Origin of the sequence: Pseudohalioglobus lutimaris (assembly GCF_002866825.1) — a bacterium.
In the GTDB taxonomy this organism is placed as follows: domain Bacteria; phylum Pseudomonadota; class Gammaproteobacteria; order Pseudomonadales; family Halieaceae; genus Halioglobus; species Halioglobus lutimaris.
Genome location: NZ_PKUS01000028.1, coordinates 1 through 55,550, shown reverse-complemented (window position 1 = coordinate 55,550; position 55,550 = coordinate 1). Strand labels below are relative to the sequence as shown.

The following is a 55,550-nucleotide window of genomic DNA, read 5'->3' as shown; positions in this document are numbered from 1 at the left end:
GTAAACTGATGCTCCTCGCGCCAGTCGTTCGCGATCGCAAGGGTGAACACCTGCACGTATTTGAGGAGCTTCGCGCGGCAGGCTTTGTGCGCGCACGCATCAACGGCATTGTCACCGACCTCGACGACCTTCCCAAACTTGAAAAAAACAAGAAACACCGCATTGAAGTGGTGGTGGACAGGTTCAAGGTCAGAGATGACCTGGGCCTGCGACTTGCAGAGTCATTTGAGACCGCGCTGGGACTCACCGACGGTCTCGCCTCAGTCAGCTACATGGAGGGCGACGGCGACGACCTCGCCTTCTCGGCACGCTTTGCCTGCCCTGAGTGCGGCCACAGCATTGATGAGCTCGAGCCACGTTTGTTCTCCTTCAATAATCCTGCAGGCGCCTGTAGCGGTTGCGATGGCCTGGGGGTAAAACAGTATTTCGACTCTGAACGGATTGTACTGGACCCGGAGGCGAGTCTGGCAGAGGGCGCAATCCGAGGCTGGGACAGGCGCAACGTATACTACTTCCATATGCTCAGCTCCCTGGCGGAGCACTACGATTTCGACATCGACACACCTTTTGACCAGCTTGGCAGTAAGTTTCAGAAGATAATTCTGCATGGCAGCGGCAAGCAGGAGATCGCTTTTTCCTACATCAATGACCGTGGCGACGTATTCAAGCGTACCCACGCATTTGAGGGCATCATTCCCAACATGGAGCGACGCTACCGGGATACCGATTCACAGTCGGTGCGTGAGGATCTGGCCAAGTTTCTCGCCACACAGCCCTGCCCCGACTGCGGTGGCACTCGCCTGCGCCGCGATGCGCGCCATGTGTTCGTTGACGAACGCACCCTTCCGCAGATCACGGACATGTCTGTGGGTGATGCCGAAGACTATTTCAACAACTTGATGCTGGCCGGCCGCAAGGGTGAGATTGCCGACAAAATACTGAAGGAGCTGCGCGCCCGGTATCGTTTCCTGGTCGACGTGGGGTTGAACTATCTCACGCTCAACCGCAGCGCCGAAACGCTGTCCGGCGGTGAGGCCCAGCGTATCCGCCTGGCCTCGCAGATAGGCGCGGGACTGGTAGGCGTGATGTACATACTGGACGAACCCTCCATCGGCTTGCACCAGCGCGACAACGAGCGCCTGCTGAAGACACTCACGCATCTGCGAGATCTGGGCAACACTGTACTGGTTGTTGAACACGATGAGGATGCCATCCGCAGCGCCGACCATATTATCGACATCGGCCCCGGCGCCGGGGTACACGGCGGTGAGGTCGTGGCCCAGGGCAACATAAAGTCCATTATCAGCAACAAGCAGTCACTGACCGGTGATTACCTGTCCGGCAGACGCAGAATCGAAATACCGACCCGTCGTACACCCATGAACGCGAAAAAGCAGTTGGTACTGGCTGGCGCCTGCGGCAACAATCTGCAGGATGTTACCGTGGAAATACCAGTGGGGCTGCTTACCTGCATCACCGGGGTATCCGGCTCGGGGAAATCTACGCTGATCAACAGCACGCTATACCCCATTGCCGCTACCGAACTGAACGGGGCAACCACGCTGACCCCCGCCGCCCACCGGAGCATCACCGGCATGGAGCATATCGACAAATGCATTGATATCGACCAGAGCCCTATAGGCCGTACACCGCGCTCCAACCCGGCCACTTACACAGGCATTTTTACGCCGGTTCGAGATCTGTTTGCAGGCACCCAGGAAGCGCGCTCGCGCGGATACAAACCCGGCCGTTTCAGTTTCAACGTCAAGGGTGGTCGCTGCGAGGCCTGCCAGGGAGATGGCGTGACCAAAGTAGAGATGCACTTCCTGCCGGATATCTACGTGCCCTGCGACGTGTGCAAAGGTAAGCGCTACAACCGTGAAACGCTGGAGATCCGCTACAAGGGCAAGAGCATCCACGAGGTACTGGAGATGACAGTTGAAGATGCCCTGGAGTTCTTTGAACCCGTCCCCACTATAGCCAGAAAATTACAGACGCTGATGGATGTAGGTCTTTCATATGTGCGTCTGGGCCAGGCCGCAACCACCCTGTCCGGCGGCGAAGCCCAGCGGGTAAAATTATCCAGGGAGCTTTCCAAGCGCGATACGGGTAAAACGCTTTATATTCTCGATGAACCAACTACCGGCCTGCACTTTGAAGACATCAAGCAATTACTGGAAGTGCTGCACAGGCTGCGTGACCATGGCAATACCGTGGTGATTATTGAGCATAACCTGGACGTGATAAAGACAGCTGACTGGGTAGTGGATCTCGGCCCCGAAGGCGGGTCGGGCGGTGGTCAGATTATCGCACAGGGGACACCAGAACATGTGGCAAAAACCAAAGCGTCCTTCACCGGCAAATTCCTTGGCCCCATGTTGGCAAAGAAACGTAAGCGCGCAGCCTGAGAGGCGCCCGCTAACGCCGGCGCGCTCGGGGCAGATTAGGTCAGTCCAGCGGTAGCAGGTCCCAGTCGGCCTCGCCCTGCTGAATGACTCCCAGCATGCCTGAGTTCATGGCCATAACATAGGCCTCCATGCGCTCGCGCGCGGAAAACCTGTCGCCAAAGGGCCCTTCCAACGTTCCCTCGCGGGTATGAAAGTACCATTTACCTTCATGCTGGAAGAAGCGATCAGCGCGAAACCAGGTACGCTCTTGATGATCACTTTGACGCTTTGCGCTCATATATCTGCTACCACCTCAACTGTATTTCCTCTATGGCGACGTGCCACAGGCTTCGAAGGTAATACTAGTCGCATTCTTTTTGAAGCTTAAATCCCTGTTACCCAAAGTGCGCACTGGTTCACACAATGCCGCACCACTGCCGCGTGCCGATGCTGCCTGAATGCCCAATGACAGTCACAAACCAGCCTAATGGCAAACGCGTGGGAGCTGACAAATGCCGATTTTCAATGTGAAGTTGTTCTCACTTCCCGCGCGGCAGATACCGTTTATCCCCCAGTGCATCCATTCATCGGAAGGCCTATTGCTTGCAGCGTACCGATACCTAGACTGGGAGTGGTGAGTAAATCAGCACGAGAGTCATTTTTTTGAAAAACCAGATCACAGCAACCACAAAGGACCAGCAACGGGGCTTTACCCTGGTGGAACTCATGGTAGTCATTGTCGTGCTAAGCGCCATTCTGGTTCTCGCGGCACCTGGCTATCAGGCACTGATTCTAAACAACCGATCACTATCCGAAGTTTATGCTTTGCGAGCGACACTGAGTAACGCACGCTCCGAGGCAATGGCCAGGCGCGCCCGGGTAGTAGTCTGCCCGACATCTGACGGGGTGACCTGCAATGCAGCACTGCCAAACTGGCTACCCGGGTATATGAGTTTCGTCGATACTGACAGAGACACTGTGCCCGACCCCAATGACCCGGACGAAGAGATCATCCAATACGAAGCACGCGGCGTAGAGGCGATCCTGAGCTTTGACAACGCCAACAATCTCGTTCGCTTCACACCCAGGGGCGACGCCCTGAACTCCCAGGGCACCTTTACTTTCTGCGACGAACGCGGTGCCGGGAATGCGCGCGCATTGATTTTAAATCCAGTGGGATCTGTGCGTAGTGCCATGGACACTGACGGCGATGACATCGTGAACGATGCCGGAGGCGCAAATGTCGGCTGCTGACATGAAAAGGTACCCATCGCGTCGACAGCAACATGGCGTGACCCTGATCGAGGCATTGATCGCCGGCGTTATCCTGGCTATTGGCATACTGGGCGTGGTCAGCCTGCTGGCCATATCCAAAGTATCGCAGCACGAAACGGTTCAGCGCACCCGGGCCATTTCCCTGGCGGACGATATTCTTGAGCGTATTCGACGAAACCCCGCCGGTGTAGTCACCTACCGAACCGGCGCGACCGGCTTCGAAAACCCGCTGGGCAACGGCTCCATCACTAGTCAGCCCGACCCGAACTGCACGTCTGCCACTTGCACCCCCGTACAGTTGGCGACACACGACCGCTGGGCCTGGGAGCAATTGCTGGACGGTACGTCTGTTACCGTGACCAACGGCGGAACCACCACCAGCACAAACATCATCAGCGGCCTGCGCGGTTGCATCAGCTTCACCGCCGATGCGGGTAAAACCAATACCGGCATTGTCAGTGTAACCCTGCAGTGGCAAGGGCTGCGCGACACGATTGATGCGGTAGGCGCAGGTGGTACCGTTTGTGGCGGCGCGGCGGCGAATACCGACCGGACGCGCAGACAAGTGGTGATGAACAGCTATCTTATCGATGAGACAGAAATATGACTCGCAGCCTTATAACGCCAACAGACACTCACTCCAGCCGGGGCTTTTCCCTGGTGGAGTTTATGGTGGCCATGGTGCTAGGCCTGATCATCATCGGCGGTGCCATTTCTGTATACCTTGCATCAAAGAACTCCCTGACTGAGGTTGAGCAGGTGGCGGCCGTGTCCGAGAATGGTCGTTTCGCCCTGCAGGTCCTTAACTACGCCACCAAGCATGTCGGCTTTTTCGGCGGTGCTGCGCCCGCGGACATCCGTGAGGACGGGGCCCTGGGGGCGGTCACAGGGGACTGCGCAGCCCCTGCAGAAGCCTACAACACAGACGATGCGTTTTTTGCAATGCGCGCAACCAGTGCCAACATTCTGGGCTGCATTGACGACGCTATGCCCAATACCGACGTACTGGTCATCAAAGGCGTGGTACCGAGTCCCCTCTACGATGCCAATCCCGAAGACCCCAATGCGCCCAGGGATGGTGTGATTTCATTTCCCGCGGGCGAGTGGGACAACGAGACAGCTTACGTCATTTCCAACAGCGAGACCGGCATTGTTCTCGATGGTGCTGATACACCGCCAGACGTGCGCGCAGGCAATGAGTTTGCCCTTGGCGTAGCCTGGCCCTATCGCCTGCAGATTTTCTACGTGAGGAACAACCCCACCGGCCCGACACTGAGCCGCAAAGTGCTGGCCTGGAACGGCGCCGCCATGGGCATTGATAACGAGGATCTGGTTCAGGGCGTGGAAAATATGCGCTTTCTGTTCGGCTTCGACAGCGACAACGATGGCGACGTTGACACCATCGACGACCTGGCGGCAGTTCAGACTGCCAATGCATGGGATAGTGTGAGTTCGCTGCAGGCCTTCGTACTGTTACGCAGCCAAAACGTCGACCCCAGTTACACCAATGAAAAAACCTACCGGCTGGGTGATATCTCTGTCACCCCTGCAGACGGCATTCGCAGAGTCCTGCTGCACACTGAAATTACCCTGCGCAATCCCAGACTGGTATTGCGAGGAGGCGCCTGATGAATATGAGGAACCGTTCAACACAGCACCAGCAGGGTGTCGTACTCGTCACCTCACTGCTGTTTCTGCTGGTGGTTACGATTATCAGCATCACGGCTGCCAATAACAGTTCACTGGGTCTGAAGATGTCAGCCAATATGCAGGATGCCTATCAGTCCTTTCAGGTCGCCGAGGCCGGCATTTACGCCACGCTGGGGCTGGCTGGCTCCGCGCAGGACCCCTTCCAGCGCCAGGCCCTGGTTGATGAGCCTTTCGCCGGCATGGGAACCCATCCACTGCGCAACATGGCGGCAGATCCGAACGATGTGCCAATAGACGTGGATGTGTTCCTGATAGCTGTCGCACGCGCGTGTCCACGGCCACTCGCCTCCCGAGGCGGCACCAGTATCGGCTTGCTGGACTGTGATTATTACCGCATCGAGTCCGAGCACGACCTTCCGGGAAAAGCCCGCACAAGGGTTGAGCTGGGCGTGGTCAAAACGGTGATTGGCGGCAATGGCTAAACATACAGAAACAACTCAACGCAAGGCCCAGCATGGGCCGCAAGTTGTGGAGGATAGTTCCATGGTTAACCGGGTTTTCAGTGCATTCACAGGTGCCACAATTGCAGCCTCGCTGCTACTCGCAACGGCTGCTGGCCCTGTATCGGCGGACGATACCGAGATCTACCAGGCGGAATACAATGCCGCTACGGGCTCCAGACCCAAGGTATTGATCGTGTTCGATGACTCGGGCAGTATGCGTGGCGAGATCGACCAGCAGCGTCCTCCCTACGACCCCAATGCAACCTATAACAGCAGTGTGTCTGCCAACCGTATTTACTGGTCAACCGATGGCAGCGTCCCGGGAACCGGCAGCAACAATTATTTTGCTGCAACGCAGAACCGGTGTGCTTCCTCCTACGACAGCCTTGATGACGCTGGCCGCTTCACTCCCGAACGCGCCCGCCGTTGGGTGAACTCGTCTATTCAGCAGGGTCAATGCACCACTGCCTGCCCCACCGGCACCACCTACCGCAACCCCGCAGGGCCCAACAATGCTGGTTGCTACCTGGAGGTTACCACCACGGCACCCGCAGCAAAGCTGGTGCGCGTGCAGAACGATGGTAGCAATAACAGCTGCCCCAACAGCCTCATCTATGTAGACCCTCCCGGGGGCAACAACGACGGCTGCTATGAATGGCAGACCAGCGCCGCCCCGCTTACCGGCTGGATTTACCGCCAGAATGACAGCGGCAATAACTGCCCCAGCGGGCTGAGCCGTCTTATCGTCGACCCCCCTGGCAGCAACAATCGCTACGACGCCTGCTTTGAGGAGGTGACCGACCCGGAACTCGCAGAGACTACCGAATGGCAGTACTCCGGCCCGCAAGTGGAAACCTGCGAAGCAGACACCACGATACCCGGAAGCTGGAGTGGACTTTCCAGCAATGCGCGCACACCTCCACACGTTGAATGCCTTGACGATGTGAACAATACCAATCCGGACAACGGCAGCGGCCAGGCAGATGGCTTCCCGCAAGCTAACGCGACTGACGGCAATGAATACGACACGTCCGTGGACAACAACGTGGACTGGGGAAACACCGCCTATACCTTCTACACTTCGCATTACATGGACTGGTGGCATGACGATTCACTGGTGCAAGCGCGATCCAAAATCGATATCGCGGCGGATGTAATCACCACCATCATTGATACCAACACCAGTATCGATTTCGGCCTGCTGGAGTTCAACCGCAGCCAGGGCGGACGCGTTACCCAGCGTATCATCCAGGACATGACGGCGAACGACCGCACCAACCTGATGAACCTGGTGGATGGCCTTGAACCGGCGGGGGTTACCCCGCTGTGTGAATCCACCTACGAGGCCTATCTCTACCTTGCTGGAGAAAACCCCAAGTACTCAGGCCAGGCCTCATGGAACACCACCAGCAATGGTTGGAGACACGATGAGGCGCCGGTTGACACCGCAGCGATCAGCGGTGGCAGCTATGTCTCCCCGAACAGTGACTGCGCCTACACCTACGTCATCATCATGACTGACGGTCTTCCCAATGATGACACCGATGCAAACGATGAGATCGAAACCCTTACAGGTACCACCTGCGGCAACTACGACAGTGAAGACGGCTTCATCAAGAACTGCATGCCCGACCTCGCCGAGTACATGGCCACCAATGATCTCGACGGCGACACCACCAATGGTGACCAGTTCGGTATTACCTACACGATCGGCTTTGACACCGACCAGCAGCTGCTTCAGGACACAGCTGACAAGGGTAAGGGTGAGTACTACACAGCGGAGAATGCCGCAGAACTGACCGAAGCCTTCCAGGGCGCCCTGGTGAGCATCCTCTCCAGGGACACCACTTTTACCTCTCCGGCAGTAGCGGTTGACACCTTCACCCGTACACAAAGTCGGGATGAAGTGTTCTATGCGATGTTCAAGCCCGGTGAAAGCGTTGACTGGGTAGGCAACATCAAGAAACTGAAGCTGGATATCGACAACGGCACGGCCACACTGGTTGATGCCAACGGCAACGCTGCGGTTGACACCGATACCGGTGACATCAAGTCGACCGCCGTTACCTTCTGGGGGACCGGTCAGGATGGCGGCACCGTTGAAGAAGGCGGGGTAGGCGCTTTACTGGCCGCACGCAATCCCAGTGGGCGATCGCTGTATATCGACACCGGCGTAAATGGCGCTCTGGAAGCCCTCAATACGACCAATATCGATGCCGCGGCCATGGGTGCCGTTAGCAACGCTGCGCTCTACAATATCTTCGGGGCCTCCACATCTGCTGCCTTTACCCAGCAAATCAGATGGGCCCAAGGCTATGATGCCTACAACCGGGAAGGCGACGCCAATACCGACAACACCAACAATCCGCGCAGCTGGATACTGGGCGATATCCTGCACAGCCAGCCGTTGGTGCTTAACTATGGTGCAACAGGCGGCGTCTACACGGTGGCTAATCCGGACCTGCGCATAATCGTCGGCAGCAATTCGGGCTTTGTACACATGTTCAAGAGCCTCGATGGACAGGAGAGCTGGGCGTTCTTCCCCAAGGAGCTGGCCTCTATACTGCCGCTGCGACGCAGGGACGCGGTATCCAGCGACCATGTATACGGAATGGACCTCACGCCCGTAGCCTATACCTATGACGCTAACGCCGATGGCACCATCGTGGCAGCGGATGGTGACAAGGCCTGGGCCTACTTCGGCATGCGCCGGGGCGGCAGCTCCTACTACGCCCTGGACGTCACCAATCCGAATACACCTTCATTCATGTGGCGCATCGGACCAGATGTCAGCGGCTTTGGTGAGCTGGGTCAGTCCTGGTCGGAGCCCAAGGTGACGCGTATCCCGGGCTACGTCGACGGGAATGGTGTATCCAAACCGGTACTGATCTTTGGCGCCGGCTACGACACCAACAAGGATAGCTCGGGAGTAGGCAGTGCAGACAGCCAGGGCCGCGGTGTTTTCATTGTTGATGCGCAAACCGGCGCCCTGATATGGAGCGTTACGCCGGGTGCCAACAGTGCCAACAACATGTCTGAAACCGGGCTGCTGAACTCTGTACCCGGTGATGTCACGGTACTGGACAGTAATGGCGACGAGTTAACCGATCGCATTTACTTCGGCGACACCGGTGGCAACCTGTGGCGTATCGACCTGCCGGGCAACACACTCCCCACCTCGACCCAGGACACCTGGTTTATCAGCAAGCTCGGAGACTTCAATGGCGGAACCGCTCCGACAGACCGTCGTTTCTTCAATGCGCCTGACGTCGTGCGAGTGCGCTTTGACGGTGAGGCGGTAGACGCAGTCGTCATCGGCAGCGGCGATCGCACCAACCCCAATGCGACGGATGTGGACAATAGCCTGTACATGGTTCGGGACAGGGGAACGGTGCCCTACTCCACGGATGTACCGACCACCACGGAATGTTCAGATCCAGATTTCTTCGACTTCCGTTGTGGCCAGCCGTACTCCGATTCGGACCTGTACAACATTACCGACAACGTGCTGACCAATGGCACGGATACGGAGAAAGCTGCAGCCAAAGAGGCTCTGAGATTGGCCAATGGGTGGCGCCTTGATCTGGCAAACGCCGGTGAAAAGAGCCTGGCAAAAACGCTTACTATCAATGGTCGGATTTTTGCCACCACCTTCACCCCGTCCACCCTGCTCAATGACATCAACGTCTGCGAGCCACAGGCGGGAACCGGCCTGCTCTACGTAATCGACCTCTATGAGGGTGACCGCAGTACCATCAACCTCGGCGGTATCATCCCGGATACACCTTCCGTGCACTTCGGTGACGATGGCCAGATCCGTGTACTGCTGCCTCCCGGCACGCCGGCAACCAGCGTCAATCAGCCCGGAGAAGTGGACTGCAGCGGCGGTGTCTGTGACGTCAACGAGTTCCTGCGGGCGCCCTACGGCAACTACTGGTTCCAGGAGGATTACTAGTGAACACGTCCAGACTGAACCGCCCTCCCCTGGCCGGACGCCCGGCAGGGGGCCTGGCCGCAGGCTTCACCCTGATGGAGGTGATGATCGTTGTGGTCATTGTGGGCATTCTGCTGGCAGTCGCCCTGCCCTCCTACAACAGCAGTCTGGAGAAGGGTCGCCGTGCCGATGCCAAGGCAGCACTACTGGATGCGTCCAACCGGCAGGAGCAGTTTATGCTCGACCGCAGTACTTATACGTTAAACATGACTGAGCTTGGCTTTGGTGCGGATCCGATGGTATCGGAGGAAGGTCACTACACAGTAGATGCAGCAGCCTGCGCCGCCGGTACCATTCAGCGTTGTTACGTGCTGACAGCAACACCGGTCGCCGGTGGCGCCCAGGCCAACGACACCCGCTGCACTACTTTAATACTCGATTCGACCGGCGCTAAAACAGCCACCGGTTCTGACCTGAATAATTGCTGGTAAGCAAAAACCGAGAGGGTTCGATCATGCTAAAGCCAATCAACACCGCCATAGGCCTATTCTGCCTCCTCGCCGCGACAGGCGCCTCTGCAGAGCGTATTTGGCCTGACAATAAGTTCGAGTGCCAGGTAGTAAGCAGCTCTGGCGCAAGAGGATTAGTCTCTTTACAGACCTACACCCGGCAAGACGCGAGACGAGGCGTTATAGGCCTCAACGCCGTGACCGACAAGGACAATGTCGAGGAAGCTGCTTCGGTCGTACAGTGTATTGATCTGAAAAAAGGTGAGAGGTTCAGGGACCTGGCTTTTCAAAGCTGGCGCGATAGCCTGGAGGAGTAAGCCTGACCACAAAGCCAGCAGGGGACTAGCAACAGGACGCATGTTACTAGAGACATAAAAAAGCCGGGCGATGCCCGGCTTTTTTATGTCTGGCAACTGAGTGCCGGATCAATCCTCGTCGTCGTGCGCCTCGATCTGCGGCCTGTCTACCAATTCGACGTACGCCATAGGCGCTTTGTCGCCGGCCCGGAAGCCACACTTCAGAATACGGATATATCCGCCAGGGCGCTCCTGGTAACGAGGACCCAGCTCATTGAAGAGCTTGCCTACAACCTGCTTGTCACGAACCCGATCAAAAGCCAGACGACGATTGGCGACGCTGTCCTTTTTGGCCAGGGTGATCAGCGGCTCAGCATAGCTGCGCAGCTCTTTCGCCTTGGGCAGGGTGGTCTTGATCAACTCGTGCTCTACCAGCGAGGCGGTCATGTTGCGGAACATGGCCTTGCGATGAGAACTGTTGCGGTTCAGCTGACGTCCACTTTGACGATGACGCATTTTTCCTATCCTATATTAAAGGGTGCTATCTCAGCACTACTATCTGGTTGAACGAGGAGCTCAGGCGCTCAATACCCGGTCATCGTTTTTCAGGCTCGCCGGGGGCCAGTTGTCCAGGCGCATGCCCAGAGACAGACCGCGAGAGGCCAGTACATCCTTGATCTCGGTAAGCGACTTCTTGCCCAGGTTCGGCGTCTTCAGCAGCTCTACCTCGGTGCGCTGCACCAGGTCTCCGATGTAATATATATTTTCGGCCTTGAGGCAGTTCGCGGAGCGAACCGTCAGTTCCAGGTCGTCCACGGGACGCAGCAAAATAGGATCAACTTCATCCTCTTCCTCTACCGACTCGGACTCGGATTCGCTCTCCAGGTCTACAAAGACCGCCAACTGCTGCTGCAGAATGGTTGCCGCGCGACGGATCGCCTCTTCAGGGTCAATCGTACCGTTGGTTTCCAGGTCAAGAACCAGCTTGTCCAGGTCAGTGCGCTGCTCAACACGAGCTGCGTCAACGACGTAGGAGACACGGTGAACCGGTGAGAAGGTGGCATCCAGGTGCAGCCGACCGATAGAACGCGTTTCCTCTTCAGGATTCTCCCGGGAATCAGCCGGAGAGTAGCCGCGACCTCGTGCTACGGTGAGCTTCATGTTGATCTCACTGTCACCGTTGAGGTGACAGATCACGTGATCCGGGTTACGAATCTCTATATCGTGATCAACCTGGATATCCGCTGCGGTCACCACGCCCGGGCCTTTCTTGACCAGGGTCAGTTCAGCCTCGTCCTTGCCGCTCATGACCAGCGCAACACCCTTGAGGTTGAGCAGGATCTCGATCACATCTTCCTGAACGCCCTCAATTGCGCTGTACTCGTGCAAAACACCGTCAATCTCCACCTCGGTAATCGCACAACCGGGCATGGACGACAGCAGGATTCGACGCAAGGCGTTGCCCAGAGTGTGGCCAAAGCCACGCTCAAGGGGTTCCAGGGTTACCTGGGCGCGCGTGGCATTCTTTTCATCAACGTTGATGACGCGCGGGGTCAGAAATTCATTCACTGCACTCTGCATACGGGGCACCTTTATGTAGGTTAATCCTTCAGTGGTTTACTTGGAGTAAAGCTCGACTATCAGGTTTTCATTGATCTCGGAAGAGAGATCCTGACGGTCGGGCACAGACTTGAACGTGCCTTCCATCTTCTCAGCGTTTACTTCAATCCACTCGGGTTCGCCGCGCTGTGCAGCCAGAGCCAATGCAGACTGCACACGCAGTTGCTTCTTGGCTTTCTCACGCAGTGCTACGACGTCTCCGGCTTTTACCTGGTATGAGGCGATGTTTACCACCTGCCCATTCACCAGAATCGCCTTGTGGGCGACCAGCTGACGTGATTCGGAACGGGTCGAACCAAAGCCCATGCGGTATACAACGTTATCCAGACGGGACTCCAGCAGTTGCAGGAGGTTCTCACCTGTTGCGCCCTTGAGGCGGGCCGCTTCTTTGTAGTAATTGCGGAACTGCTTTTCGAGCACACCGTAGATACGACGCACCTTCTGCTTTTCACGCAGCTGGACACCGTAATCAGACAGGCGACCACGACGGGCACCATGCTGGCCGGGGGCAGCTTCGGGCTTACACTTGCTTTCCAGGGCACGCACACCGCTCTTCAGGAACAGGTCTGTTCCCTCACGACGGGAGAGCTTGCACTTGGGTCCAATATATCGAGCCATGACTAGTTCTTCCTCTAAGCGTTATACGCGACGTTTCTTGGGGGGACGACAACCGTTGTGGGGAATCGGCGTAACGTCGGTAATGTTGCTGATCTTGTAACCGCAGGCGTTCAGAGCGCGAACTGCTGACTCACGACCCGGGCCGGGCCCCTTCACCTGTACGTCAAGATTCTTCAATCCGTATTCCTTTGCAGCTTCGCCTGCACGCTCTGCAGCAACCTGGGCTGCGAACGGTGTGCTTTTGCGAGAACCACGGAATCCTGAACCACCTGCTGTGGCCCAGCTGAGGGTATTACCCTGACGGTCTGTGATAGTAATGATGGTGTTGTTGAAGGACGCGTGAACATGCGCGATACCATCGACAACAGTCTTGGTAATTTTCTTACGAGTGCTTTTGGCACCTGGCTTAGCCATATCGTATTTCCTGCTTTAATATCAACACTGCACTCGGGTGCAGCTACACTAAAAAAGGATTCGCTGGATTGAGACGCTGTGGTCGAATCCTTACTTGCGAATCGGCTTACGCGGGCCCTTGCGGGTACGCGCGTTGGTTTTGGTACGCTGACCACGCAGCGGGAGGCCGCGACGGTGACGCAGGCCACGGTTGCAACCGAGGTCCATCAGTCGCTTGATGTTCATGGAGACTTCCCTGCGAAGGTCGCCTTCCACGGACATTTCGGCGACTTTTCCGCGCAGAGCATCCATCTGTTCTTCTGACAACTCACCGACCTTGGCGTTTTCAGCCACTCCGGTTGCTGCACACAATTCTTTTGCTGTAGTACGACCGACTCCGAAGATGTAGGTCAGTGAGATAACAGCATGCTTGTTGTCAGGTATGTTGACCCCGGCAATACGAGCCATTCAACTTTCTCCAATTAATATCTTCGCTCTACGACACATTCCGCAAACCCCTGATTTACTTTGGATTTCAACTTGAATCCGATAAGGGCTGCGCGAAAGGCGCGGCATTTTAGCGATATCGTTACTAAAAATCAACCGTGCCCGGGGATTAACCCTGGCGCTGTTTGTGGCGCGGATCTGTATTGCAGATCACCCGCACGACACCTTTACGGCGCACAACCTTGCAGTTGCGGCAGATCTTCTTTACTGATGCACGTACTTTCATCTTCCCTTTTCTCCGTTGTTGCAGCGCAGATCGCCTAGCGAACGCGACCGCTACCACCATAATTCTTCAGGTTGGCCTTCTTCATCACCGAGTCATACTGGTGCGACATCAGGTGACTCTGAACCTGGGCCATAAAATCCATTACCACGACCACCACGATCAACAGCGATGTACCGCCAAGGTAGAACGGGACGTTAGCCGTCACTACCAGGAACTGCGGAATCAAGCACACAATCGCGATATACGCGGAGCCAAATACGGTAAGCCGAGTCAGCACGCCATCAATGTAATTAGCAGTCTGCTGACCTGGGCGAATACCAGGCACAAACGCTCCCGATCGCTTCAGGTTGTCCGCAACTTCCTGCGGGTTGAACATCAACGCCGTGTAGAAGAAGCAGAAAAACACAATAAATACGGTGAACAACAAAATGTTCAACGGCTGTCCTGGACCAATCGCCACGGCCAGATCCTGTAACCAATCGGCCCCGCCACTACTGCTGAACCACTGCGCGATTGACGCCGGGAAGAGCAGAATGCTGCTGGCAAAAATAGCCGGTATTACACCCGCCATATTGACCTTCAGGGGCAGGTGCGAGCTCTGCGCCTGATACATCTTTCTACCTTGCTGTCGCTTGGCGTAATTGACCGTAATGCGACGCTGACCCCGCTCGATAAAGACAATTGCAAAAATCATCAGCACCGCAAACGCGAGAATAGCCAGCAGGAACAAAATATTAAGCTCACCCTGACGTGCCTGCTCCAGGGACTGACCGATCGCTGAGGGCAGACCCGCCACAATACCAGCGAAGATCAACAGCGATATCCCGTTACCAACACCCTTCTCTGTGATCTGCTCACCAAGCCACATCATAAACACGGCGCCGGTTACCAGTGAGGTAATGGCAATCACATAGAACAGCAGGGACGTGTCATAGCTCATTCCCTGGTTTGCCATGCCAACGGTCATGCCGGTCGCCTGGATAACTGCCAACAACACCGTCAGGTAGCGTGTGTACTGGCTGATCTTACGGCGCCCAGACTCACCCTCTTTTTTGAGCTGTTCCAACTGAGGCGTCACGGCAGACATCAACTGCATGATAATCGAGGCAGAGATGTAAGGCATGATACCCAGAGCGAGGATACTCATTCGCTCCAGCGCGCCACCGGAAAACATGTTTGCCAGCCCCAGGATAGTCCCCTGGTTCTGGTTGAACAGTGCTTGCAGCTGATTCGGGTCTATACCGGGCACCGGAATGTGAGTACCGATGCGGTAAACGATAATTGCCAGTAAAACAAAACGAAGGCGAGCAAAAAGCTCGCCTAGTCCTGCTTTGTTTACTGAAGGCAGCTGTCCCTGGGCCATCTAGTCCTCGACTTTCCCGCCGGCTTTCTCGATAGCCTCGCGCGCACCTTTAGTTACGGCGAGCCCTTTTACCGTCAGCGCTTTGGTCAGTTCACCGGAAAGGAAAACGCGCGCACGTGCTACGTTGTCTTTCACCAGGTCAGCATTCTTCAACGCATCCAGATCAACAACTTCGCCTTCTACTGCAGCGAGCTCAGACAAACGGATCTGCGCGGTAGTTCGCGCTATGCGCGAAGTAAAACCGTACTTGGGCAGACGCTTCTGCAGGGGCATCTGGCCACCCTCGAAACCGGGGCGAACCGACCCGCCAGAGCGTGCCTTTTGTCCTTTGTGACCACGGCCAGCGGTCTTACCGTTGCCAGACCCGATACCGCGCCCGACACGCTTACTTTCTTTCCTGGCACCTGGCGCTGGGCTCAGGGTATTCAGTCGCATTACATCTGACATTTCTTAGCCCTCAACCCTTACGAGGAAGTTAACTTTGTTGATCATGCCGCGAACGGAGGGAGTGTCCTCTACTTCCACGGTGTGACCAATACGACGCAGACCGAGGCCGGCAACGCACGCCTTTTGATTCTTAAGGCGACCGTTGGTGCTCTTGGTCTGGGTAACTTTGATCATTGCTTTAGCCATGATGTATCAACCCAATATTCAGTTCAAAATTTCTTCGACAGTCTTGCCGCGTTTGGCAGCAACGTCGTCGGGAGCGGCCATATCACGCAGGCCATTAAAAGTTGCACGTACCACATTCACCGGGTTGGTGGAGCCGTAACACTTGGCGAGTACGTTGTGTACTCCGGCAATTTCCAACACGGCACGCATAGCGCCACCGGCAATAACGCCTGTACCTTCAGACGCAGGCTGCATGTATACCTTGGAGGCACCGTGAGCAGCTTTGACCGGGTACTGGATAGTGCCGTTGTTCAGCTCTACCTGGATCATGTTACGACGTGCGGCCTCCATAGCCTTCTGGATAGCAACTGGCACTTCGCGAGCCTTGCCGCGACCAAAGCCAACCTTGCCATTGCCGTCACCGACGACTGTCAGGGCGGTAAAACCGAAGATGCGGCCGCCTTTCACAACCTTGGCCACGCGGTTCACCTGAACCAGCTTCTCCTGGAGGTCGCCTTCATTCTGCTGCTGTTTTTTCTGATCGTATGCCATAACCTGTACCTTTAGAATTCCAGTCCGCTTTCACGCGCGGCGTCTGCCAGTGCTTTGACACGTCCGTGATACTTGTAACCGCCACGATCGAAAGCCACCTTCTCAATACCTGCTGCCTTCGCACGCTCCGCGACCAGCTTGCCGACTGCAGCGGCTGCACCGACGTTACCGGTTGCTTCCTTGCGCAAATCAGCGTCCAGAGTAGAGGCACACGCCAGTACCTTGTCACCTTCGGGCGCAATAACCTGCGCGTAGATGTGCCTGGGAGTACGATGCACGCTCAGGCGGTTTACACCGAGGGTGCGCATACGGGCGCGGGCGCGACGGGCGCGGCGCAACCTTGAATCATTCTTAGCACTCATCTCTACTTACCTACTTCTTCTTGGCTTCTTTACGGCGGACATATTCGTCAGCGTAGCGAATACCTTTACCCTTGTAAGGCTCAGGCGGACGGAAGCTGCGAATATTGGCAGCGACCTGGCCTACAACCTGCTTATCTACACCTCTCACCACGATTTCAGTCTGCGAAGGGGTTTCCGCAGAAACACCCTCGGGCAGCTTGTACTCCACAGGGTGAGAAAGCCCGACAGTGAGGTTGACAGTGTTGCCGGAAACGTTAGCACGGTAACCAACACCGTTGAGAACCAGCTTCTTTTCCCAGCCTTCGCTGACGCCCTTGACCATATTTGCTACCAGCGCACGAGTCGTTCCGGCCATAGCCTTCATTTTGTCGTCGTAAGCAAGGGTCAAAGCGTTGTCATCCTGGCTTACCTGTACACCTTCCGCGAGGACCAGTGCCAGCGTACCTTTACTACCCTTGACGGAAAGATCACGGCCATCGACCTTGATCTCTACACCGCCCGGGAGCTGTACCGGATTATTTGCGACTCTAGACATTTTAAATGCTCTTCAAATCAATCAATTAGAAAACAGTGCAAAGCACTTCGCCACCAACACCAGCTGCTCGAGCGGCGCGCTCAGTCATCACACCCTTTGAAGTGGAGACAATGGCAACACCAAGGCCACCACGAACAGACGGCAAGCCATCCTTGCCGGTATAATTGCGCAGGCCGGGGCGACTTATGCGGTCGATCTCAGCAATAACCGGCTTGCCGTTGTAGTACTTCAACTCAATGGCCAAACGCGGCTTACCTTCCGGGTTGGAGGCACTGAAGTCGGCGATATAACCTTCGTCCTTCAGAACTTTAGCAACAGCAGCCTTCAGCTTGGAACCGGGCATTTCCACACCGGTCTTTCCAGCCATCTGCGCGTTGCGAATACGGGTCAGCATATCTGACAGCGGATCTTGCATGCTCATTTCAGTTTCTCTCCGTTACCAGCTGGCTTTAACCAGGCCAGGCACATCGCCGCGCATTGCTGCTTCACGCAGCTTGTTGCGGCACAGGCCAAACTTACGATATACCGCGTGCGGACGGCCGGTCACCTGGCAGCGACGCTGCTGACGAACCGGGCTGGCGTCACGTGGCAGTTTCTGCAGGGCGACCTGGGCGTCCCACTTCTCTTCATCAGAAGCGTTGACGTCGGCCAGAATGGCCTTCAGCGCAGATCGCTTCCCAGCGTACTTAGCTACCATACGTGCACGCTTGTTCTCGCGGGCAATCATAGATTTCTTAGCCATGTATAAAGCCTCTTAACCTTTCAGGGGGAAGTTGAAAGCGCGCAGCAAAGCGCGACCTTCATCATCCGTGCGAGCAGATGTAGTGATGGTGATGTCCATACCGCGAAGGGCATCTACCTTGTCGTAGTCAATCTCCGGGAAGATGATCTGCTCCGTTACACCCATAGCAAAGTTTCCACGACCATCAAAAGACTTGGGGCTGATCCCGCGGAAATCGCGAATCCGCGGAATCGCTACGCTGATCAGACGCTCCAGAAACTCGTACATACGCTCTGAGCGCAGAGTAACCTTGCAACCAATCGGCCAGTCCTCGCGGACCTTGAAGCCCGCGATGGATTTGCGTGCTTTGGTGACTACCGGCTTCTGACCTGCGATTTTCTCCATGTCAGAGACCGCGGATTCAAGTACCTTCTTGTCGCCCAGCGCTTCGCCAACACCCATGTTGAGAGTGATTTTGGTAATGCGCGGTACTTCCATCACATTGTCCAGCCCCAGCTCTTCTTGGAGCTGCAGAGCCAGTTCGCTCTTGTACTTTTCTTGCAAAGTTGCCATTTCTTTTACCTGTTAACCCTGCCCGGCTCAGCCGATGGCCTCGCCATTGGATTTAAAGATACGCACCTTGGTGTCGCCATCTACTTTGAAGCCAACCCGGTCGGCCTTGCCAGTGCCGGAATTGAAGATCGCCACGTTAGAAGCCTGAATTGGCGCCTCTTTCTCGACGATTCCCCCTGCCACACCCTCTTGGGGGTTGGGGCGAGTGTGCTTCTTCATCATATTGATACCGGACACGATCACCTTGCCGTTATCCAGGACCTTCCGAACTTTTCCGCGCTTACCCTTGTCCTTGCCGGCCAGGATAATCACTTCGTCATCGCGCTTGATTTTCAACATTTTCTTTCCTCTCCTCGGCCGCTTAGATAACTTCAGGAGCCAGAGAAATAATCTTCATAAACTTCTCACCGCGCAGTTCGCGCGTCACCGGCCCAAAGATGCGGGTACCGATAGGTGCCTCCTGAGCGTTGAGCAGCACAGCAGCATTATCGTCAAACTTGATCAGGGAACCGTCAGCGCGACGCACACCTTTTCTGGTGCGAACCACTACAGCGGTCATAACCTGGCCTTTTTTGACCTTGCCACGGGGAATAGCTTCTTTCACGGTAACTTTAATCAGGTCACCGACGCGTGCGTAACGACGCTTGGAACCACCCAGCACCTTGATGCACATCACCCGGCGGGCACCGCTGTTGTCAGCGACTTCCAAATAGGACTGTGTCTGAATCATCTCTTACTCCAAACTGCGGCCGCAGCCACAAAACTCTCGCTTCTTAAACCTGGGCGGCGCTTTCTACCACTTCAACCAGCTTCCATGATTTGCTCTTGGAAATAGGGCGGGTCTCCGCGACCATTACCGTATCACCAATGCCACACTGGTTACTCTCGTCGTGGGCATAAATCTTGGATGAACGCGTAATATACTTGCCGTAGACCGGGTGCTTCACCCGACGCTCGACCAGCACCGTTACGGTCTTATCCATCTTGTTGCTGACAACGCGACCAGTTGCCATACGTGTACGTTTCTCTGTACCGGACATGCTTAGTTACCCGCCTTTTCAGTAAGTACAGTCTTGACGCGTGCGATATCACGCTGGTTCTGCTTCAGCAGGTGAGTCTGCCCAAGCTGACCAGTGGACTTTTGCATGCGCAGCTTGAACTGCTCCTCACGCAGGGTGAGCAACTGCTTGTTCAGGTCCTCCGGGGACTTATCACGCAATTCGCTAGCTTTCATCACATCACCGACCGTTTAACAAATGTTGTAGCAACGGGAATCTTGGCAGAAGCAAGCGCAAACGCTTCGCGTGCCAGCTCTTCAGAGACGCCCTGTACTTCGTAAAGCACCTTACCAGGCTGAACCTGGGCCACCCAGTATTCAACGTTACCTTTACCTTTACCCTGACGAACTTCCAGCGGCTTGCCTGTAATAGGCTTGTCCGGGAAGACGCGGATCCAGATTTTTCCGCCACGCTTGATGTGACGAGTCATGGCACGACGAGCCGCTTCAATCTGGCGCGCCGTAACACGCCCACGACCTGTCGCTTTCAAACCGTATTCGCCGAAGCTCACTTTGCTGCCACGATGGGCCAGACCGCGATTACGGCCTTTTTGTGTCTTGCGAAATTTTGTACGCTTTGGTTGAAGCATCTGCGTAACCCTTAATTAGTTGCTGTCTTCTTGGCGCCATCGGACGACTCATCGCCTCCGATCACCTCGCCTTTGAAAATCCAAACCTTCACACCGATAATGCCGTAGGTAGTGACCGCCTCGTAAGTGGCGTAGTCAATGTCAGCACGCAGGGTATGCAGAGGCACACGGCCTTCGCGATACCATTCTGTGCGTGCGATCTCAGCACCACCCAAACGCCCACCAACCTGAATCTTGATGCCTTCGGCACCCTGGCGCATCGCATTTTGTACGACGCGCTTCATGGCACGGCGGAACATCACGCGACGTTCAAGTTGCTGCGCAACGTTCTGCGCGACAAGTTTGGCGTCCAGATCAGGCTTGCGAATCTCTTCGATATTGATGTGCACAGGCACACCCATCTTCTCGGTGAGAACCTTGCGAAGCGCATCCACATCTTCACCTTTCTTACCGATCACAATTCCAGGGCGAGCCGTGTGAATAGTGATGCGAGCGGTCTGCGCCGGCCGCTCAATGACAACGCGGCTGACGGACGCATTTTCCAGCGCTTTCTCGATATAGGCGCGCACTTCCAGGTCAGTAATGAGCTGCTTGGAATAATTCTTGCTGTCCGCATACCAGATAGAGTTATGTTCTTTAACAATACCCAGGCGGATGCCGATAGGATGTACTTTCTGACCCATGTGGTCGTCTCCTTAGCCTTCGCCGTCTGCCACTTTTACAGTGATGTGGCAAGAACGCTTCAAAATACGGTCTGCACGACCCTTGGCACGGGGGCGCAGGCGCTTCATCGTCATACCTTCATCAACAAAGACGGTAGACACTTTCAATTCGTCTACATCAGCGCCTTCGTTGTTCTCAGCATTGGCGATCGCAGAGTCGAGTACCTTCTTGACAATGTGAGCAGCCTTCTTGTTGCTGAATTCCAACAGGCTCAACGCGTCTTCTACAGGCTTGCCACGAACCTGGTCAGCGACCAGCCGGGCTTTCTGCGCTGAAATTCGCGCGCCTTTAAGTCTTGCTGAAACTTCCATTTCCTGAACCTCTTTAGGAAGCGCTTAGCGCTTAACCTTCTTGTCTACGATATGGCCCCTGAAAGTACGAGTTGCAGCGAACTCGCCCAGCTTGTGACCCACCATGTCTTCGTTGACCAGAACGGGCACATGTTGGCGACCGTTGTGAACCGCGATAGTCAGACCGACCATATCGGGGGCAACCATTGAGCGGCGCGACCACGTCTTGATCGGGCGACGATCGTTGCTTTCAACAGCGACTTCAACTTTCTTCATCAGGTGAAGGTCTATAAAGGGACCTTTCTTCAGTGAACGCGGCACAATATCTTCCTCTAATCTCTAGTCAAACGACCGTTATTTCTTACCACGACGACGTACGATCAAGTTATCGGTACGCTTGTTTTTACGTGTCTTGTAACCCTTGGTAGGTGTTCCCCAGGGGCTGACCGGATGACGACCACCGGAAGTCTTACCTTCACCACCACCATGCGGGTGATCGACCGGGTTCATTGCCACACCACGGACCGTGGGACGAACACCGCGCCAGCGTGCTGCACCGGCTTTACCCAGTTTGCGCAGGCTGTGCTCAGAGTTGGAGACTTCACCCAGCGTAGCGCGGCAGTCAGCCAAGACTTTTCGCATCTCACCTGAACGCAGACGAAGCGTCGCGTACTGACCTTCGCGCGCCACCAGCTGAACAGAAGCACCGGCTGAACGCGCTATCTGAGCGCCTTTACCGGGCTTGAGCTCGATCCCGTGCACAACTGAACCCACCGGAATATTGCGCAGCGGCAGGCAGTTACCTGTCTTGATCGGCGCCGACGCGCCAGACTGCAGCACATCGCCTGCCTTAACACCCTTGGGCGCGATAATGTAACGACGCTCACCATCGGAGAACAGCATCAGTGCAATGTGCGCGGTACGGTTCGGATCGTACTCAATACGCTCAACGGTGGCGGGAATGCCATCCTTGGTGCGCTTGAAATCTATAATGCGGTAGTGCTGTTTGTGACCACCACCAATGTGACGGGTAGTGATACGCCCGTTGTTGTTCCGACCACCATTGCGACTCTGCTTTTCCAGCAGAGGCTTGTACGGTGCGCCTTTATGCAGATCCTCACTGACAACGCGGACGACGTGACGACGACCGGGTGAAGTGGGCTTGCTCTTCATAATTGCCATTGCGATCTGACTCCTTACTCAACAGACGCAAAGTCGATGTCTTGACCTTGCTCCAGTCGTACATATGCTTTCTTCCAGGTCGGCTTGGTGCTATAGCCAAAGCGGTTACGCTTGACCTTGCCTTTGACCTTCAAGGTACGAACGTTGTCGACCTTGACCTTGAACAACTGCTCAACGGACTTTTTTATTTCCGCTTTGGTCGCATCAACTGCAACCTTGAACACAAACTGGTTGTTCTGGTCTGCAAGAATTGCCGCTTTTTCGGAAACGTGCGGACCTACCAGTACTTGAAAAACGCGCTCCTGGTTCATCCCAGCATCTCCTCAAACTTCTTTACCGCGTCGACCGTGACCACTACCTTGTCGTGAGCGATCAGGCTGACCGGATCTATGCCGTCTACATCACGAACGTCCACCTTGTGCAGGTTGCGAGCCGCAAGGTAGAGATTCTCACCGACCTCAGTAGACACGATCAGCGCGCTATCCAATCCAAACTCACCCAGTTGCTTGACCAGCAGCTTTGTCTTGGGCTCTTCCAAATCCATGCTCTCGACCACGACCAGACGATCCTGACGGGCAAGCTCGGACATAATGGTACACAGAGCGGCACGGTACATTTTACGGTTCACTTTCTGTGCATGATCCTGCGGCTGCGCTGCAAAAGTCACACCACCGGAGCGCCAGATGGGAGAACGAATGGTTCCCGCACGCGCCCGGCCAGTACCTTTCTGACGCCAGGGCTTCTTGCCGCCGCCAGACACCGCCGCGCGGTTCTTCTGGGCACGAGTGCCCTGGCGCGCGCCAGCCATGTATGCCGTCACGACCTGGTGAACCAGGTCCTCGTTGTACTCTTTTGCGAAAGCAACATCAGACACGGACACTTTGCCGCCGTCTGCGTTACCAGCTTTAACTACATTCAGTTCCACGTTAGAGACCCCCTAACCTTATGCCTTGATGGTAGGACGTACGATGACGTCACCACCGGGAGCACCAGGTACGGCACCCTTTATGAGCAGCAGATTGCGCTCGGCATCTACACGAACAATTTCCAGACCCTGGGTAGTGACCTGCTCTGAACCCATATGACCGGCCATCTTCTTACCCTTGAATACACGACCGGGCGTTTGACACTGCCCGATTGAGCCAGGGGCGCGGTGAGAGATGGAGTTGCCGTGCGTGGCGTCCTGCATGGAGAAGTTCCAGCGCTTCACACCACCCTGAAAACCCTTACCCTTGGATTTGCCGGTCACATCAACGACCTGGCCAACCTCAAAGCGCTCGACAGTCAGCTCTGCGCCAACTTCGGGTGCTTCATCGGCTTCCTCAAGACGGAATTCCAACAGGCCGCTTCCAGCCTCGACACCCGCCTTGGCGAAATGTCCCGCTTCTGATTTACTCACTTTAGAGGCCTTGCGGTTTCCCGCCGTGACCTGAATAGCTCGGTAACCATCGGTTTCGAGCTCTTTGATTTGAGTAACGCGGTTTGGAGAAACCTCCACTACGGTTACTGGTATTGATGCGCCGTCCTCGGTAAAAACGCGAGTCATACCGGACTTACGGCCGACTAAGCCAATAGCCATTTTGCTAACCTCTCAGTGTACGGGGCTCTATACCCTCTATGGCCGCCCGACACTCCCTGTGAGTGACCGGGCATTACACACCCGGTTCTTATCCCGGGCAGGTCTTGCTACGAATTGTCGTTAGCCAAGACTGATCTGTACTTCCACACCTGCTGCCAGGTCCAGTTTCATCAGGGCGTCTACCGTCTTCTCGGTAGGCTCCACGATGTCTAACAGACGCTTGTGCGTACGAATCTCGTACTGGTCACGTGCGTCCTTGTTAACGTGCGGGGAAACCAGCACGGTATACTTTTCCTTCCGGGTGGGAAGGGGAATCGGGCCCTTGACCTGGGCGCCGGTGCGGCGCGCAGTCTCCACAATTTCCTGAGTCGACGTGTCGATCAGCTTGTGGTCAAAAGCCTTAAGGCGAATACGAATACGTTGATTCTGCACCTGACCTAACTCCAATCAAATAAAAAACCAGAGGCCCGCTAGGGAGCCCCCCGAAAAAAGGAACGCGAATTCTAGTGATCGCCCCTCACCCTGTCAAGATGATTTAGGGCTTAATTTGAAGGAATGTCACTATGACCGGAAGCCGGCTCACGAAGGCGGCGACTATACGCTCTTCAACCGGTTGGCGCCAGCGTGAATCGTGCACCAGGACCAATTTATTGGTGTGAAATGAAGTGGGTGCCGGGACAGCCCTGGGCGTGAAGCTAGCATGCCCCCGTGAGCGGCGATGACTGGGCCGGAACGGGCGATACCCGCCCCGGCGCCACTGACATGATTACTCGGCGCATTTCACGCAAAGCGCTGCCTCCGGGAGAACCTGAAGGCGGCCTTCCCCTATATCTTCACCGCACTTTTCACACTCGCCGTATGTGCCCTCGGCGATCTTGTCCAGCGCGACCTGGATATCATGGAGAGATTGACGGGTTTCGTTGCCAATAGCGTCTACCACCTCGTCGTTTTCCCGTTCCTGGGCTTGCTCAGCCGAATCACCTGAGTGTTCCTGGGTCACGTCCCTTTTGATACTGGAGAGCCTGGCGTGCATCTGCGCCCTGCGCTCCTCCAACTCGGCTTTCAGTTCGTCATAATTCATGATCAGGCTGCAATCAGCATGCGATACAGTTCATCCTTGAGATGGACGCGACGCAACTTGGCTTCTTCTTCCGTGCGCGTGGACACAGGCGTCTTCTCATCTTCCATGTTCTCGATACTACTGGTGAGCTCATGGTACTCGTCAAAGAGACGGCGGAAATGAGCATCATGGAGCTTCAACTCATGGATACGATCGTTCAGTTCGGGGAATTCGTGATGCAAATCGTGATGTTCAACAGACATTGAGGTTCCTTATGGGTTAATGCGATTGCTTTCCTAAGACTAGCGGCTTGCGTATGCCCGGCCATGATCCAGATCAGTATAGCGAGTTGCCCGGCACTCAGACCAGACTTGAAAAGACCGCGCTGATCCATAACCATACCAGCGACTTCAGGGAGAAACACGATGAACAGGCCACAAAACACGCACTCTGTGCTCATGGGCTACCTACTGTGGATTTTCGGGTTTATCGGCGCACATCGCTTTTACTATGGCAAGCAGATATCCGGAGTTATCTGGTTTTTCACACTTGGGCTGTTTTTCATCGGCTGGATCATCGACCTGCTGCTCATACCCGGTATGTCCCGGGAGGCCGACAGGCGCTACGTCCCGGGGCCCAAGGACTACAACCTCACCTGGATCCTGCTGACATTCCTCGGCTGGCTGGGCATCCATCGTCTGTACATGGGCAAATGGCTTACCGGCCTTCTCTACATGGTCACGGCAGGCTTGCTGGGCCTGGGCATCCTCTGGGACTTCCTCACTCTCAACGAGCAGTTATCCGACGTCAACGCTGAGCGCTAGTGCTCACGCGTGGCCCGGAACTCCAGGTCTGGCCAGCGCTCCTCCATTAACGCCAGGTTAACCCGCGTCGGCGCGAGATAGGTCAGATACCCGCCCCCATCGACGGACAGGTGCTCAGAGGCTTTTCTGCGGAACTCCTCCAACTTGCGCGGGTCATCGCAATTGACCCAGCGCGCAGTGTAGACATTGACCGGTTCATAGAGCGCCTCCACCTTGTACTCATCCTTAAGGCGGTACGCTACAACGTCGAACTGTAATTGTCCGACCGCTCCAACTATCAGGTCTGATGAGTTAATCGGTGCAAAGACCTGCGTTGACCCCTCTTCGGATAGCTGCTGCAGGCCCTTTTGCAATTGCTTCGACTTCATCGGATCTGCGAGACGAATGCGGCGGAACAATTCGGGGGCAAAGTGCGGAATACCGGTAAACTGTAGGCTCTCACCCTCGGAGAATGTGTCTCCGATCTGGATAGTACCGTGGTTGTGCAGACCAATGATGTCACCGGAGACGGCCTGCTCGACCAGCACCCGCTCACCGGCCTTGAACGTTACCGCGTCAGCTATTTTTACATCCTTGCCGAGGCGCACATGGCGCATCTTCATACCCTTGTTGTAGCGGCCGGAACAGATTCGCATGAAAGCGATACGATCGCGGTGCCTGGGGTCCATATTGGCCTGGATTTTAAACACAAAGCCGGACAGTTGCTCCTCGTCGGCGACCACTGTACGGGACACGGCCTCCCTGTCCTGCGGCGGGGGAGCCCAGAGAACAAAGTCGTCAAGCATTTCTCGCACACCGAAATTGCCCAGTGCCGTTCCGAAAAACACCGGACTGAGCTTACCTGCCAGGAACAGATCCAGGTCGAATTCATGGCTGGCACCACGCACCAACTCTATTTCCTCGACAAAGTCAGCGTAGTCATCGCCCAGTAACTCACAGGCCGCCTCGCTTTCCAGCCCCTGGATACGAAGATCGTCCGGCAGCACGGAGCCCTTGCCTGGCTGGTAAAGGTGAATAGTGTCCGTGTACAGGTTGTAAACCCCCTTGAAGAAACTTCCCATACCAATCGGCCAGTTAATGGGCGCACCCTGGATGGCGAGCACCTCCTCGATCTCGTCCAACAGTTCAATGGGGTCACGGATATCCCGGTCCATCTTGTTGACGAAACTGAAAATGGGCGTGTCCCGCAGGCGGCATACATTCATCAGTTTGATGGTGCGGTCCTCGACACCCTTGGCACCATCAATGACCATCAGAGCCGAATCAACCGCCGTGAGGGTCCTGTATGTGTCTTCGGAGAAATCCTCGTGCCCCGGGGTATCCAGGAGATTCACGGTGCGTTCCCGATAGGGAAACTGCATGACTGAGGAGGTAACAGAAATGCCGCGCTCCTGCTCCATGCTCATCCAGTCCGAAGTGGCGTGCGGGCCCTTCTTACCCTTGACACTGCCCGCCACCTGGATGGCGTTTCCCAGCAGCAGGAGCTTTTCGGTGATGGTAGTCTTACCCGCGTCCGGATGCGAAATGATAGCAAAGGTGCGGCGTGAGGCGATGGCGCTGCCTAAGTCTGGCATGGAATGGTTCCGGTGAAAAAAGCGCGAAGTATACGCCGATCGGCCACTTCACGATATGGGCCCTGCGGCATCTTGTCCCTGCACTTGCTCGAGGCTTGGCCGTATAATGCAGCCACCGTGACAACATCTGCCTTACAATCCAACGGCTCTTCTCCCACCCTGGAGAACCTGCGCAGCCTGCTCATCATTCGCTGCATAGCCCTGCTGGGCCAGATTGGCGTGTTGTGCTATGTACTGATGGTAAGTCGCACCACAGAAGATCTGTATGGTATGACTTTCAGCCTGATTATACTGGCTGCCCTGACCGCAGCCAGCTTCTGGCGCAGCAACCAACTCTGGCCTGTCTCCGATGCGGAATTTCTGGCCCAGTTGCTGCTGGACGTGGTGATCTGGACAGCACTGATGTATTTTACCGGCGGCGCCAATAACCCCTTCATTTCCTATTACATTGTTCCCCTTGTTATCGCCGCGGCAGTGCTGCCCTGGCGCCATACCTGGCTGGTGGCGGTGGCCTCGCTGCTGGCTTACAGCGTACTGCTCTATTATTACCGTCCGTTCCCGCTGTTCACGCCACACGCACACATGGGGCACGGCAACAGCAATGTGCACGTGCTGGGCATGTGGTTCAATTTTCTCTTCAGTGCCGGACTGATCACCTACTTCGTCGTGCGCATGGCGGCACAGTTGCGCCTGCAGGAGGCCAGAGCGGTAGCACAACGAGAGCAGAGACTGCGAACCGACCAGATCATGGCTGTTGCCAGCCTGGCAGCTGGCACTGCCCATGAACTGGGAACGCCCCTGGCGACCATGACTGTGCTACTGGATGAAATGCTGGCCAATGAACACCTCGACAGCCAGTCAAGGGAGGACTGCCATCTGCTGCATGAGCAACTGCTGCACTGTAAAAACACACTCGGCGACCTGGCACGGACAGCAGAACTCAATACCGGCGACCACAGTAGAATCGTCACTGTGGAGAACTTTGTCCGCAATACCGTCGAGCGCTGGGCGGTCCGCCGCCCGGGCATCAGTTACCAGATTAACGCCAGTGGCGGAAATGCCACGGCAGCAATTGAAGCGGACTCAACACTTGGGCAGGCGTTTGAAAACCTCCTCAACAACGCCGCCGATGCCGGGTCAGACCGGGTGGAGGTCACTTACAGCAGCGACCACAGCACGGCGAAGGTCGAGGTGCGCGACTGGGGCAGTGGCATCGCCGCGGAACTGCTTGAAGACATAGGCAAGCCCATTATCCGCAGCAGCCGTTCCGGATTAGGCATCGGTCTGCTGCTCAGCCATGCCACGGTCGAGCGCTACGGCGGTCGCATCGAATTGTGCAACGCCGCCGAAGGAGGAGCCATTGCCACACTCTTCCTGCCACTTACGGAAAAGCGCGCATGAACGGACAACCGCGAAAAATTCTTCTGGTGGACGATGATCACACCTTCACGTCAGTCATGGCCAGGGGCTTTGCGCGTCGAGGCTTTGCCGTCGAGCGCTGCGACAATGCCACGGATGCGATCGCGGTATGCGCCCACTTCCAGCCCACTCACATCCTGCTGGACCTGAATATGCCGGAAGTCTCCGGATTGGTGGTGCTTCCCGACCTGTTGCGCGCCGCGCCTGCTGCCAGACTGGTTGTACTGACAGGCTATTCCAGCATCGCCACTGCCGTTGAGGCCACCAAGGCAGGCGCCACTCACTACCTGTGCAAGCCGGCAGGAATCGAGGTAGTGTTAGCGGCGTTTGACGACAATGTGAGTAGCGAGGAAGTCGATGTTCCCAATGCCCCGATATCGGTTGAGCGACTGGAGTGGGAACACATACAACGCATATTGAACGACAATGACGGCAATATTTCGGCCACCGCCAGAGCGCTGGGCATGCACCGCCGTACGCTGCAACGCAAACTGCAGAAACGCCCGGTACGACGCTGACCCGGGGCATTGGAGGCAGTTCACCGGGGGAAAGTGCCAGTACTTCAGCCCAGCTGCGCGGCGACAATCTCCTGCAACCTGGTACCGATTGCGTCCACGTCCAGTTGAGTAGCGGGCAAGCACCTCGCCATTGAGGTCACCCGCAGACCCTCAAAGCCACACGGGTTGATGCGTTGAAACGGCTCCAGGTCCATATCCACATTCAGGGACAGACCGTGATAGGAGCAGCCTCTGCGCACGCGCAAACCCAGTGAAGCGATTTTCTCACCGTCGACGTATACACCGGGAGCCTTGGGATCAGGCGCAGCAGCAATACCGTACTCAGCCAGGGCGAGGACGATGGCGGCTTCAATGAGCGAGACCAGGTTGCGGACTCCCATACCTCTGCGCTTGATATCCACCAGCAGGTACAGCACCCACTGGCCTGGCCCGTGGTAGGTCACCTGCCCTCCCCGGTCAACCTGGATCACCGGGATATCTCCCGCTGCCAGCACGTGCTCTGCCTTGCCGGCCTGGCCCTGGGTAAAGACCCGAGGGTGCTGCAACAGCCAGAGCTCGTCAGGCGTATTCGCGTCACGGCTATCAGTAAATTCGCGCATAGCGTCGAGAATCGGCTCATACTCAACCAGTCCCAGATTTTTGCATCGAACTGTCACTAGATAACCATCTGTACATGCCCTGTAGCGATCAGGTCCTGGTGCAGAGCTTCCAGCTGATCTTTGCCAGTGGCGGTAATGGTGATGGTAACAGCGACAAAGGTACCCTTGGCACTGTCCCTGACGGTAATCGTTTGCTGGTCAAACCCCGGGGCATGCCGCTCGAACACCTCTATGATGATCTCGCGAAAGCCCTCAGAATTGCGCCCCAGCACCTTGATTGGATAATCACAGGGAAACTCTATTTTGGGCGGTTCCTGTTCAGTCACTGCTGATTCCCCCCCGTTACGCAGCAAACAGGCTGGCGATCCACATCAGGACCATATCCCAGAGGCGAGCAAAGAACCCCCCTGACTCCACGGCCTCCAGCGCAACCACCGGCGCGCGATAGACAGTTTCTCCGTCGAGACTCACCACCACCGTGCCGAGCTTGTCCCCCACCGCAACGGGCGCTTCAATGTCGGTGTCGACTTCAACCTCTGTGGCCAGGTGTTTCTTCTTGCCCCGCGGCAGGGTCAGTACCGTTTCCTCAAGGATGCCCACGGAAACGTGATCTATCTGTCCTTTCCAGATGCGCGGCTTATCCAGCTCCTGACCCGGATCAAACAGCGTATCGGTCTCGAAAAAGCGGAAGCCATAGTTAAGCAGGCTGCGCGTCTGATTTTTGCGGGCACTGGTGGAGCTGGTACCCATTACCACTGTGATCAGCCGCATCCCACGGCGCTCCGCGGACGCCACCAGGCAATAGCCCGCCTCTTCGGTGTGGCCCGTCTTGAGGCCATCAACGGTCGGGTCCTCTGCCAGCAGGGAATTGCGATTGTACTGGCGGATATTGTTGTAAGTGAACTCCCGCTCCTTGTATATCGCGTACTGCTCGGGGTGATCGTTGATCATCGCCTTGGCCAGCGTGGCAAGGTCGCGCGCTGTCGTTACATGGTCAGGGTGGGGGAGACCATGAGAATTCACATAATAGGAATCGATCATGCCCAGCTTTTCTGCATGGGTATTCATCATCTCTGCGAATACGGCCTCACTGCCGGCGAGGTGCTCGGCAACCGCCACGGTGGCGTCATTTCCCGAAGAGATAATAATGCCGCGCTGCAAATCCTGAACCGAGACATCCTTGCCCGGCTCAATCCACATCAACGAAGAGCCGGCAAATTTTGGGTTCTGCGACCAGGCATTTTCACTGATCGCCACCATATCAGTTTCACTTACCCGGCCCTCGTGTATCTCTGTGGCCAGAATGTAACTGGTCATCATTTTGGTCAGGCTGGCGGGCGGCAGGGGCATATCGGCATTGTGCTCCGCCAGCACAGCCCCACTCCTGGCATCTACCAGTAAGTAAGCCTTGGCCGCGATCTGCGGGGGCGAGGGTACGATGGAAGCGGCCGTTGCACCGATGGAAGTGAGTGCCAGTAGCAAGGCCAGAGAAAGTCTCAGCATAGGAGGAGGACCGTACAGAAGTTGCAGAATTAGTCGCGAATGGTAACGCATGCGCCAGTTAACCGAAAGACAAGTACGGTGGCACCAGGCCCGGAGCTGCCCTCAGGGCAGTGGCTGGCCAGTGGGATAGCCGCCATCGATCAATTGCTGCTGCACCAGTTTCATTTGCGTTGCATCGGCCACTGGCCCGGCGCGCACGCGAAACAGTCGTTTGCCACTGGCATCAACCTCGTTGAGGAATACCGGCACCTGCAGAAATGCCTGTAACTCGGACTGCAGCTGCAGGGCAGCTCTCTCAGTGGAATAGGCGCCCAACTGCAGGTACCGGTAGTGGCCGCCAGGCACATCTCTCAGGTCGTCTACACCGGCAATATCCAGCACGGTTACCTCGACTGGCGCTGTGCCCTGCTCCATATACCCTAACTTGACGGCGGCGCCGTAAGAGAGATCGATCAGCCTTTCCGCATGGAACGGACCGCGGTCATTCACCCGCACCACCACGCTGCGCCCATTTTCCAGATTGGTCACCCTGGCGTAGCTGGGAATGGGTAAAGTCTTATGCGCAGCGGAAGGTGCATAGATATCAAAAATCTCGCCGTTGGAGGTTTCATGGCCATGAAATTTGCTTCCATACCAGGATGCAATGCCACGCTCCTGATACTGCCTGTAGTCCTCGAGTATCTCGTAGGTGACCCCGTTGACGGTATAGGGGCTCTTATTGCCCACGGCCAGGATAGGGTCCGCGCGGGGCACCGCGTCAGTCACGGAGTTTGCGTCAATATGCTCCAGCGGAGCCGCATCCTGCGCCTGGGAATAGCGTTTGGCCTGGTAGGCGTCGCCACCGGACCTGGGTTCCGGCGCACTGCAGGCCAACAACAGCAGCGTTGTGGCCAGGGTCAGTAGCGCCGAGGGCAACACTAGCCTTCGACCCCTGCGGCAATGCGCTGGCTGAGCTGATACACACTCATCGCGTACATAGCGCTGTGGTTGTAGCGGGTAATAACATAGAAGTTATGCAGCCCGAGCCAGTACTCTACACCGTCAGCCAGCTCAAACTTGATTCCAATCGCCTCTGCCGAATGATCCGCCCCGCCCTCCGGAACCAGGCCGGCGGCGATAAATTCGCCAACGGTGAATCGTGGCTTGAGATCGCGACCACGGCTGAGCATTTCATCGAGCACCGCACTCTCTGCCCGGGCGGGTAAGACAACCTGCCCGCCTTCGGTCCAGCCGTGGGCCTTGAAATAATTGGCGACACTGCCAATTGCGTCAACCGGATTCTTCCAGATATCCGCCAGTCCATCCCCGTCGAAATCAATAGCGTAATTGCGATAACTACTGGGCATGAACTGCCCGTAACCCATCGCACCAGCGTAGGAACCTTTCAGCGATAACGGATCCATCTGCTGGTCGCGCGTCAGCATCAGGTAGTTTTTCAGTTCCTTGGTAAAAAACTCCGAGCGCCGGGGGTAGTCAAAAGCGAGTGTGGAGAGCGCATCAATAACACGGTAACTACCCGCGATACGCCCGTAATAAGTCTCTACACCGATAATAGAGACAATGATCTCGGCAGGCACTCCCATCTCGCTTTCTGCACGCTCCAGGGTCTCCCGGTGCTGCATATAAAACTCGACGCCCTGCTCTGCGCGCTTGTCATTGAGAAATATCTCCCGGTATTCATACCAGGGCTTGGTTTTCTCCGCTGGCCGGTTCATGGCCTCGATGATGGAATCCTGGCGACTGGCATCACTGAAAACAGCGATCAGTTCTTCCCTGCTGAAATCCTCACTGGCAACGAGTTCATCGACTACAGCCAGGGCGGCCTGATTCTCAGCGTAGTTGTTCTCTGCCGCACAGGAAAGTGTTGGCCAAAGACAGCACGCCAACAGCGTCATTTTGATCAATCTGGGCATAGGAGAGTTCTCTTAATAAGTTTCCGGGAGCTGTATCACTGGGCCACCATGCGCTTCTCAGTGCTCACCGCCATCAGCAGGCCGAAGCCCGCCATCAATGTGACCACAGACGTGCCGCCAGCGCTGACCAGAGGCAGGGGCACACCCACCACGGGTAACAGACCCGCGACCATGCCCATATTAACAAAGATATAGACGAAAAAAGTAAGTGTCAGGCTGCCAGCCATCATCCTGCCGAAACTGGTCTGTGCCTGAATGCCGATCCAGAATCCGCGCAACAGGATCAGGGTGTAGAGCGTCATCAGAAACAGCACGCCCCGCAGGCCAAACTCTTCGGCCAACACCGCGATAATGAAATCAGTGTGGCTCTCTGGCAGGAAGTCCAGCTGTGATTGTGTTCCACTCAACCAGCCCTTTCCTTCCCAGCCACCAGAACCTATTGCAGTCTTGGACTGGATGATATTCCAACCCGCTCCCAGTTTATCGCTCTCAGGATTGAGCATGGTGAGGATTCGCTGCTTCTGGTAGTCCTGGAGCACAAACATCCATGCCGGCCAGGCGGACGCTACGGCCAGTACCAGTGCACCAAAAATGTAGCGCCAACCGATACCCGCCATAAACAGCACGAACAAGCCACTGGCGGCAATCAGCAATGATGTACCCAGGTCAGGCTGCTGCAGGATAAGCCCGGCCGGGATCACGACCAGTGCCAGCCCCACCATGACATGCTTGAAGCTGGGCGGCAGAATACGGTCGGACAGGTACCAGGCGACCGCCATGGGCACGACCAGCTTCATGATCTCCGAAGGCTGAAAGCGAAAACCACCTACCTCAAGCCAGCGCTGCGCGCCCTTTGCCCCTACCCCGAAAAACATCACCCCAACCAGTGTCGCCACGCCGGCCAGGTATAGCCATGGCGCCCAGCGAGTGTAGCGCTGCAGGCTTATCTGCGCGCCCAGGATCATAATCAGATAGCCCACCGCGAAATAGCGCCCCTGGCGCATCACCGCTGGCATGCTTTGCCCCGAAGCACTGTAGAGCACGAAAAGACCGTATGCCGTTAGCGCAAAAAGAAGCAGCATCAGGGGAATATCAAGGTGCAGTCGAGATGCCGTGCTCGGTGGCTTGGCGAGGTCGGCACTGCTCTGGTGGGGCATCTGGCGAACATAGTCCACCATCAGGCCGGATCCTCAAATTCACTTCTGCCAAACAGCCATGTATCAATCACATGGCGGGCTATCGGGGAAGCGGCACTGCTGCCACCGCCGTTCTCGACAATAATGGCCACCGCGATAGTGGGCGACTCCGCCGGGGCAAAGGCAATAAACAGGCCATGGTGCCGATGACGCTCATCAACTTCATCTTCCTTGTACACCGCGTTCTGGGCGATACCTATCACCTGCGCGGTGCCCGTCTTGCCCGCCATCTGGTAACGAATCCCTTTGGCCAGTGCCTTGGCCGTGCCCCGCTTGCTGTGCACCACGGCATGCATTCCAGCGTAAACCGCCTCCCAGTTCTCCGGTTTCGCCCGCATCGGCTCCAGCTCCGGCGCGGCCAGCACCTCGCCGTCGACCGCCATCAGCAAACGGGGAACGTGCCGCTTACCCTTGCTGGCCAATACACTGGTAGCAACCGCAAGTTGCAGCGGGGTAGTCAGCATGTAGCCCTGGCCAATGCTGGCGCTGATGGTCTCGCCGGGATACCAGGGCTGGTTGAGCGCGTCTCGCTTCCACTGCGTTGAAGGAAGCACCCCGCGACGCTCATTAGTGGTATCGATGCCAGTGCGATCGCCCAGACCATAGGGGGCGAGGTATTCGGCCATACGATCAATAGTCAGGCGTCTACCCAGGTCATAAAAATAGGTATCACAGGACTCTGCAATAGCCATGTTCAAGTCCACTTCCGGCGCGTGCCCGGTACCGCGAATCCGCAGGATCCAGTCCCGGTATCGGTGGGAGTCACCCGGCAGGCGATAGTACCCCGGGTCGGGCACCGTACTCTCCGGCGTAACCAGACCGGACTCAAGTCCCGCCATACCCATCACCGGCTTGATCGTTGAGCCGGGGGGGTATTGACCCTGCACCGCACGGTTAAACAGGGGAACATCCGGCGAGTCGCGCAAGTCGCTATAATCGTTGGTGCTGATACCGTTGACAAACAGATTGGTATCGAAGCCCGGCGTTGAAACCAGGGCAAGAACGCCGCCCGATACCGGGTCTATCGCAACCACGGCTCCACGCCGGTCACCCAGTGCCTCGTAGGCCGCCCGCTGCACATTGATATCAAGGTGCAGTGTCAGGTCGGCGCCGGGCTTTGGCGAGTAGCGTTCCAGCACGCGCAGCACCCGACCGTGGGCGTTGGTCTCCACATTCTGGTAGCCCACATCGCCGTGAAGCATGTCTTCATAAAACTTCTCCACACCGACCTTGCCCACATGGAAGGTTCCCCGGTAATCGGTCTCGTCCAGTTCAAATGTCTCGCGCTCGTTGATGCGCCCGACATAGCCCAGGGCATGTGAAAACAGTTCGCCATGTGGGTAGTGCCGCAGCAGCTGCGCCTCCACCACCACACCGGGAAGGCGATAGCGATCAACCGCCAACCGCGCCCGCTCGTCTTCATCAAGGCGAAAGCGCAGGGGTACCGGCTCATAGGGGCGCCGGCGCTGCAGCCGCTCGCGGAATTTCTCGATCTCGCCATCGGTGATCGGCACCAGCTGACGCAGGTCTGTCAGCGTAGCCTCAAGATCCGGGACGCGCTCCTTGATCACTGAAAGCGCGAAACTGGGGCTGTTGTCTGCCAGCAGCACACCATTGCGGTCATAGATCAGGCCACGTTTTGGCGGCAGCGGTTGCAGCTTTACCCGGTTGCTTTCGGACTGGGTACGGTAGGTCTCATATTCGGTGATCTGCAGGCCGTGATAGCGCGTCAGTATCACGCCGAGCAGCGCGAGCACGATCAGGATAGCGGTAACGGTTCGCGCACTGTAAATCCGGGACTCCCGGTGAGGATCCTTCAGGGCGATGTATCGGGGCATGTTACCGCTGGGCCTGGCCTGTTATGGGAAAAGGTTACTACTGGCGATGATACGGGTGATTGACAGTGATTGTCCAAGCCCGATAGAGCTGCTCCGCCAATAAAATTCGCACCAGGGGGTGAGGCAGGGTCAGGCCGGACAGGGACCAGCGGCGCTCGGCACGCTGCAAGCAGTCTGCTGAAAGACCGTCAGGCCCCCCAATCATCAAGCTGTAGTTTTCTCCGGACATCTGCCATTGAGCAAGAGCTTCGGCCATTCTCTCGGTGGAAAGCGCCTGACCGCGCACATCCAGGGCGATCACCCGGTCTCCACTGGGAATGGCCTTTAGAATTTGCTGCCCTTCCTTCTCCCTGAGCTTCTCCGCGCTCGCGTTTTTGCCGCGAGCCGCCAATGGCAGTTCCTTCCATTCTATGTTCAGCTCCCGGGGCATCCGCTTGCTGTACTCTTCCACTCCCTGGCTAACCCAGGGTGGCATCCGGGTACCCACGGTGACGATGCTGATGCGCATCAGTCTCGCTGAGGCCTGGGGTGATCCCCCCAGAGACGCTCCAGATCGTAAAAGTCACGCGTGGCGGGCAGCATAACGTGCACAACCACGTCGCCAAAGTCCACCAGCACCCACTCGCCGGCATCCTCTCCCTCTACGCCTATCGCCCGCTCCCCGAGCTTCTTGGCTTCCATGCACACGTTACTCGCCAGCGACTTCACGTGCCGGTTGGATGTACCACTGGCAATGACCAGGTAATCCATAACGTCAGTCAGCTCGGTGACATCAAGGATCACCGTATTGACCGCTTTGAGATCATCCAGCGCCTCGACAACCAGCTCTTTCAATTGCTCAGCTTGCATAATGCTGATGGCTCTTCATATTTCTGCCTATCCTCTTCAACAATACAGTTGGTGTTCTTCAATATAGTTCAATACCGACTCGGGTAGCAGGTAGCGAGCGGACATGCCTGCACGCAACATGGCGCGTATCTCTGTGGAAGAAATGGCCAGCGGCCTTAGTTCTTCAACAAATATGCCGCCACAGGGGCGAAGCCGAAGAGCCTCTGCCCCCGTCATGCGATGACGGTCTATCCACTCAGCGACCCCCCCGGACTTTGGCAACTCCCAGCCCGGGCGAGCAATTGCCACGATGTGAGCCACGTCCAGCAATTCCTGCCAGCGGTGCCAGGTATCCAGCTTCAACATGGCGTCAAAGCCCATCACCAGGCACAATCCTCGCTGAGGCCCCAGCTCTGCCCGAATCTCATGCAGACTCACGATAGTATAGGATGGCCCCTCTCGATCCAGTTCCCGCGGGTCACAGTGCAGCCGGGGCTCGTCCCGCACCGCCAGCCCAACCATGGCAGCACGGTGACTGGCAAGGCAGTCCGGGGCCTCGCGGTGCACGGGGGTCGCACAGGGCATCAACCTGAGGTGCTCCAGTTCCAGGTGCTCGACCAGTTCCAGCGCTGAACGCAGATGCCCATAGTGTATGGGGTTGAAGGTGCCGCCAAATACCCCTATCGGGGCCTCACTGGTACTCAAGAGCGAATCTGCCCCTCGCCAAGCACCACGTACTTCTGGGACGTCAGGCCCTCAAGACCGACGGGGCCCCGGGCATGCAATTTATCGGTGGAGATGCCTATCTCCGCACCCAATCCGTACTCAAAACCGTCCGCAAATCGGGTAGAGGCATTTACCATCACCGAACTGGAGTCTACCTCACGCAGGAAACGCATGGCGTGTGCATGATCGGCAGTCACGATGCTCTCTGTGTGCCGGGAACTGTATACGTCGATGTGATTGATCGCTGCATCGATGTCATCCACCACACGCACCGCCAGAATCGGTCCCAGGTACTCCTCGTACCAGTCGGCCTCGACGGCCGTCCCGGCAGCGGGAATCCACTCTCGAGTGCGCTCGCATCCGCGCAGTTCCACACCGGCGGCAGCGTAGGCTTCACCAAGGCGTGGCAGCAAGCTGGCGGCCATGGAAGCATGCACGAGCAGTGTTTCCATGGTATTGCAGGTGCCATAGCGTTGCGTCTTGGCGTTCACCGCGATGGCCTCCGCCATAGCTTCATCTGCCCCTGCATCGATATAGACGTGACAGGTACCATCAAGGTGTTTGATGACTGGCACCTTCGCGTCATTGCTGATGCGCTCAATCAGCCCCTTGCCACCACGAGGCACGATCACATCGACATATTCAGGCATGGTGATCAGTCGGCCCACCGCAGCACGGTCGCGCGTGTCGACCACCTGCACCGCTGCTGCCGGCAATCCGGCCTGCTCCAGTCCGCGAGTGATACAGCGGGCTATCGCCATATTGGATGCCAGGGCCTCACTACCACCACGTAATATGGTGGCATTTCCTGCTTTCAGGCAGAGACTGGCCGCTTCAACGGTGACATTTGGGCGGGACTCATAAATGATACCGATCACCCCCAGCGGGACCCGCATACGGCCCACTTTGATGCCACTTGGCATCGCTTTCATGTCGGTGATACTGCCCACCGGGTCCGGCAATGCCGCAACCTGGGTGAGACCTTCGAGCATGGCGTCAATACGCGCCGGCGTCAGCTGCAGGCGATCCATAAGCGGCGCCTCCAACCCATTATCGGCACCGCGCGCAAGATCCGCCGCGTTGGCCGCTGACAGCTCAGCCCGGGCACTGTCGAGTGCATCGCGCGCCGCCAGCAGGGCGGTATTGCGCACGCTGGTCGAGGCAGCGGCCACGACTCTGGAAGCGGCTCGTGCTGCAGCACCGAGCTCGGCCATGTATTGTTCTACGTCCATCTAAACTGTTCTTTGCAATGGGAAAACGGGCGGGCAGTATACATGATGCCAGAGGCAAAGTTTGCCTTCTGATTGCTCCACGTACCCACGCCAGGCGCCAGGCATTGGCGGCGCACCGACCCGCGCAAATGTCCGGGCATTGCTCCCGGACAGACATAAAAAAACGCGGGCCTGAGCCCGCGTTGCTGTCGACCGGGAGAGCGCTCTACAGACCTTCAGCGTTTTCCGACAAATAAGCCGCAACGCCATCCGGAGAAGCGTCCATACCCTTGTCACCTTTGTTCCAGCCAGCAGGGCAAACTTCACCGTGCTCCTCATGGAACTGCAGCGCTTCAACCAGGCGAACCAGTTCGTCGATATTACGACCCAGTGGAAGGTCATTGACCAACTGGGAGCGCACCACACCTTCCTTGTCGATCAGGAAAGCACCGCGGAACGCTACGCCACCTTCCGATTCAACGTCGTAGGCACGGCAGATATCATGGCTGACGTCAGCAGCCATAGTGTAGGAAACGGCGCCAATACCGCCGTTATTGACGTCAGTGTTACGCCAGGCGTTGTGAGTAAACTGGGAGTCGATAGATACAGCCACTACTTCGACACCCAGTTCGCGAAACTTGTCCATCCGGTGGTCAAGTGCAATGAGCTCTGACGGGCAGACAAAGGTAAAGTCCAGCGGGTAGAAGAAGATGAGGCCATATTTGCCAGCCATCTCTTCGGAACGCTTGTATGAATCAACGATTTCGCCATTTCCAAGTACCGCAGCCACATCAAAGTCAGGTGCGGGTTTGCCAACTAGTACGCCCATTTACTCTTACTCCAAATATCAGGTGATGAAGATTGTGGGGGCGGCCCCCACATTCGAACCTCCCATCATACACAGCCGGCACAACGGCACCAATTTGATTGTGTGCATCAGGGATATAGTTTTTATTTATCGACGGCCTGGCGTCAGTCGCCCTGACCTGCCTGGGGGTATGCCTCGACAGCCGGCGGTGCGCGCCGCGTACCGCCGGACAGCCCTCTCAGCCTTCAGCCGTTTCTCCGGATGAGGCTTCCTTAACCAACGTCTGCAATTCACCTGACTCAAACATCTCGGTCACGATATCGCAGCCCCCCACCAGTTCCCCCCCCACCCAGAGCTGGGGAAACGTCGGCCAGTTGGCGTACTGGGGCAAATTGGCGCGGATTTCAGGATTGGAGAGAATATCAACATAGGCAAAGCGCTCACCACACTGCATCAAAGCCTGTACCGTGCGGGCTGAAAAGCCGCACTGAGGCTGGTTGGGAGAGCCCTTCATATAAAGAAGAATAGTGTTGTTTTCGATCTGCTCTTTGATAGTTTCAATAATATCCATGATAAATCCTGTGCTGAAAGTGTGACCCGGTCCTCGGTTAGACGCCGCGCATTCTACCCTATTCTGACCCCAATATATCCACGACGTTCGCAGGTGATTTACAAGCGCCCGCTGCACGTCTATAGTGCCTCCTTAACAGGCAGCCCGAGCTGCCTTTTTGCGTTTATATGGAGAATGAAAAATGTCGGCGTTGATGCCCACTTACGCCAGGTTACCCGTTACGTTCAGTCACGGTGAGGGAGTCTACCTGTTCGATACGGAGGGTCGGCGCTACCTGGACGGCCTCTCCGGCATAGCGGTTAACGGTCTGGGGCACGCTCATCCTGCGGTAACCCGCACTATCCGCGAGCAGGCCGACAAGCTTGTTCACGCCTCAAACCTTTATGGCATAGCCCCACAGGAACAGCTCGCCGAGCGCCTGGTCGAGTTAACGGACATGGAGAACTGCTTCTTTGGCAATTCCGGTGCCGAGGCCAACGAGGCGGCTATCAAGCTTGCGCGCCTGCATGGCCACAATCGCGGTGTGGAAAAGCCCGCGATCATCGTCCTGGAAGGCGCCTTTCACGGGCGTACACTGGCCACGCTCAGCGCCACGGGCAATCGGAAGATTCAGGCCGGTTTTGAACCGCTGGTCAGCGGTTTTGTGCGCGCACCACGCAATGACGCCGAGGCTATTCGCCAGATTGCAGCCAACAACCCGGATGTCGTTGCTTTCCTGGCGGAGCCCGTACAAGGCGAGGGCGGCGTCTACCCGCTTGACCGTGACTACCTGCAGGCAGTGCGCCAGATCTGTACTGAGCAGGGCTGGCTGATGATGCTTGACGAGGTCCAGACGGGCAATGGCCGCACCGGTACCTGGTTCGCCTATCAGGACCTGGGGTTCACCCCCGACGTTGTAACCACAGCGAAAGGCCTTGGCAATGGCGTCCCTATAGGTGCCTGCCTGGCACGGGGCGATGCCGCCGCACTCTTTGGCCCGGGCCATCATGGCTCCACTTACGGTGGCAATCCACTGGTTTGCTCGGTGGCACTGACTGTAATCGAGACCATTGCCAGCGAGAACCTGATGAGCAATGCGACCAAGATGGGTGCACTGATCCGGGAGATCATTCACGGTAAAACCAAAAGCTCCGGCCGTCTCGTCGAGACGCGCGGCAAAGGCCTGATGCTGGGCTTTCAACTCGACCGCGACTGCCCTGAACTGGTTGCGCGCGCATTGGAGGCGGGCCTGCTGATTAACGTTACCAGTGGCAATACCGTGCGCTTGCTGCCGCCATTGCTAATCAGTGAATCGGAAGCAACCGAGTTGGCCAACGGCGTCGCCGAATTAATCCTGGGCCTGTAGCCCGTTAAACCCCTTAAAAAGGCAAGTAAGCAGATGGCTGACACACGGCATTTTCTGACATTGATGGATTTCAGCCCAACGGAGCTCAATACGCTGATCCAGCGGGCGATTGAAATGAAACAGGAGCATCGCGCAGGCACCGGGGAGCGCCGTTTCACGGGTCATGTGTTAGGTATGATCTTCGAAAAGTCCTCCACCCGCACTCGTGTCTCCTTCGAGGCCGGGATGACGCAGTTAGGTGGCCATGCCATGTTCCTGTCACCCGATGACACCCAACTGGGGCGCGGCGAACCGATTGAAGACAGTGCACGGGTTATTTCCTCAATGGTCGATATCGTGATGATTCGTACCTTTGGACACGACATTGTCGAAACGTTTGCCGCACACTCCTCCGTCCCGGTCATAAACGGCTTGACTGACGATTACCATCCCTGCCAGCTGCTGGCGGATATGCAGACCTACGTCGAGCACAGAGGCAGCATCGCGGGTAAGGTCGTCACCTGGGTGGGGGATGGCAATAATATGGCGCAAAGCTATATCAACGCCGCTCGCCAGTTTGACTTCGAACTGCGCATCGCCTGCCCCAGGGGCTTTGACCCCGCAGACGAGTTGCTGCAAGCCCACAGCGACCGGGTCAGTATCGTACGCGACCCCATGAGCGCAGCTGAGGGCGCAGACCTGGTTGTGACAGATGTATGGGCATCCATGGGGCAGGAAGCCGAGCAGAAAGCCCGGGAAGCCGCATTTGTGGGTTATCAGGTAAACGGCGAGTTGATGAGCCGCGCGGCCCCCGGGGCCCTCTATATGCACTGCCTGCCCGCGCACCGCGGGGAGGAAATCAGCGCCGAACTAATGGATGCTGCCGATACGGTCATCTGGGATGAGGCAGAGAACCGCCTGCATGCGCAAAAAGCCGTTGTGGAGACACTATTGCTGGCAAACAGCTGACACTGTTCTGGCGCATACCGGGATACCTCGATTGCGCTTTGTTCTCCACGCTGGCGTCAGATATTCGCCAACAGCAGCGCTGTACAGGCAGGCAGGATCAACAAGCGCTGCAAGAAACATTCTTCCTGGAGAAACGGATAATTCCCGCTGACCACAGCCCCTCATGGCTTGTGAGGTAAGTGTGTGCAGACTTGGCGACCTATCCACACCTTATCCACAAAATAAACCCAGCCTCGTGCCTTGCAAACCGCCCTACTCCGCACTATCTTGTAGTGAATCGCCACCTCAACCCCAATATATAGGCCATTGGTCGGTCAACAGACGGTGACAGCAGCGCGAGTTGTAACCCCTTGTTACGCTTTTTCGCACTCAGACAGGACCGGGAAACACCGAGGGTTACAACCAACACCGACATTGCATCAGCCGCTCGCTGCGCCTGGTGCCGACAGCAACGGGGCGCGCGCACCGGTCGGTCGCGGCCGGCAGCGGGGTGGCCATAATAAGACTTACAGCCCGAACAACCAGGAGCGTTTATGCACACGGAAACCAGTCCCGCCGGCGACACGGCCAATACCACCCACAACAACCCCGGAGCAACAGGGGGTAGCGGCGGTCTTGCAGCGACCGCGCCGGGGCAACTGCGAGTCATCAAACGCAATGGCACCGTCGTTCCTTTCGAAGACAGCAAGATTTCCGTTGCCATCACCAAAGCCTTCCTCGCGGTGGAAGGCGGCACGGCCGCCGCGTCCAGCCGCATTCACGAGACCGTTGCCCGGCTGACCGAGCAGGTTGCGGCCACCTTCAGGCGGCGCATGCCCTCCGGCGGAACACTGCATATCGAGGACATCCAGGACCAGGTGGAACTGTCGTTGATGCGCACAGGCGAACACAAGATTGCGCGCGACTATGTGATCTATCGCGAAGAGCAGGCCCGCAAGCGAGCCGCCAAGGCCAGTTTGTCCCAGGAGACCCAGGACGCAGCCAGCGCAATCAATGTTGTACAGGCAAACGGAACACGTGTCCCCCTGGACCTGGATCGCCTGCACACGATAGTCAGCGAGGCCTGCACGGAACTGGAGGATGTCAGCGAGGCCGTCATTCTCGACGAGGCACTGAAGAATCTATATGACGGCGTATCTGCCGATGAACTGGCCACCTCCCTGGTCATTACGGCTCGCACGCTGATCGAAAAAGAGCCCAACTACTCCTATGTAGCGGCGCGACTACTCTGTGACACGCTGCGCTCTGAAGCGCTGACATTTCTCGGGGTGGCGCGGAGCGCTACACAGGGAGATATGACCCAACTTTATGCCCGGGCCCTGCCCGCCTACATCAACCGCGGCATAGAGCTGGAGCTACTCTCTCCAGCTCTGGGAAATTTCGACCTGGAAAGACTGGGCAAGGCGCTGCTGCCAGAGCGCGACCTGCAATTCACCTACCTGGGACTGCAGACTTTGTACGATCGCTACTTCATACACAGCGATGAGACTCGACTTGAGCTACCCCAGGTGTTTTTCATGCGCGTGGCCATGGGTCTCGCAATCGAAGAGCCGGACCGCAACGCTCGCGCCATCGAGTTCTACCAGCTGCTTTCGTCATTCGATTACATGAGTTCCACGCCCACACTGTTCAATGCTGGCACCCTGCGCCCGCAATTGTCCTCATGCTACCTGACCACGGTGCCGGATGACCTTCGCGGCATCTACGGCTCCATCCAGGACAATGCCATGCTCTCCAAGTTCGCAGGGGGACTGGGCAACGACTGGACGCCGGTGCGCGCCCTGGGCGCCTACATCAAGGGCACTAACGGCAAAAGCCAGGGCATCGTGCCTTTCCTCAAGGTGGTCAATGACACCGCCGTGGCAGTGAATCAGGGTGGCAAGCGCAAGGGCGCAGTCTGCGCCTACCTGGAAACCTGGCACCTTGATATCGAGGAGTTCATCGAACTGCGCAAGAACACCGGTGACGATCGCCGCCGCACCCATGACATGAACACCGCGAACTGGATTCCCGACCTGTTTATGAAGCGGGTGTTCAATGGCGAGGACTGGACACTGTTCTCCCCCAGCGATGTACCCGACCTGCACGAACTCTATGGCAGGGCCTTCGAACAACGCTACACCTACTATGAAGCGATGGCTGCCCGCGGCGAACTGAAACTGTTCAAGACCGTCAAGGCAGAGAACCTGTGGCGCAAGATGCTGGGCATGCTGTTTGAAACCGGCCATCCCTGGATGACCTTCAAGGACCCCTGCAACCTGCGCTCTCCGCAGCAACACGTGGGCGTGGTGCACTCCTCTAACTTGTGCACCGAAATTACGCTAAACACCAGCGCCGATGAGATCGCGGTGTGCAACCTGGGCTCAGTGAACCTGCCTCAACACATTGGCGAGAACGGCCTTGACCTGGACAAGTTGCGCAAGACAGTTCGCACGGCAGTGCGCATGCTCGACAACGTGATCGATATCAACTACTACTCGGTCGATACCGCGCGCAATTCAAACATGAAACACCGGCCTGTGGGCCTGGGCCTGATGGGCTTCCAGGATGCCCTTTACAGGCAGCACCTGGCCTACGGTTCAGCAGCAGCGGTAGAATTTGCCGACCGCTCCATGGAGGCTATCAGCTACTACGCTATTGAAGCGTCAAGCGAACTGGCTGGTGAGCGGGGCACCTACTCCAGCTACCAGGGTTCGCTGTGGAGTCAGGGGGTCTTTCCTATCGACTCCCTGCAGCATCTTGTTGACCAGCGGGGGGCGGACTACATCCAGGTGAATCAGGAGCAGACGCTTGACTGGCCCAGCCTGCGCGCCCGCGTGCTGGAGACAGGCATGCGCAATTCCAATGTCATGGCGATTGCGCCCACTGCCACCATCGCCAATATCACCGGGGTCTCACAGTCAATCGAGCCCACTTACCAGAACCTGTACGTCAAATCGAACCTTTCCGGGGAGTTCACGGTGGTTAACCCCTACCTGGTCAGGGACCTCAAGGCACGGGGTCTGTGGGACAGCGTCATGGTCAATGACCTCAAGTACTACGACGGCTCCGTGCAGCCTATAGATCGTATCCCGTCAGACCTGAAGGCCATCTATGCCAACGCCTTTGAGGTAGAGCCACGGTGGCTGGTGGACGCCGCCAGCCGACGGCAGAAATGGATAGACCAGGCACAGTCACTGAATCTCTACATTAATAACGCCAATGGCAAGAAGTTGGACATCACCTACCGCATGGCATGGTACAGCGGCCTGAAGACCACCTATTACCTGCGTTCACTGGCCGCGACCGGCACCGAGAAGTCGACTATCGACACCGGCACCCTCAACGCCGTCTCCAATCAGTCTGCAGCTCCCGTACCCGCCGCCTGCTCGCTGGATGACCCGGATTGCGAGGCCTGCCAATAGACTATGAACAAGAACAATTACCGAAACCTGATAAACACCAAACCAGGGGGTGAACACAAATGTTGAGCTGGGATGACTACCACGCAGACGAAACCACACCGGTCACGGCCCAGCCCTCCAAGCCGGCTACACCCGCTTCCGGGTCGACCACAGCGGATCAGCTAATGGCGAGCATGCAAACCACCGTCAGTACAGAAACCGAACCCAGGCCCGCGCATCCTGCACCGGCACCCGCACCGGCTGCGCCCGCAGGCCCCATCGTCGTCACGACAGCGCAGGATGACCCGGTGGCCCGGGCCAGCGCAGCGCTTCAGGAGCTGGATGTGGCGCCTGGTCTGGAAGAACTGGAGATGGGCGCCGCTCGCCTCTCTGTTGACGAAAAAGCGATGATCAACTGTCGCGCCGATCTCAATCAGCTGGTGCCATTCAAGTACGACTGGGCATGGCAGAAGTACCTGGACGGTTGTGCAAATCACTGGATGCCTCAGGAAATCAACATGACGGCGGATGTGGCCACATGGAAGAGCGCGGACGGCCTTTCAGAGGACGAGCGCCGAATCATCATGCGTTCTCTGGGCTATTTTTCTACAGCAGATTCACTGGTCGCCAATAACCTCGTGCTGGCTCTCTACCGCCTGATCACCAACCCCGAGTGCAGACAGTACCTGCTGCGGCAGGCATTTGAGGAGGCCATTCATACGCACGCCTACCAATATTGCATTGAGTCCCTGGGTATGGACGAGGGTGAAGTCTTCAACATGTACCGGGAGGTGCCGTCGGTCGCAGCCAAGGCCTCCTGGAGCCTCAGCCACACGCACAGCCTTTCTGATCCTACGTTCAAAACGGGCACACCGGAAACCGATCAGGAATTGCTACGTAACCTGATCGGCTTCTACGCGGTCACCGAGGGTATTTTCTTCTACTGTGGTTTCACCCAGATTCTGTCCATGGGACGGCGCAACAAGATGACTGGAGTGGCCGAGCAGTTTCAATACATCCTGCGCGACGAGTCCATGCACCTGAACTTTGGTATCGATGTCATCAACCAGATCAAGCTGGAGAATCCGCACCTGTGGACCGAGGCGTTCCAGCAGGAGGTCGTGCAGATGATCCTCGAAGGCACCGAACTGGAAGTGCAATATGCCCGCGACACCATGCCGCGCGGCGTGCTGGGCATGAATGCGGCCATCATGGAAGAGTACTTGCACTTTATCGCCAACCGCCGCTTGTCCCAACTGGGCCTGCCAGAGCAGTTCAAGGGCGCGCAGAACCCCTTCCCCTGGATGAGCGAAATCATGGATCTGCGCAAAGAGAAGAACTTTTTTGAAACTCGAGTGATTGAATACCAGACCGGCGGCGCGCTGAGCTGGGATTGATCCTCTACACGCTCCAGGCAAACTCCCCACCAGACCGGGGCTGCCGCATGGGCACTACTTCGACAGGGCAACAAGAACAATGACGACAGCCGAGGAACCTTGAATGTCTGAGAAAAAACCCAGCGAAACCGAGACCATCCTGATGGCCCTGGACCAGGTCAGCCAGACCATTGACGTGATGACCAGCGTGGTCAATCGTTTACGCATTTACGTGCAAGAACAGGAGGTCACAGCCGAGGCGTCAAAAGAGGCGACAACAGAAGCCCCTGCGGACCGCATCATTCACTGAACCAGCAACCGGTGGGTCGCTATCAGGCAAAGGCCTGAGCAGCGCCCTCCCCCATAAAAAGCCGCCTGCATGGACATTATTATAATCGCCGCCGTTGTGGTCATCGCCCTGCTGGCGCACGTGGCACTTTATCGCTGGGTCAAATTTGAAATCCAGGAGGGTGTCATTCTACAGTACTTGCGGGATGAGGCCGATAGCGGAGCGCCCGATCACCACCACACCGAAACCATTGCCGCGCACACCCGGCTTGCAAAAGACCGCGTCGCCAAAGTCTGCCAGCGCAGCCGTGATATTCGCCCCGATCCCGATGCGGTTGACAGTTGGCGAGTCCAATAAGGGCGAATCATGATAACCGCCTTTGATCGCATTGTTATCGAAGTGCCTGACCTTGGGACCGCGCGGGCCGAGTATCAGCAACTCCTGGGCAAACTCGATGATCAGGAACGTCTGCATCTGGGGAATATTGAAATCCAGTTGCGCGAGTCGTCATCTGGTGCGAGCGCCCACATCACCGCGCTAACGCTGCTCGATACGACCCTGGAGAAAAATACCGAGCAGCACGTGGATTCCGGTTCCCGCGGAATCTCCCTTGCCCGCTCCCACTTCCGTGAGCCCGACTGCTCCGGGAATCCTGTGGCAAACGGCATCTATGCCGTGGACCACCTGGTGCTGCAATCGAACGATGCGGATGATTGCATACGCCTGTTTGCAGCAGACCTGGGCATACGCCTGGCACTTGACCAGGAGGTTCCCGAGTGGGGGGGACGCATGCTGTTCTTTCGCATGGGCAAAATGACGCTGGAAGTGATCCACAATTCGAAACGGCCTCCCGAGCGCGACTTCTTCTGGGGAATCACTTATCTATGCCAGGATATCGACAACACCCTCGCCAGTTTCGACCAGCGCGGCATTGCCCACTCGCCTGCCCGCATAGGGCGTAAACCGGGCACCCGGGTAGCCACTATCCAAAGTCACTGCCTGGGCCTGCCTACGCTGCTTGTCGCCCCGGCATGATAGCTGGTGCGCGCAACTGCGCGCGAAAGAGAATCATGGCAAGCAGGGCAAGCACCTCGGCACTGGATTCAAAAATTTCCTCGAATACCTGCCCAGTGACATTGTGGAACACCGGAATCTGATCTACCGCCTGGGAGAGAAAAAACACGCCACTCCATGCCAGTGCGCAGAGCGCCCAGGGCAGGCCGTCACGCAAAGCCGCAATAAACACGGGGCGCTGGGTCCTCAGGTAGCGGTACAACACCACCAGGAAGAGAATCACTATTGTGGCCAGGAACAGCTTGCTCGACAATGGAATCAATTCGTGGCTGAAGAAGCGCTTGAATTGCGTGGCCTTGGCGTGCTCTGACACTTTGTAGTGGTAATCGGCCTCACGCAGGGCGTAGAACATCAGCAAGTAACTCAGCTGTGTGTAGGCCACCCTTCGCTGTCCGTCGGTAATGGCAAACAGGCAGGCCAGGCCAAAGGCAATAAAGATTGCGACCTGCCCGACCAATTGCACCGGCCCAGCATCTTCGATGAGCAGCTTGAGGTAGACCGGGTCGTCTATGCTCAGCAGCACCGCGCCAGCAGTGACCATGGCAGTAAACACCAGTGAAAAAATGACCAGCGTCGTCCGCGGACCGGGATAGGGAACCTGTCTCATAACTCTCCAAAATGATTTAACAACGCTTTGCCGATGGAAAGTTAGCAAAGTCATCGTGGTTACAGGAGCGCAATATTGCCAGATCACACTCCGCAAGCATATCTGGTCACTGACTAGACCCAGGAATGTTTTCGCTGTAAACTTCGCCCTGGGCTCACTAGTGATGAGCGGCGCCTATGCCGATTATCACGCCAATGTATGGCCAGCACCGGGCGTCTGAACTACACTTCGTTGCCTCAAGAACCCCCACCAACCGAGACAGGACACTGACATGATCTATCAGAGTGCCCAGCTCACGATACAACGCCTGGACGGCGACATCGCAGAGCTGAACTTCGACCTTCAGGGCGAATCCGTCAACAAATTCGATAACGCTACCGTTACCAGCCTTACTGCGGCTCTCGATGCCCTGGAAGCGGAGAACGGTATCAAGGGCCTGCTGGTAACATCGGCCAAGCCGGTTTTCATCGTCGGTGCCGACATCACCGAGTTCACCAGCCTGTTCGGTGCGCCCAAGGAAGACATCAAGCCCTTCACCGGCACCAACAATAAAAACTTCAATCGCCTTGCCAGCCTGCCCTATCCCAGCGCCGTGGCAATCAATGGCTTCGCCATGGGCGGTGGACTGGAAGTTTGCCTGGCCTGTGATTTTCGCGTGATGAGTACCGTTGCCAAGATCGGTCTGCCCGAAACCAAGTTGGGCATTATCCCCGGATGGGGCGGCACCGTGCGCCTACCCCGTATCATCGGAGTCGACGAGGCCGTAATGTGGATGGCGACCGGGGCTGACAAGCGCCCGGCGGATGCCCTGAAGGCGGGCGCTGTCGACGCCATCGCCGAGCCTGAGCAGCTCCGCGACGTAACCCTCGCCACCCTGAAAAATGCCATCGACGGCAACCTTGAGTACGCCGAGCGTCGCGCGCGCAAACACGGCCCGCTGCCGCTCAACGACACCGAAGCCATGATGTCCTTCTTCACCATCAAGTCCATGGTCGCCCAGCAGGCGGGCAAAAACTACCCGGCACCGATCAAGGTAGTGGATGTCATCGAACAGGCACGCTCAATGAGCCTTGACGACGCTCTGGACGTTGAAGCTGATGGCTTCGCCGAGCTCGCCACGACGCCCGTCGCCTCCGCGCTGGTGGGCGTTTTCCTGAATGACCAGTTGCTGGGCAAGAAAGCCAAGGGCTGGGAAAAGAAAGCCGACAAGAAAATTGAACGCGCGGCGGTACTGGGCGCCGGTATCATGGGTGGCGGTATTGCCTACCAGAGTGCGCTGAAAGGCACTCCCATCAAGATGAAGGACATCAACCAGGACGGACTGGACCTGGGTTTGTCCGAGGCCAACAAGCTACTGGCCAAGCGCGTCTCCCGCGGGCGTATGACGCCTGATCAAATGGGCGACGTCCTCAACAGCATTGACCCGACGCTGACCTACGCTGGCTTTGAAGACGTGGACATTGTTGTGGAAGCAGTGGTTGAGAACGCAAAGGTCAAAGGCATCGTACTGGCCGAGACCGAGAAAGAGATCGACAAGGACGCAGTACTGGCGTCCAACACTTCCACCATTTCCATTACCAGCCTGGCAGAAAGCCTGGAGCGCCCGGAAAACTTCTGTGGTATGCACTTCTTCAACCCGGTGCACGCCATGCCCCTGGTCGAGGTGATCCGCGGTGAAAAGACCTCGGATACAGCGATTGCCCGCACCGTTGCCTACGCCAACAAAATGGGCAAGAAGGCTGTGGTGGTCAATGACTGCCCCGGATTCCTGGTCAACCGCGTACTGTTTCCCTATTTTGGCGGCTTTAATATGTTGCTGCGCGACGGCGCCGACTTCCAGGCCGTCGACAAGGCCATGGAGCGTTGGGGCTGGCCCATGGGTCCTGCATACCTGATGGACGTTGTCGGCATCGACACCGGGGTGCACGCTGCCAATGTGATGGCAGAAGGCTTCCCGGATCGCATGCAGCCAGACTACAAGAGCGCGACTGAGGTAATGTTCGAACTGGATCGCTACGGCCAGAAAAACGGCAAAGGCTTCTACGAGTACATTGCAGACAAGCGCGGCAAGCCGAAGAAGACCGTTAACGAAGACGTATACACCATGATCGCCGACGTCGTCGGTGAGCGCACCGAGTTTGACAGGGACGACATTGTCATGCGGATGATGCTGCCCATGGCTATCGAAATGGCGCGCTGCCTGGAAGAGGAAATCGTCGGTACTGCCGCCGAGGCAGACCTGGCGTTGCTCTATGGTGTCGGCTTCCCGCCTTTCCGTGGTGGTATCTTCCGCTGGATGGATACTGTCGGCCTGGCTGCCATCAAAGCGGCGTCAGAGAAGTTCGCGCACCTGGGCAAGGCCTATGAGCTGACCGACCACATGAACGCAATGCTCGCCAACGGCGAGACCTACTACTGAGTCAGGGCAGAATGAAAGGAGAAATACTGTGAGTTTGAATCCAAGAGATGCAGTGATTGTCGATTACGCCCGCTCAGCTATGGGGCGTTCCAAGAACGGATGTTTCCGCCACGTTCGCGCGGATGACCTGTCTGCCGAGGTAATCAAGGGTATGCTGGCACGCAATACAGCGCTGGACCCTGCCGAGATTGACGACCTGATATGGGGTGCGGTGATCCAGCGCGGCGAACAGGGCATGAACCTGGCGCGCATGATTGTGCTCAATGCCGAGCTGCCGCACACCATCCCCGCGCAAACCGTGAACCGCCTGTGCGGCTCATCCATGAGCGCCCTGCAGACCGCGGCCGCCAATATCATGGCTGGTATCGGCGACGTCTACCTGGTCGGCGGCGTGGAGCACCTGGGCCACCTGCCGATGATGGACCCGATCAATGTGGACCCCAACCCCCGCATGGGCCGCTCCGTAGCCAAGGCGGCAGGCATGATGGGTATGACCGCCGAATACCTGGCAATGATGCACGGCATCACCCGCGAGGCGCAGGACGAGTTTGGCATGCGCTCTCATCAACTGGCGCACAAGGCCACGTTGGAAGGCAAATTCAAGCGTGAGATCATCCCTATCGACGGGCACGACGAAAACGGCGCGCTGGTTTCGGTCACCGTTGACGAAACCATCCGCCCGGAAACCAATATGGCTGACCTGGGCAAGCTGAAGCCGTCTTTCAACCCCCAGGGGGGTACCGTCACCCCGGGGCAGTCCTCGCAGATTTCCGACGGCGCATCGGCGATGCTGATGATGTCTGCAGAGAAAGCGCAGGCGCTGGGTCTCAAGCCCATCGCCAGGGTCAAGGGCATGGCCCTGGCCGGCGTGGATCCCTCAATCATGGGCTACGGACCTGTGCCTTCGACGCAAAAGGCCCTCAAGCGCCTGGGACTGAGCATCGACGATATCGACATGGTTGAGCTCAACGAGGCCTTTGCAGCGCAAGCATTGCCGGTGCTCAAGGACCTGGAGTTGCTGGATAAGATGGACGACAAGGTCAACGTGCATGGCGGCGCCATTGCACTGGGTCACCCGTTCGGCTGTTCCGGTACGCGCATTACCGGTTCTCTGCTGAACATCATGGAAGAACGAGACCTGACTCTCGGCATCTCCACCATGTGCATCGGTCTGGGCCAGGGGATCACCACGATTATAGAACGCGTCTAGGCGAGCACCTGCGCGTGGGTATATCCCGCGCGCCCATCCCGAAAAGGCCCGCTGCATAGCGGGCCTTTTTCGTTGCGCCATTACCCTGGCAATCCAGGCCGGGGCGCAACCCTGAGCGGCCGCATGAGCGCCGGATACCTGCCTCTTGTTCGAAGCACAGGAACCGTACAAACCCTGAACGCTTTCGCGTTCAGCGACTCCCGCCTGCTGAGAGTAATTCATCTATTTTTCGCAGCGACGCTATCAGGTCCTCCACACCGTGGCTTGAATCGCGAAAAAACGCTTCTCCCATGGGGGCAATGCCGCATTGTTCCGGTAGCGACTCTCCGTCCTCAATCATCTGATAGATGGTCGGAATAAAAACAAATTGCAGCCACTGTGTCAGTGTCATGGTGTCTACGCAGAAAGGCTCACTGGAGGCCAGTGCCTGAGTGGAGGGTGGAATTTGCTCCCACATGTTCAAACGACGCAGATGGGCTTCGATATCGATAAGCACTTCGGCAATTTCAGTATGCATGCTGCAACCCGCGGTAAAGACGCGCCTATTCTAGCGCCAAACAAGAGTCTTTTGACCCACGCCGATTCAGCGGTTAGTCTCTATTTCACCGCGGGTGTAGTTCAATGGTAGAACGGCAGCTTCCCAAGCTGCATACGGGAGTTCGATTCTCCTCACCCGCTCCATTCCCAGCATGAGCAGCACAGCGAGGCACCCGGGATACAGTCCGCGACCGTTATGGTCTCCGCACTGGCACCAGGGTGGCAGAAATAGTCGTAGTGTCACAATCTTGTGCGCTGCGGCGCTAGCGCGTCAGTTCAAGCCTGAAAGGCGGCAGGGATTCCAGAATCGCGCGGCCATAGCGGCGGCTGATGACACGCCGGTCCAACAGGGTTACTCTGCCGGTATCGGTTTCTGTGCGCAGTAAACGCCCCGCCGCCTGTACCAGCCGTAACGCAGCGTCCGGCACACTGATTTCCATGAAGGGGTTACGCCCCTGTGCTTCCACCCATTCGGCGAGCGCCGCTTCCAGGGGGCTGTCGGGCACCGCAAACGGGATCTTGGCAATAATCACGTGGCGGCAGTAATCCCCGGGCAGGTCCACACCCTCGGCAAAGCTGGCAAGGCCAAAAATCGCACTGCCTTTACCCTCATCGATACGCTCGCGATGCCGACGCAGGGTTTCCTGTTTACTGTGATCACCCTGTACCAGTATGCGCTCTCCTATCGCTCCCGCCACGCCCTCATACACATCCAGCATCTGGCGGCGCGATGAGAACAGCACCAGGCTACCCTCCTCCGGCTGCAGTAAATCAGGCAGCAATGTAATGATCGCGTTGGTATGCGCCTGCGCGTCACCAGGCTCACAGTCCATTGCCGGCACAGAAAACACCGCGTTAGCGTAGTCGAAGGGACTGACCACCTGCTTGTAGCAGCCATCGCGAGGCGATCCCGCATGCAGTATGAATCGTTCAAAAGAGTTGAGTGCCGTTATAGTCGCCGAGGTGATCACGACACCCGCAGCCCGACTCCACAAGTGCTCACTGAGAATCTCCTCAGCCAGTATAGGGCTGCAGCGCAGGTCAAAGCCGTACTGCCCGTTCCCGGTCAGCATGGTAATCCAGCGGGCCATGGGCGGAGACTCTTGCTCCGCGCCCATGGCATAAGCTTCCCACAGGGCGAGTGCGCCTTCCGCGCGCCCCAGCATACCGCCGATGTTGATATGCCAGGTTTCGAGTTCACTTTTATCCAGCGCTATAAAGTCATCATCCAGGGCGTCTTCCAACACCGCTTCCATCCGCGCAAATACGCTGGCCACTGATTGGAACTGCCCGGCCAGCGTAGCCGCCAGAGAGCGCAGATTTTCCGGCACCACACCGTGCTCAAAGCGCAATTGAGGGTCATCGCGCACGCCCTGTGGGTCGACCCCCTCAAACAACCGGGCAACCAACTGCTCAGCCGCTTGCAGGCTGTTGACCGTCTCGTCCATTTGCGCTGGCAGCTGCTGCAGCATTCGCTCCAGAGCATCCATTGATGCCAGGAAGGGAGCGCCCTGGGCGAGCGCCTTCCTGGCATCCTGCAGCCAGGCCGCCGTGGTATGCAGGCGGCAGAAGCTGGAAAAGTGCGAAAGTGCCTTGTCGGGCAGGTGATGCCCCTCATCGAAAACATAAATGCTGTCTTCCGGCGCAGAGAGTATCGCGCCGCCGCCAAGGGCGAGATCGGCGAGGGCAAGATCATGGTTGGTTACAATCACGTCTG

The 55,550-nt window shown here is 57.0% G+C and carries 68 protein-coding genes and 1 tRNA gene (1 of these 69 running past the window's edge); 21 read left to right on the top strand and 48 right to left on the bottom strand.

Annotation, left to right across the window (positions count from 1 at the left end):
* Nucleotides 1-2,408 carry the 3' portion of an excinuclease ABC subunit UvrA gene (uvrA, locus tag C0039_RS16740; protein ID WP_101518731.1) on the top strand. It extends 436 nt beyond the left edge of the window, so 2,408 of the gene's 2,844 nt are visible here — the last part of the coding sequence; the start codon falls outside the window, past its left edge; its stop codon occupies nt 2,406-2,408.
* 40 nt (nt 2,409-2,448) lie between these two features.
* Here uvrA and C0039_RS16735 read toward each other — a convergent pair whose 3' ends face one another.
* A complete protein-coding gene (locus C0039_RS16735) occupies nt 2,449-2,685 on the bottom strand; it encodes a DUF6316 family protein (RefSeq protein ID WP_075998801.1) in 237 nt (78 codons plus the stop codon).
* A gap of 365 nt (nt 2,686-3,050) precedes the next feature.
* Here C0039_RS16735 and C0039_RS16730 point away from each other — a divergent pair, with 365 nt between their 5' ends.
* Genes C0039_RS16730 through C0039_RS16700 form a run of 7 tightly spaced genes read left to right on the top strand, consistent with a single transcriptional unit; the run spans nt 3,051 to nt 10,575 of the window.
* On the top strand, nt 3,051-3,641 hold the full coding sequence (locus tag C0039_RS16730; protein ID WP_101518730.1) for a GspH/FimT family pseudopilin: 591 nt from the start codon (nt 3,051-3,053) through the stop codon (nt 3,639-3,641).
* On the top strand, nt 3,628-4,269 hold the full coding sequence (gene pilV / locus C0039_RS16725) for a type IV pilus modification protein PilV (protein WP_165787170.1): 642 nt from the start codon (nt 3,628-3,630) through the stop codon (nt 4,267-4,269). The genes C0039_RS16730 and pilV overlap by 14 nt, the downstream gene beginning before the upstream one ends.
* On the top strand, nt 4,266-5,291 hold the full coding sequence (locus C0039_RS16720; RefSeq protein ID WP_101518728.1) for a PilW family protein: 1,026 nt from the start codon (nt 4,266-4,268) through the stop codon (nt 5,289-5,291). The genes pilV and C0039_RS16720 overlap by 4 nt, the downstream gene beginning before the upstream one ends.
* Nucleotides 5,291-5,794 (top strand): pilus assembly PilX family protein, encoded by a 504-nt coding sequence (locus C0039_RS16715; protein WP_101518727.1) that lies wholly within the window; start codon nt 5,291-5,293, stop codon nt 5,792-5,794. Before C0039_RS16720 ends, C0039_RS16715 begins: the two co-directional genes overlap by 1 nt.
* Nucleotides 5,787-9,770, top strand: a complete 3,984-nt coding sequence (locus C0039_RS16710; RefSeq protein ID WP_133126039.1) for a pilus assembly protein — start codon at nt 5,787-5,789, stop codon at nt 9,768-9,770. The genes C0039_RS16715 and C0039_RS16710 overlap by 8 nt, the downstream gene beginning before the upstream one ends.
* Entirely contained in the window at nt 9,770-10,240 is a 471-nt protein-coding gene (locus C0039_RS16705) for a type IV pilin protein (RefSeq protein WP_198171766.1), read from the top strand. Before C0039_RS16710 ends, C0039_RS16705 begins: the two co-directional genes overlap by 1 nt.
* A 23-nt stretch (nt 10,241-10,263) precedes the next feature.
* Nucleotides 10,264-10,575, top strand: a complete 312-nt coding sequence (locus C0039_RS16700; protein ID WP_075998808.1) for a hypothetical protein — start codon at nt 10,264-10,266, stop codon at nt 10,573-10,575.
* A 108-nt stretch (nt 10,576-10,683) separates the two neighbouring features.
* Here C0039_RS16700 and rplQ read toward each other — a convergent pair whose 3' ends face one another.
* From rplQ to C0039_RS16550, 30 genes are all read right to left on the bottom strand, one after another.
* Nucleotides 10,684-11,070 carry a 50S ribosomal protein L17 gene (rplQ, locus tag C0039_RS16695; RefSeq protein ID WP_075998809.1) on the bottom strand — a complete coding sequence of 129 codons (387 nt, stop codon included), beginning with the start codon at nt 11,068-11,070 and terminating at the stop codon, nt 10,684-10,686.
* Between the two features lie 60 nt (nt 11,071-11,130).
* A complete protein-coding gene (locus C0039_RS16690; protein ID WP_075998810.1) occupies nt 11,131-12,135 on the bottom strand; it encodes a DNA-directed RNA polymerase subunit alpha in 1,005 nt (334 codons plus the stop codon).
* 36 nt (nt 12,136-12,171) lie between these two features.
* Nucleotides 12,172-12,792 (bottom strand): 30S ribosomal protein S4, encoded by a 621-nt coding sequence (rpsD, locus tag C0039_RS16685; protein ID WP_075998811.1) that lies wholly within the window; start codon nt 12,790-12,792, stop codon nt 12,172-12,174.
* A gap of 21 nt (nt 12,793-12,813) precedes the next feature.
* Nucleotides 12,814-13,206: a 30S ribosomal protein S11 gene (gene rpsK / locus C0039_RS16680; RefSeq protein ID WP_075998812.1), complete on the bottom strand. Its 393-nt coding sequence runs from the start codon at nt 13,204-13,206 to the stop codon at nt 12,814-12,816.
* Between the two features lie 90 nt (nt 13,207-13,296).
* Nucleotides 13,297-13,653 (bottom strand): 30S ribosomal protein S13, encoded by a 357-nt coding sequence (rpsM, locus tag C0039_RS16675; protein ID WP_075998813.1) that lies wholly within the window; start codon nt 13,651-13,653, stop codon nt 13,297-13,299.
* Nucleotides 13,654-13,801: 148 nt separating this feature from the next.
* Nucleotides 13,802-13,918, bottom strand: coding sequence for a 50S ribosomal protein L36 (gene rpmJ, locus C0039_RS16670; protein ID WP_075998814.1), 117 nt, complete (start codon nt 13,916-13,918; stop codon nt 13,802-13,804).
* 34 nt (nt 13,919-13,952) lie between these two features.
* Nucleotides 13,953-15,281 carry a preprotein translocase subunit SecY gene (gene secY, locus C0039_RS16665; protein ID WP_075998815.1) on the bottom strand — a complete coding sequence of 443 codons (1,329 nt, stop codon included), beginning with the start codon at nt 15,279-15,281 and terminating at the stop codon, nt 13,953-13,955.
* Nucleotides 15,282-15,716 (bottom strand): 50S ribosomal protein L15, encoded by a 435-nt coding sequence (gene rplO / locus C0039_RS16660; protein ID WP_076002084.1) that lies wholly within the window; start codon nt 15,714-15,716, stop codon nt 15,282-15,284.
* Nucleotides 15,717-15,731: 15 nt separating this feature from the next.
* Nucleotides 15,732-15,914, bottom strand: coding sequence for a 50S ribosomal protein L30 (gene rpmD, locus C0039_RS16655; RefSeq protein WP_075998816.1), 183 nt, complete (start codon nt 15,912-15,914; stop codon nt 15,732-15,734).
* Between the two features lie 18 nt (nt 15,915-15,932).
* Nucleotides 15,933-16,445 (bottom strand): 30S ribosomal protein S5, encoded by a 513-nt coding sequence (gene rpsE / locus C0039_RS16650; protein ID WP_075998817.1) that lies wholly within the window; start codon nt 16,443-16,445, stop codon nt 15,933-15,935.
* A gap of 11 nt (nt 16,446-16,456) precedes the next feature.
* Entirely contained in the window at nt 16,457-16,807 is a 351-nt protein-coding gene (gene rplR, locus C0039_RS16645; protein ID WP_075998818.1) for a 50S ribosomal protein L18, read from the bottom strand.
* 10 nt (nt 16,808-16,817) lie between these two features.
* Entirely contained in the window at nt 16,818-17,342 is a 525-nt protein-coding gene (gene rplF / locus C0039_RS16640; RefSeq protein WP_075998819.1) for a 50S ribosomal protein L6, read from the bottom strand.
* A gap of 25 nt (nt 17,343-17,367) precedes the next feature.
* On the bottom strand, nt 17,368-17,763 hold the full coding sequence (gene rpsH / locus C0039_RS16635) for a 30S ribosomal protein S8 (protein ID WP_075998820.1): 396 nt from the start codon (nt 17,761-17,763) through the stop codon (nt 17,368-17,370).
* Between the two features lie 15 nt (nt 17,764-17,778).
* Nucleotides 17,779-18,084 (bottom strand): 30S ribosomal protein S14, encoded by a 306-nt coding sequence (gene rpsN / locus C0039_RS16630; RefSeq protein ID WP_075998821.1) that lies wholly within the window; start codon nt 18,082-18,084, stop codon nt 17,779-17,781.
* 12 nt (nt 18,085-18,096) lie between these two features.
* The gene (gene rplE, locus C0039_RS16625) at nt 18,097-18,636 is read right to left on the bottom strand and encodes a 50S ribosomal protein L5 (RefSeq protein ID WP_101518725.1); all 540 of its coding nucleotides are present in this window, start codon (nt 18,634-18,636) and stop codon (nt 18,097-18,099) included.
* Between the two features lie 27 nt (nt 18,637-18,663).
* Nucleotides 18,664-18,975, bottom strand: coding sequence for a 50S ribosomal protein L24 (rplX, locus tag C0039_RS16620; protein WP_075998823.1), 312 nt, complete (start codon nt 18,973-18,975; stop codon nt 18,664-18,666).
* 22 nt (nt 18,976-18,997) lie between these two features.
* On the bottom strand, nt 18,998-19,366 hold the full coding sequence (rplN, locus tag C0039_RS16615) for a 50S ribosomal protein L14 (RefSeq protein WP_075998824.1): 369 nt from the start codon (nt 19,364-19,366) through the stop codon (nt 18,998-19,000).
* 43 nt (nt 19,367-19,409) lie between these two features.
* Nucleotides 19,410-19,676 (bottom strand): 30S ribosomal protein S17, encoded by a 267-nt coding sequence (gene rpsQ, locus C0039_RS16610; protein ID WP_075998825.1) that lies wholly within the window; start codon nt 19,674-19,676, stop codon nt 19,410-19,412.
* Between the two features lie 2 nt (nt 19,677-19,678).
* Nucleotides 19,679-19,870 (bottom strand): 50S ribosomal protein L29, encoded by a 192-nt coding sequence (gene rpmC / locus C0039_RS16605; protein ID WP_075998826.1) that lies wholly within the window; start codon nt 19,868-19,870, stop codon nt 19,679-19,681.
* Nucleotides 19,870-20,283, bottom strand: coding sequence for a 50S ribosomal protein L16 (rplP, locus tag C0039_RS16600; RefSeq protein WP_075998827.1), 414 nt, complete (start codon nt 20,281-20,283; stop codon nt 19,870-19,872). The genes rpmC and rplP overlap by 1 nt, the downstream gene beginning before the upstream one ends.
* A gap of 11 nt (nt 20,284-20,294) precedes the next feature.
* Nucleotides 20,295-20,966, bottom strand: a complete 672-nt coding sequence (gene rpsC / locus C0039_RS16595; RefSeq protein WP_075998828.1) for a 30S ribosomal protein S3 — start codon at nt 20,964-20,966, stop codon at nt 20,295-20,297.
* Nucleotides 20,967-20,978: 12 nt separating this feature from the next.
* Nucleotides 20,979-21,317: a 50S ribosomal protein L22 gene (gene rplV, locus C0039_RS16590; protein WP_075998829.1), complete on the bottom strand. Its 339-nt coding sequence runs from the start codon at nt 21,315-21,317 to the stop codon at nt 20,979-20,981.
* Nucleotides 21,318-21,341: 24 nt separating this feature from the next.
* On the bottom strand, nt 21,342-21,617 hold the full coding sequence (gene rpsS / locus C0039_RS16585) for a 30S ribosomal protein S19 (RefSeq protein ID WP_075998830.1): 276 nt from the start codon (nt 21,615-21,617) through the stop codon (nt 21,342-21,344).
* Between the two features lie 33 nt (nt 21,618-21,650).
* A complete protein-coding gene (rplB, locus tag C0039_RS16580; RefSeq protein ID WP_075998831.1) occupies nt 21,651-22,478 on the bottom strand; it encodes a 50S ribosomal protein L2 in 828 nt (275 codons plus the stop codon).
* Between the two features lie 14 nt (nt 22,479-22,492).
* Nucleotides 22,493-22,789, bottom strand: a complete 297-nt coding sequence (rplW, locus tag C0039_RS16575) for a 50S ribosomal protein L23 (protein ID WP_075998832.1) — start codon at nt 22,787-22,789, stop codon at nt 22,493-22,495.
* Nucleotides 22,786-23,403 carry a 50S ribosomal protein L4 gene (rplD, locus tag C0039_RS16570; RefSeq protein ID WP_075998833.1) on the bottom strand — a complete coding sequence of 206 codons (618 nt, stop codon included), beginning with the start codon at nt 23,401-23,403 and terminating at the stop codon, nt 22,786-22,788. Before rplD ends, rplW begins: the two co-directional genes overlap by 4 nt.
* 18 nt (nt 23,404-23,421) lie before the next feature.
* On the bottom strand, nt 23,422-24,057 hold the full coding sequence (rplC, locus tag C0039_RS16565) for a 50S ribosomal protein L3 (protein WP_075998834.1): 636 nt from the start codon (nt 24,055-24,057) through the stop codon (nt 23,422-23,424).
* A 120-nt stretch (nt 24,058-24,177) separates the two neighbouring features.
* Nucleotides 24,178-24,489 (bottom strand): 30S ribosomal protein S10, encoded by a 312-nt coding sequence (gene rpsJ / locus C0039_RS16560; RefSeq protein ID WP_066055391.1) that lies wholly within the window; start codon nt 24,487-24,489, stop codon nt 24,178-24,180.
* A gap of 334 nt (nt 24,490-24,823) precedes the next feature.
* Nucleotides 24,824-25,138, bottom strand: a complete 315-nt coding sequence (locus C0039_RS16555) for a TraR/DksA family transcriptional regulator (RefSeq protein ID WP_075998835.1) — start codon at nt 25,136-25,138, stop codon at nt 24,824-24,826.
* A gap of 2 nt (nt 25,139-25,140) precedes the next feature.
* The gene (locus C0039_RS16550; protein ID WP_101518724.1) at nt 25,141-25,380 is read right to left on the bottom strand and encodes an HP1242/YdcH family protein; all 240 of its coding nucleotides are present in this window, start codon (nt 25,378-25,380) and stop codon (nt 25,141-25,143) included.
* A 162-nt stretch (nt 25,381-25,542) separates the two neighbouring features.
* Here C0039_RS16550 and C0039_RS16545 point away from each other — a divergent pair, with 162 nt between their 5' ends.
* Nucleotides 25,543-25,941 (top strand): NINE protein, encoded by a 399-nt coding sequence (locus C0039_RS16545; RefSeq protein WP_075998837.1) that lies wholly within the window; start codon nt 25,543-25,545, stop codon nt 25,939-25,941.
* On the opposite strand, the gene C0039_RS16540 is transcribed toward C0039_RS16545, so the two are convergent.
* A complete protein-coding gene (locus C0039_RS16540) occupies nt 25,938-27,515 on the bottom strand; it encodes a peptide chain release factor 3 (protein ID WP_101518723.1) in 1,578 nt (525 codons plus the stop codon). The two genes, C0039_RS16545 and C0039_RS16540, sit on opposite strands and share 4 nt — an antisense overlap.
* A 117-nt stretch (nt 27,516-27,632) precedes the next feature.
* Between C0039_RS16540 and C0039_RS16535 the strand changes: the two genes are divergently transcribed.
* Both C0039_RS16535 and C0039_RS16530 read left to right on the top strand, forming a co-directional pair.
* Complete coding sequence (locus C0039_RS16535) at nt 27,633-28,916, top strand: ATP-binding protein (RefSeq protein WP_165787169.1); 1,284 nt, start codon at nt 27,633-27,635, stop codon at nt 28,914-28,916.
* Entirely contained in the window at nt 28,913-29,452 is a 540-nt protein-coding gene (locus C0039_RS16530) for a response regulator transcription factor (RefSeq protein ID WP_101518721.1), read from the top strand. The genes C0039_RS16535 and C0039_RS16530 overlap by 4 nt, the downstream gene beginning before the upstream one ends.
* A gap of 44 nt (nt 29,453-29,496) precedes the next feature.
* Here C0039_RS16530 and lipB read toward each other — a convergent pair whose 3' ends face one another.
* The 13 genes from lipB to grxD all read right to left on the bottom strand — a co-directional run bounded on the left by lipB (nt 29,497) and on the right by grxD (nt 40,645).
* Nucleotides 29,497-30,051, bottom strand: a complete 555-nt coding sequence (gene lipB / locus C0039_RS16525; protein WP_232334957.1) for a lipoyl(octanoyl) transferase LipB — start codon at nt 30,049-30,051, stop codon at nt 29,497-29,499.
* A gap of 56 nt (nt 30,052-30,107) precedes the next feature.
* Nucleotides 30,108-30,377 (bottom strand): YbeD family protein, encoded by a 270-nt coding sequence (locus tag C0039_RS16520; protein ID WP_075998842.1) that lies wholly within the window; start codon nt 30,375-30,377, stop codon nt 30,108-30,110.
* Nucleotides 30,378-30,393: 16 nt separating this feature from the next.
* Nucleotides 30,394-31,554, bottom strand: a complete 1,161-nt coding sequence (locus C0039_RS16515) for a D-alanyl-D-alanine carboxypeptidase family protein (RefSeq protein WP_075998843.1) — start codon at nt 31,552-31,554, stop codon at nt 30,394-30,396.
* Nucleotides 31,555-31,656: 102 nt separating this feature from the next.
* Nucleotides 31,657-32,469, bottom strand: coding sequence for a septal ring lytic transglycosylase RlpA family protein (locus C0039_RS16510; RefSeq protein ID WP_423810691.1), 813 nt, complete (start codon nt 32,467-32,469; stop codon nt 31,657-31,659).
* Between the two features lie 2 nt (nt 32,470-32,471).
* Nucleotides 32,472-33,467: a lytic murein transglycosylase B gene (gene mltB, locus C0039_RS16505; RefSeq protein WP_075998845.1), complete on the bottom strand. Its 996-nt coding sequence runs from the start codon at nt 33,465-33,467 to the stop codon at nt 32,472-32,474.
* A 35-nt stretch (nt 33,468-33,502) separates the two neighbouring features.
* Entirely contained in the window at nt 33,503-34,645 is a 1,143-nt protein-coding gene (gene rodA / locus C0039_RS16500; protein ID WP_101518719.1) for a rod shape-determining protein RodA, read from the bottom strand.
* On the bottom strand, nt 34,645-36,501 hold the full coding sequence (gene mrdA / locus C0039_RS16495; protein ID WP_075998847.1) for a penicillin-binding protein 2: 1,857 nt from the start codon (nt 36,499-36,501) through the stop codon (nt 34,645-34,647). Before mrdA ends, rodA begins: the two co-directional genes overlap by 1 nt.
* Nucleotides 36,502-36,538: 37 nt before the next feature.
* Nucleotides 36,539-37,009 (bottom strand): 23S rRNA (pseudouridine(1915)-N(3))-methyltransferase RlmH, encoded by a 471-nt coding sequence (gene rlmH, locus C0039_RS16490; protein ID WP_075998848.1) that lies wholly within the window; start codon nt 37,007-37,009, stop codon nt 36,539-36,541.
* Entirely contained in the window at nt 37,009-37,350 is a 342-nt protein-coding gene (rsfS, locus tag C0039_RS16485; protein WP_075998849.1) for a ribosome silencing factor, read from the bottom strand. Before rsfS ends, rlmH begins: the two co-directional genes overlap by 1 nt.
* A gap of 36 nt (nt 37,351-37,386) precedes the next feature.
* A complete protein-coding gene (gene nadD, locus C0039_RS16480; RefSeq protein WP_101518718.1) occupies nt 37,387-38,034 on the bottom strand; it encodes a nicotinate-nucleotide adenylyltransferase in 648 nt (215 codons plus the stop codon).
* Nucleotides 38,031-39,287 carry a glutamate-5-semialdehyde dehydrogenase gene (locus tag C0039_RS16475; protein ID WP_101518717.1) on the bottom strand — a complete coding sequence of 419 codons (1,257 nt, stop codon included), beginning with the start codon at nt 39,285-39,287 and terminating at the stop codon, nt 38,031-38,033. Before C0039_RS16475 ends, nadD begins: the two co-directional genes overlap by 4 nt.
* 205 nt (nt 39,288-39,492) lie before the next feature.
* A complete protein-coding gene (locus C0039_RS16470; protein ID WP_075998852.1) occupies nt 39,493-40,095 on the bottom strand; it encodes a peroxiredoxin in 603 nt (200 codons plus the stop codon).
* Between the two features lie 217 nt (nt 40,096-40,312).
* Complete coding sequence (grxD, locus tag C0039_RS16465; protein ID WP_101518716.1) at nt 40,313-40,645, bottom strand: Grx4 family monothiol glutaredoxin; 333 nt, start codon at nt 40,643-40,645, stop codon at nt 40,313-40,315.
* A gap of 181 nt (nt 40,646-40,826) precedes the next feature.
* On the opposite strand from grxD, the gene C0039_RS16460 reads away from it, so the two are divergent.
* The 7 genes from C0039_RS16460 (at nt 40,827) to C0039_RS16430 (ending at nt 49,021) form a co-directional block, all read left to right on the top strand.
* A complete protein-coding gene (locus C0039_RS16460) occupies nt 40,827-41,990 on the top strand; it encodes an aspartate aminotransferase family protein (protein WP_101518715.1) in 1,164 nt (387 codons plus the stop codon).
* Nucleotides 41,991-42,023: 33 nt separating this feature from the next.
* Nucleotides 42,024-42,938 (top strand): ornithine carbamoyltransferase, encoded by a 915-nt coding sequence (gene argF, locus C0039_RS16455; protein WP_101518714.1) that lies wholly within the window; start codon nt 42,024-42,026, stop codon nt 42,936-42,938.
* A 533-nt stretch (nt 42,939-43,471) separates the two neighbouring features.
* Nucleotides 43,472-46,342, top strand: a complete 2,871-nt coding sequence (locus tag C0039_RS16450; protein WP_101518713.1) for a ribonucleoside-diphosphate reductase subunit alpha — start codon at nt 43,472-43,474, stop codon at nt 46,340-46,342.
* A 59-nt stretch (nt 46,343-46,401) separates the two neighbouring features.
* On the top strand, nt 46,402-47,718 hold the full coding sequence (locus C0039_RS16445) for a ribonucleotide-diphosphate reductase subunit beta (protein ID WP_101518712.1): 1,317 nt from the start codon (nt 46,402-46,404) through the stop codon (nt 47,716-47,718).
* Between the two features lie 103 nt (nt 47,719-47,821).
* Entirely contained in the window at nt 47,822-48,007 is a 186-nt protein-coding gene (locus C0039_RS16440) for a hypothetical protein (protein WP_075998856.1), read from the top strand.
* Nucleotides 48,008-48,076: 69 nt separating this feature from the next.
* Nucleotides 48,077-48,343 (top strand): hypothetical protein, encoded by a 267-nt coding sequence (locus tag C0039_RS16435; protein ID WP_101518711.1) that lies wholly within the window; start codon nt 48,077-48,079, stop codon nt 48,341-48,343.
* A gap of 9 nt (nt 48,344-48,352) precedes the next feature.
* Nucleotides 48,353-49,021, top strand: a complete 669-nt coding sequence (locus C0039_RS16430; protein WP_101518710.1) for a VOC family protein — start codon at nt 48,353-48,355, stop codon at nt 49,019-49,021.
* Here C0039_RS16430 and C0039_RS16425 read toward each other — a convergent pair.
* Nucleotides 48,996-49,667, bottom strand: a complete 672-nt coding sequence (locus C0039_RS16425) for a hypothetical protein (RefSeq protein ID WP_101518709.1) — start codon at nt 49,665-49,667, stop codon at nt 48,996-48,998. The genes C0039_RS16430 and C0039_RS16425 overlap by 26 nt on opposite strands.
* 271 nt (nt 49,668-49,938) lie before the next feature.
* Here C0039_RS16425 and fadB point away from each other — a divergent pair, with 271 nt between their 5' ends.
* Both fadB and fadA read left to right on the top strand, forming a co-directional pair.
* Nucleotides 49,939-52,086, top strand: a complete 2,148-nt coding sequence (gene fadB, locus C0039_RS16420) for a fatty acid oxidation complex subunit alpha FadB (protein ID WP_101518708.1) — start codon at nt 49,939-49,941, stop codon at nt 52,084-52,086.
* A gap of 28 nt (nt 52,087-52,114) precedes the next feature.
* The gene (gene fadA / locus C0039_RS16415; protein ID WP_101518707.1) at nt 52,115-53,296 is read left to right on the top strand and encodes an acetyl-CoA C-acyltransferase FadA; all 1,182 of its coding nucleotides are present in this window, start codon (nt 52,115-52,117) and stop codon (nt 53,294-53,296) included.
* A gap of 190 nt (nt 53,297-53,486) precedes the next feature.
* On the opposite strand, the gene C0039_RS16410 is transcribed toward fadA, so the two are convergent.
* Nucleotides 53,487-53,813, bottom strand: a complete 327-nt coding sequence (locus tag C0039_RS16410; RefSeq protein ID WP_101518706.1) for a YqcC family protein — start codon at nt 53,811-53,813, stop codon at nt 53,487-53,489.
* Between the two features lie 90 nt (nt 53,814-53,903).
* Between C0039_RS16410 and C0039_RS16405 the strand changes: the two genes are divergently transcribed.
* Nucleotides 53,904-53,977: transfer RNA gene (locus C0039_RS16405), tRNA-Gly, on the top strand.
* A 119-nt stretch (nt 53,978-54,096) separates the two neighbouring features.
* On the opposite strand, the gene C0039_RS16400 is transcribed toward C0039_RS16405, so the two are convergent.
* Nucleotides 54,097-55,550, bottom strand: a 1,454-nt coding sequence (locus tag C0039_RS16400; RefSeq protein ID WP_101518705.1) for a helicase C-terminal domain-containing protein, incomplete at its 5' end; no start/stop codon positions are given.

Bases quoted from the DNA above. Each gene is read 5' to 3' on its own strand.
- C0039_RS16735 (WP_075998801.1), bottom strand. From the start codon at position 2,685: ATGAGCGCAAAGCGTCAAAGTGATCATCAAGAGCGTACCTGGTTTCGC.
- pilV (WP_165787170.1), top strand. From the start codon at position 3,628: ATGTCGGCTGCTGACATGAAAAGGTACCCATCGCGTCGACAGCAACAT.
- C0039_RS16720 (WP_101518728.1), top strand. From the start codon at position 4,266: ATGACTCGCAGCCTTATAACGCCAACAGACACTCACTCCAGCCGGGGC.
- C0039_RS16715 (WP_101518727.1), top strand. From the start codon at position 5,291: ATGAATATGAGGAACCGTTCAACACAGCACCAGCAGGGTGTCGTACTC.
- C0039_RS16710 (WP_133126039.1), top strand. From the start codon at position 5,787: ATGGCTAAACATACAGAAACAACTCAACGCAAGGCCCAGCATGGGCCG.
- C0039_RS16700 (WP_075998808.1), top strand. From the start codon at position 10,264: ATGCTAAAGCCAATCAACACCGCCATAGGCCTATTCTGCCTCCTCGCC.
- rplQ (WP_075998809.1), bottom strand. From the start codon at position 11,070: ATGCGTCATCGTCAAAGTGGACGTCAGCTGAACCGCAACAGTTCTCAT.
- C0039_RS16690 (WP_075998810.1), bottom strand. From the start codon at position 12,135: ATGCAGAGTGCAGTGAATGAATTTCTGACCCCGCGCGTCATCAACGTT.
- rpsD (WP_075998811.1), bottom strand. From the start codon at position 12,792: ATGGCTCGATATATTGGACCCAAGTGCAAGCTCTCCCGTCGTGAGGGA.
- rpsK (WP_075998812.1), bottom strand. From the start codon at position 13,206: ATGGCTAAGCCAGGTGCCAAAAGCACTCGTAAGAAAATTACCAAGACT.
- rpsM (WP_075998813.1), bottom strand. From the start codon at position 13,653: ATGGCTCGTATTGCCGGGGTCAACATACCTGACAACAAGCATGCTGTT.
- rpmJ (WP_075998814.1), bottom strand. From the start codon at position 13,918: ATGAAAGTACGTGCATCAGTAAAGAAGATCTGCCGCAACTGCAAGGTT.
- secY (WP_075998815.1), bottom strand. From the start codon at position 15,281: ATGGCCCAGGGACAGCTGCCTTCAGTAAACAAAGCAGGACTAGGCGAG.
- rplO (WP_076002084.1), bottom strand. From the start codon at position 15,716: ATGCGACTGAATACCCTGAGCCCAGCGCCAGGTGCCAGGAAAGAAAGT.
- rpmD (WP_075998816.1), bottom strand. From the start codon at position 15,914: ATGGCTAAAGCAATGATCAAAGTTACCCAGACCAAGAGCACCAACGGT.
- rpsE (WP_075998817.1), bottom strand. From the start codon at position 16,445: ATGGCATACGATCAGAAAAAACAGCAGCAGAATGAAGGCGACCTCCAG.
- rplR (WP_075998818.1), bottom strand. From the start codon at position 16,807: ATGAGTGCTAAGAATGATTCAAGGTTGCGCCGCGCCCGTCGCGCCCGC.
- rplF (WP_075998819.1), bottom strand. From the start codon at position 17,342: ATGTCTAGAGTCGCAAATAATCCGGTACAGCTCCCGGGCGGTGTAGAG.
- rpsH (WP_075998820.1), bottom strand. From the start codon at position 17,763: ATGAGCATGCAAGATCCGCTGTCAGATATGCTGACCCGTATTCGCAAC.
- rpsN (WP_075998821.1), bottom strand. From the start codon at position 18,084: ATGGCTAAGAAATCTATGATTGCCCGCGAGAACAAGCGTGCACGTATG.
- rplE (WP_101518725.1), bottom strand. From the start codon at position 18,636: ATGGCAACTTTGCAAGAAAAGTACAAGAGCGAACTGGCTCTGCAGCTC.
- rplX (WP_075998823.1), bottom strand. From the start codon at position 18,975: ATGTTGAAAATCAAGCGCGATGACGAAGTGATTATCCTGGCCGGCAAG.
- rplN (WP_075998824.1), bottom strand. From the start codon at position 19,366: ATGATTCAGACACAGTCCTATTTGGAAGTCGCTGACAACAGCGGTGCC.
- rpsQ (WP_075998825.1), bottom strand. From the start codon at position 19,676: ATGTCCGGTACAGAGAAACGTACACGTATGGCAACTGGTCGCGTTGTC.
- rpmC (WP_075998826.1), bottom strand. From the start codon at position 19,870: ATGAAAGCTAGCGAATTGCGTGATAAGTCCCCGGAGGACCTGAACAAG.
- rplP (WP_075998827.1), bottom strand. From the start codon at position 20,283: ATGCTTCAACCAAAGCGTACAAAATTTCGCAAGACACAAAAAGGCCGT.
- rpsC (WP_075998828.1), bottom strand. From the start codon at position 20,966: ATGGGTCAGAAAGTACATCCTATCGGCATCCGCCTGGGTATTGTTAAA.
- rplV (WP_075998829.1), bottom strand. From the start codon at position 21,317: ATGGAAGTTTCAGCAAGACTTAAAGGCGCGCGAATTTCAGCGCAGAAA.
- rplB (WP_075998831.1), bottom strand. From the start codon at position 22,478: ATGGCAATTATGAAGAGCAAGCCCACTTCACCCGGTCGTCGTCACGTC.
- rplW (WP_075998832.1), bottom strand. From the start codon at position 22,789: ATGAACCAGGAGCGCGTTTTTCAAGTACTGGTAGGTCCGCACGTTTCC.
- rplC (WP_075998834.1), bottom strand. From the start codon at position 24,057: ATGGCTATTGGCTTAGTCGGCCGTAAGTCCGGTATGACTCGCGTTTTT.
- C0039_RS16555 (WP_075998835.1), bottom strand. From the start codon at position 25,138: ATGAATTATGACGAACTGAAAGCCGAGTTGGAGGAGCGCAGGGCGCAG.
- C0039_RS16550 (WP_101518724.1), bottom strand. From the start codon at position 25,380: ATGTCTGTTGAACATCACGATTTGCATCACGAATTCCCCGAACTGAAC.
- C0039_RS16545 (WP_075998837.1), top strand. From the start codon at position 25,543: ATGAACAGGCCACAAAACACGCACTCTGTGCTCATGGGCTACCTACTG.
- C0039_RS16540 (WP_101518723.1), bottom strand. From the start codon at position 27,515: ATGCCAGACTTAGGCAGCGCCATCGCCTCACGCCGCACCTTTGCTATC.
- C0039_RS16530 (WP_101518721.1), top strand. From the start codon at position 28,913: ATGAACGGACAACCGCGAAAAATTCTTCTGGTGGACGATGATCACACC.
- lipB (WP_232334957.1), bottom strand. From the start codon at position 30,051: ATGCGCGAATTTACTGATAGCCGTGACGCGAATACGCCTGACGAGCTC.
- C0039_RS16515 (WP_075998843.1), bottom strand. From the start codon at position 31,554: ATGCTGAGACTTTCTCTGGCCTTGCTACTGGCACTCACTTCCATCGGT.
- mltB (WP_075998845.1), bottom strand. From the start codon at position 33,467: ATGCCCAGATTGATCAAAATGACGCTGTTGGCGTGCTGTCTTTGGCCA.
- rodA (WP_101518719.1), bottom strand. From the start codon at position 34,645: ATGGTGGACTATGTTCGCCAGATGCCCCACCAGAGCAGTGCCGACCTC.
- mrdA (WP_075998847.1), bottom strand. From the start codon at position 36,501: ATGCCCCGATACATCGCCCTGAAGGATCCTCACCGGGAGTCCCGGATT.
- rlmH (WP_075998848.1), bottom strand. From the start codon at position 37,009: ATGCGCATCAGCATCGTCACCGTGGGTACCCGGATGCCACCCTGGGTT.
- rsfS (WP_075998849.1), bottom strand. From the start codon at position 37,350: ATGCAAGCTGAGCAATTGAAAGAGCTGGTTGTCGAGGCGCTGGATGAT.
- C0039_RS16475 (WP_101518717.1), bottom strand. From the start codon at position 39,287: ATGGACGTAGAACAATACATGGCCGAGCTCGGTGCTGCAGCACGAGCC.
- C0039_RS16470 (WP_075998852.1), bottom strand. From the start codon at position 40,095: ATGGGCGTACTAGTTGGCAAACCCGCACCTGACTTTGATGTGGCTGCG.
- grxD (WP_101518716.1), bottom strand. From the start codon at position 40,645: ATGGATATTATTGAAACTATCAAAGAGCAGATCGAAAACAACACTATT.
- C0039_RS16460 (WP_101518715.1), top strand. From the start codon at position 40,827: ATGTCGGCGTTGATGCCCACTTACGCCAGGTTACCCGTTACGTTCAGT.
- argF (WP_101518714.1), top strand. From the start codon at position 42,024: ATGGCTGACACACGGCATTTTCTGACATTGATGGATTTCAGCCCAACG.
- C0039_RS16450 (WP_101518713.1), top strand. From the start codon at position 43,472: ATGCACACGGAAACCAGTCCCGCCGGCGACACGGCCAATACCACCCAC.
- C0039_RS16445 (WP_101518712.1), top strand. From the start codon at position 46,402: ATGTTGAGCTGGGATGACTACCACGCAGACGAAACCACACCGGTCACG.
- C0039_RS16440 (WP_075998856.1), top strand. From the start codon at position 47,822: ATGTCTGAGAAAAAACCCAGCGAAACCGAGACCATCCTGATGGCCCTG.
- C0039_RS16435 (WP_101518711.1), top strand. From the start codon at position 48,077: ATGGACATTATTATAATCGCCGCCGTTGTGGTCATCGCCCTGCTGGCG.
- C0039_RS16430 (WP_101518710.1), top strand. From the start codon at position 48,353: ATGATAACCGCCTTTGATCGCATTGTTATCGAAGTGCCTGACCTTGGG.
- C0039_RS16425 (WP_101518709.1), bottom strand. From the start codon at position 49,667: ATGAGACAGGTTCCCTATCCCGGTCCGCGGACGACGCTGGTCATTTTT.
- fadB (WP_101518708.1), top strand. From the start codon at position 49,939: ATGATCTATCAGAGTGCCCAGCTCACGATACAACGCCTGGACGGCGAC.
- C0039_RS16410 (WP_101518706.1), bottom strand. From the start codon at position 53,813: ATGCATACTGAAATTGCCGAAGTGCTTATCGATATCGAAGCCCATCTG.